The following is a 57671-nucleotide window of genomic DNA, read 5'->3' as shown; positions in this document are numbered from 1 at the left end:
CGGGTTGCAAATATAAAATACAGTCATCTGAAACTTGCGCTGCTTGCTTTTCCGCAAATTTAAAATCACTTCTATTATATACAATACATTTTAGTTCATTTGCTTTCTTGTATACTTCAGGTTTTGGCAATTTTACTTTTTTGGGAGACAAACATATCCAATCCCAATCTCCAGACAGCGGATATGCACCTGAGGTTTCAATATGTGTTTTGGCACCTTTAGCTCTCAATCCGTCAGTAAGCAATGTTAAATCCCAAATCAAGGGCTCTCCTCCTGTAACCACAATTACATCACTATACTTAAGAGCATTGTCTACAATGATATCTGTACGGGTTGGAGGGTGCAAATCAGCATTCCAGCTTTCTTTAACATCGCACCAATGACAACCTACGTCACATCCTCCAATTCTAACAAAATAAGCTGCTGTTCCTTTATAAAACCCTTCCCCCTGAATTGTATAAAACTCCTCCATTAAAGGAAGCATACTTCCTTCCTTTAACATTTTTTGTACATTCTCTTGCATAAGGGCGCAAAGGTAATTAATAAAAGCTTGAAAATTATCAATCTACTTACAAAAAAACCAGCATATTCAAATCACTTCCTACAATACAGTGATTTTTACAACCCTATAAATTTCATTCCGATTTTACTGCAACACACTCTATTTCAATCTTAGCTCCTACAGCCAACCCACTTGCAGCAAAAGTTGTTCGTGCAGGTTTTTGAGGAAAATAAGTTTTATAGATTTCATTAAACAATGAGAAGTCTTTAATATCAGAAAGAATTACGGTACACTTCACCACATCTTTCATCTCCATATCATGCTGCTGCAATACCGCTTTTATATTTTCCAGGGCTTGCTTCGTTTCTGTCTGTATCCCTCCATTAACCAATTTTCTCGTTGTATGGTCCATTCCTATCTGCCCTGACAAGAAGAACGTATTTCCTACCTGTACTGCATCAGAAAAAGGAGCCGCTACTTTTTTAGGTTCATGACTCACATGAAATATTGGACTCTCTGAAACTTGCATAGGTTGATTACACCCTAAAACACTTCCTATAAAAACAACTAAAAATAACCACCTCATTGTTATCGAATTTTATACCTTATAAATATAACACATTATTTAATTTTCATTTTAGGAAATACACAAAACGAAAATAAAGCAATATCCTTTTTCATTAAAATCAATGTATAATTTCGATAGATTAACTAAGATTCCTATTTTTATCAAAATTTAGATCAACTATGAGTGAAAATCAAGCTTTTCTGGACCACATTACTGAAGGGTATACGACCAAAGGAGATTTTATAGCATTAGGATCCGCTATTCACAATAACGAAACAATTACTGACGCTCAGGTAAAAATCCCTTTAAAAACCCTAAATCGTCATGGTCTTATTGCCGGGGCTACCGGAACAGGAAAGACGAAAACATTACAGGTGCTCGCAGAAAACTTAAGCGAAAAAGGAATTCCTGTATTGCTTATGGATATAAAAGGAGATCTCAGCGGTATTGCTGCTGCGAGTCCCGGACATCCTAAAATTGATGAACGACATCAAAAAATAGGAATTCCATTCACTCCCAAAAGTTTTCCGGTTGAAATTCTTTCCTTATCGGAGCAAGAAGGTGTTCGGTTACGTGCTACTGTAAGCGAATTCGGCCCTGTACTTTTATCCAGAATTCTTGATGTTACAGAAACACAAGCCGGTATAATTGCTATTATTTTCAAATATTGTGATGACAATAAACTTCCTCTACTAGATCTAAAAGACCTGAAAAAAGTATTGCAATATGCGACCAGAGAAGGAAAAAAAGAACTAGAAAAAGACTATGGTAGAATCTCTACAGCTTCTACAGGTTCTATACTTCGAAAAATAGTAGAACTCGAGCAACAAGGAGCTGATATCTTTTTCGGAGAACGTTCTTTTGAGGTACAGGATTTATGTAGAGTTGATGATGATGGCCGAGGACTCATTAATATAATTCGATTAACCGACATTCAGGATCGTCCAAAACTATTTTCTACTTTTATGCTTAGCTTATTAGCCGAGATATATGGAACATTTCCGGAACAGGGAGATAGCGGTCGACCAGAATTAGTCATCTTTCTGGATGAGGCACACCTTATATTCAAACAAGCTTCTAACGCCTTAATGGATCAGATAGAAAACATCGTTAAACTTATCCGTTCCAAAGGAATCGGATTGTATTTTGTAACTCAAAACCCAACCGATGTCCCTGATGGTGTCCTCGGGCAACTAGGATTAAAAGTACAGCATGCATTACGAGCATTTACTGCCAAAGATCGAAAAGCGATCAAATTAACTGCGGAGAACTACCCTATCTCTGAATACTACGACACCAAAGAAGTATTAACTTCTCTTGGAATCGGGGAAGCGCTTGTCTCTGCTCTTGATGAGAAAGGACGCCCCACTCCCCTGGCTGCTACCATGCTTAGAGCACCAATGAGTAGAATGGATATTCTTACAGATAAGGAATTAAAGAACCTGATCGAGAAATCAAGCCTCACTAAAAAATATAATACAGAAGTAGATCGGGAGAGTGCGTATGAAATACTTAATAAAAAAATAGCACAGGCAGAAGCTGAAGAGGCAAAAGAAGTTGCAAAAAAAGAAAGAGAAAAACTTGAAAGATCAACAAGTAGATCTCGATCCAGAAGAACCAGCACCACCGAAAAAGCCATTATCAAAGTACTAACAAGTGCCACATTTATCAGAGGTGCACTGGGAGTACTAAACAAACTATTAAAATAGCGGTTACAAAATTTTCTCACTACTATGAATCACAGAATTTTCTTATATATCTTTACATCATTACTCATCTGTTCTTGCCAAGAAAACAATCAAATGCAAGCTGCTTTTGAAATCTCACCTAATCGTATTGGTCTTCTCACAAATGAAATAAAAGTATACCAACTGGACTCTATCTTTGCGAAAGATTCTATTGTAAGGAACATGACCCGGACAGAATACATCAATACCGCTAATGAGATTGAGGTTTTTGAAAAAGGAGGAAGAAAACTTTTAATATTAGAAGCAAAGCATGAAAACGATTCGAGTTCAACTATCCAAACTGTACAGGTAATTGACTCTCGCTACAAAACGGGTACTGGATTATCAAGTCAAAGTACATTCAAAGACATAAAAGATCAGTATACAATTTCCAAGATCAATAATACATTAAGTACCGCTGTTATATTTATAGATGATCTACAGGCATACTTTACTATCGACAAAAAAGATTTACCTTCTGAATTCAGGTTTAATACAGATAAAAAAATTGACGTTTCCCAAATTCCTGATACTGCCAAGATAAAACAATTCTGGATTCACTGGAATTAAACACCTCAAGACAAATGAGTTCTTCTAAAAAGTTTCTTATTCAAAAATCTCCTTTTGTCGTTCCCACTACAGATGGCAAATTGATCGAGGAGCATTTTGGCAACGCTACGGATGGTAATACAGAAATAAGCATTGCTCATATGATTGCACCTCCTCACTGGGAGGAGCCTTTTCAAACACCCGAATTTGACGAATACACCTATATCATCAAAGGAAAAAAACAAATTACCATTGATAACGAAAAAGTAGTATTAGCTGCTGGAGAATCTATAAAAATCCTAAAAGGTACCCGAATACAATACGCTAATCCATTTAATGAAGCCTGTGAGTACATTGCAATCTGTACTCCTGCTTTTTCTTTAGACACGGTACATCGAGAAGATGAATAAACACATAAAAAAAGCCCTTCCTTTATTAGTAGGAAAACACTTAGAACTCTTATTTTTTTTCAACAAACAAAAAGCACTAGTACAAGCATTTACGTTCTTTTGTACTCCAAGAAAAGGTCGGGTACTCCCTGAACAGGAGCACTTTCTCGAAGAGGCTTTTGATGATATCCTCCATATAGAAGATCTCAAAATTCAATCCTACAGCTGGCCAAACCACAATAAAGAAACGATCTTGTTAGTACATGGATGGGAAAGTAACACCTATCGTTGGAAACCGCTTATAGAACTTCTACATGCTCAAGGTTATACTATTCTTTCCCTCGATGCCCCTGCCCATGGTTATTCTTCCGGGAAGCAATTTAACATTCCATTATACGCAGCATGTATGGACCTCATCATACAGAAACACAAACCTACATATATTATAGGTCACTCCATTGGAGGTATGACAACTCTCTATTCTCAATACAAGTTCAGCTACCCTTTTATTCAAAAAATCATTGCCTTAGCCCCTCCTTCTGAATTACAAGGGCTGCTATCACATTTTCAAAATACCCTGAAGCTCTCCGATAAATTCATTAAAGAACTCGATACTTACTTTAAAAGAGAGTTTGGCTTTTTTAGCCATGAATTTTCGATTGCAAATTATGTAAAAGATATTGATACCCCAGGATTATTAATCCACGATGCTTATGATGATATCACCCCTTATTCTGAAGCTTTGAAAATAAGTAAGTCTTGGAAAGGCGTCTCCTTTATTACCACTCAAAACTATGGACACTCCCTGTTTTTTGAAGAAGTGAACGAAATGATTCTTCATTTTCTAAAAAACAAACATTCTCACAATAGCAATACATAAATTATCTTTGCAATCTTTTCATGATACTCTTTTCGTGTCTTAATCTTATATTTGCACCTTATTATTATGTAGCTTATGTCAGAAAAAAAACTTGTCCGATTAAACAAATACCTCAGCGAAGTAGGATATTGCTCTCGTAGGGAAGCTGACAAGCTAATAGATCAGGGACGTGTCACTATTAATAATAAAGTTCCTGAAATGGGAACAAAAGTTGCTCCGGAAGATATTATCCATGTAGATGGAGCTCTTATTACTGAACCTAAAGAGAAGCATGTCTACCTTGCTTTTCACAAACCCGTAGGTATTGTCTGTACGACTGCTCAGAATGAAAAAGACAATATCATCGATTATATCAATTATCCTAAAAGAATCTTCCCTATTGGTCGGCTGGATAAACCGAGCGAAGGTTTGATATTTCTAACTAGTGACGGAGATATTGTCAACAAAATATTACGTGCGAGAAACAATCACGAAAAAGAATATATTGTCACTGTTAATAAGGTAATCAGTACCGATTTTATCAAAAGAATGGCTAATGGAATTCCTATTTTGGGTACTGTAACCAGAAAATGCACAGTGGAACAATTAAACAAATATGACTTTCGGATCGTACTGACACAGGGGTTAAATCGTCAGATTAGAAGAATGTGTGAGTATTTGGGGTATGAGGTTTTAAAACTAAAGCGAATTCGCATTATGAATGTCTCTCTGGACATTCCTCTAGGTCAATGGAGAGACCTTAGTCAACAAGAGCTACAAACCCTACGAGACGACACCCAAAACTCTGGAGGGACTGAAGAGTTTTCTTCAGAAGAGAAACATCGCTCTCCCAGAAGAAAAGAAGCAAAGAATGAAACTTCGAAAAGACAACGCAAGGAATTCCCAAAACGAAAAAAGAACGTTTCTTCCTCTAAAAGAAAGCGAAGAGATCGATAAAAGTTAGGCTGAACCTCTAATGCCTTTCAGTTTATAATTTTCTCACAATCTCATAGCACACCTAAAACCCACACACAATCAACAAACTACACTAAAAAAAATTCTTTCTCCTATCTCTTCTTCATTACTTTTTTAGTATCTTAGGATATATCCTAATAATAAAAATTGAATTTTACGATCTCTAAAATTCAAGACCAGTAAACTAACTAATCTCCGTAATGATGAAAAAAGCTACCCTGATATTGTATTCCTGTATCTTTATTTTTTTTAGCTGTGGTGTTCCCCAGGAGGAATACGACAAGCTCAAAAAAGAGAATGAATCATTAAAACAAGAAATTGCAGATTGTCAACTTACTCCTGTACAAATTCTGGAACAAGCTAATGAGTATAATGACAACCTAGAATACGAAAAAAGTAAATCCAGATTGATTGCATTAATAGAAAAATATCCAAAATCTACTGAAGCCCGAAAAGCCAAAAGATTACTAAAAAAAGTAGAGAAAGAAATAGAAGAAACTAAAAAGGCACTGGAAAGAGACAAACTAACCGAAAATAACAATGAAAATTTCAAAAAAGCAATCAGCAAGATGAAAAAGAAGTACGATGTCTCTAATTCGGTGACATGGTATTCTGATAAATCGTCGACATTATCCGGCACTAAAAACTTTCTACACACCTACATCGGTAAAAAGGAAAAAAGAAAACCCTGGATGGGTATCTCTGTTAATCATTTTTCTAAAGAAGAATGGCTTTTCATTAAACAAATTGTTATCACTGCTGATGGCAAAACATACACAATAGAAGAAGAGAATCCTGGAGAATTCAAAGCCAGCGAAACAGAAGGAGGTATGAGAGAATGGTTTGACAGGGTATTAAAAGAAAAAGATTTCGAAATGATCAAACAAGTTGCTGAAAGTAAATCTGCTAAACTACAGCTGATTGGCAAAACAACTACCAAAGAAAGAACAATCAGCCTGGCAGAAAAAAAAGCAATTAAAAATGTACTTAATGCTTTCGAAGCATTAGGAGGGTCTCTAAAATAACCCTAACGAGCTCTTATTAAAACTTATGACGCTATTTTCTGGTCTTAGAAAATAGCGTCGTTATAATATCCTGTATTGATACAAACAGCAAGATCTTTTTAGCAATAAAATCTAATTCTGAAATGAATCTCAGAACAGTTAAATTCCACCCATCAGGCAAAAATCATACTTATTTATAAGTATTTTTTATGATTCCTTACCATTTCTCCTTTTCTTTTATAAAATTCTCCCTATATTCCAAAAAATACAACAAAAACAAAAAAAGATGGATTTTACGAACCCCCTCGTATATGGTGTTCCTTGTTTTTTGGGACTCATTCTAGTTGAGCTTACCTACAGCAAAACTCATGGAGATAAAAACCTATATGAATGGAAAGACTTGGCTTCTAGCTTGACTATGGGAATAGGCTCTGCTATTATTGCTCCTTTAATCAAAACGATTTCTGCTATTGTAATATTTAATTATGTTTATGAGGTTTTCAATCCTCTGGTAGATGGAGTACGAACAAATATAATGGGATGGGAATCTTTTAGCTATGCCTGGTATGTTTGGATCATATGCCAGTTACTGGATGATTTTACCTATTATTGGTTTCACCGTCAGAATCACATGGTTCGGTTCCTATGGGCTGCACATATTGTACATCACTCTTCTGATAACTTTAACTTGGGAACAGCAGTACGCAATGGGTGGTTTACCATCTTATACAAACCTTTATTCTACATGTGGATTCCTGCCATTGGATTCCCCCCGGAAATGCTTGTGGTATGTTTAGGTATAGAAGCCTTATGGCAATTCCAACTTCACTCTGTCTATATCCCTAAACTAGGATTTATCGATAAAATATTTAACACCCACACTATGCATCAGGTACACCATGCCAAAAACATAGAGTATATGGATAAGAATCACGGAGGGTTTCTCAATATATTTGACAAAATATTTGGCACCTGGAAAGAATTAGATGACACCATTGAAGTACAATACGGTGTTACACACCCACCAAACTCATATAACCCATGGGTAATTCTCACACATGAGTATAAAGATATTTGGAATGACACTAAAAAGTCTAAAAATTGGTATCATAAATTTATGTATATTTTTGGTCCTCCAGGATGGAGTCATGATGGAAGTACACTAACGGTAAAACAAATGCAAAAACAATTAGCCCTGGAGAAGAAACAGAACACAGAAATAAGCATGCCTCAAACTACCTAAACCTGTTGTTACTCATATGCCATATCAAAATATTATAGATTCGCAACGTCAATTTTTCAATACGAATGCTACAAAAGATATTTCTTTTAGAATACAGCAATTAAAAATATTGAAAAATGCGATTAAGACAAACGAATCTTTACTTTATAAAGCCATTTATAAAGATTTTAAAAAATCTGATTACGAAACTTACGTAACCGAATTGGCTATTATCTATCACGATATTGATCTGGCATTGATAAAAATAAAGAAATGGGCCAGAAAGAAACGTGTCTCTACAGGGTTAACAAATCTTCCCGGAAGAAGTTACATTCTTCCTGAACCGAAGGGAGTAGCATTGGTTATTGGTGCATGGAATTATCCTTATCAATTATCCTTATCCCCTGTTGTTGCAGCAATATCTGCTGGTTGCACCATCGTATTAAAACCTAGTGAAATTGCAGCCAATGCATCTGCTGCATTGGCAAAAATAATCACTCAAAGCTTTCCTCCTTCTTATTTTAAAGTAATAGAAGGAGGCGTACGAAACACTACTGAACTGCTTAAGGTCAAATTCGATACTATCTTTTTTACAGGGAGTACCAAAGTTGGGAAAATTATTTATGAAGCTGCTGCAAAACAATTAACCCCTGTTATTTTGGAACTCGGAGGAAAAAGTCCCGCAATTGTCACTGCCGGAGTTGATATTGATATGACCGCAAAACGTATTGTATGGGCTAAATTCCTAAATGCAGGACAGACCTGTATTGCCCCCGATTATATCCTGGTAGAGAAAAAAATGGAAGCTGCCCTACTGGCTGCTTTAAAAAAACATATTGAGAAAGCTTCCTACAGTATCGATAACAAAAATTATACTCAGATTATCAACGAAAATAATCTGGATCGTCTGATTACCATGATCGACCAATCAAAAATATATCTGGGAGGAAAATTTGATAAAGAAAATAGAATTATAGAACCTACAATCATGAGCAATGTTTCTTTTGATGATCTCGTCATGCAAGAAGAAATTTTCGGTCCTATTTTACCTGTGATTTCTTATGAAAAATTAACTCCTGTACTAGACAAAATAAAAACAATGGATAAACCTTTGTCTTGTTATATTTTTACCAAAAACAAAAACATGCGACAGCAAGTTCTTCGTGAAATATCATTTGGCGGAGGTGCTATCAACGATGCTTTGGTTCATTTTATAGAAGACAATCTTCCTTTTGGCGGAGTCGGAAGTAGTGGTATCGGAAGCTATCACGGCGAATATGGATTTAAAGCATTTTCTCATTATAAAAGTGTCTTACACAAGACATTCCTTTTCGAACTAAACCTAAAATATGCTCCTTACACTTCTCAAAAACTAGCCTGGATCAAAAAGCTTATCGGTTAACCTCTTTCTGCTAGAAGCTCTAAAATTTTGTGCTCTATCTCAACTGTATCCCAACGGTTCTTTATATTCGCTTCTTTCATGATTTCATCCATAATCTCAGACTGAATATCTCCGAGTTCTAATGCTTTTGCATAAGGCATATGACTAAATGTAACATTAGAATATAAGGGTTCCCACTTATCTGGATATTTATCCGAGAAATGTTTTTCTATTTGTTTTCTAAGCAAGAAATCAGGATCTGCGGTCTTACTACTCATTTCCATAAAGTTTCTATAAGACAACTCTGCAATAGCATCTGTATTCTTTTTTCTTGACTCCTGATAGGTTTCAAAAATAGCTTGCCAATCATCATTTTCTGCTTTGGAAATAATATCGTCCAATACAGAAATATCTTCAAAACCTGCATTCATTCCCTGTCCATAAAATGGTACGATCGCATGTGCTGAATCCCCTACCAGAGCAATTTTATCCCAATAAGTCCAAGGATAGCATCTCATCGTTACCAAAGCACTGGTAGGATTTTTATTAAAATCTTCTAGCAAAGTCGGCATTAAAGGAATTGCATCTGGGAAATTCTTTTTCCAAAAATTCAGTACCTTCTGATCATCTGTCAATGTTTCAAAGGAGTTTTCTCCTTCATGAGGCATAAACAATGTACATGTAAAACTTCCATCTAAATTAGGTAATGCAATCAACATAAATTTTCCTCTAGGCCATATATGCAATGAATTTTTATCCAATCGATGCGTTCCATCTGGATTTGCCGGAATTTCTAATTCTTTATATCCCGCATCTAAAAAATCCTGAGAATAATCAAATCTTGATCTCCTTTGCATCTTATGACGTACTCTGGAGAAGGCACCATCACATCCAAAAATCATATCATATTGATATTCTTTCCAGGCCCCTTTTTCTGTTTCTCCTGTATATATTTTTGCCTCTGGAAGATTGACATCCCAGACTTTTTCTTCAAATCTAAAAACAACTCCAGCTTTCTCTGCTAACGTAATCATTTCCCGATTAAGCACCCCTCTAGAAATAGAGTAAATAGCCTCCCCTTCATCTCCATAATATTGATGATACTCAGGTTTGCCATTGACATGCATAGCTCTCTTATGCATTGGGATCGCAATCTTTTTTATTTCATCTGCAATAGCTACCTTTTCTAACGCTTTCCATCCTCTAACTGACATTGCCAAATTAATGGAACGTCCACTAAATTCCACTTTTCTAATATCAGGACGCCTATCAAATACAGTAACTGAATGATTTCTTTTTCTTAGATATATTGCTAATAAGGATCCTACTAATCCACTACCAACAATGGCGATATTTTTTGCTTGCATAAATTTCTTTACTATTCAATCCTACCGATAAAATTTTAGAACCGTAAAAAGATATTGATTCGAGTTCTAATGTTTTCGGTGGATTAGCCTTAAGAAAAAGAACAATTACAAACATTAAAACCTTCTGTAAAAATAACAATTATTAATTAATTATCCTTCTGTTACTTTTATCCCGTAGTAATGATTAAAATCAATGAAACACATGTTATCTTCATAGAAAAAACTTTTAATTTTACCCCATTAAACACTAACTAACAGATAGTTATAAAAAAAATACGTAAAAATTCAATTTCAATGTAATGATAACACCTCTTCCCCGACAAAATAATCATGATTAAGCAATTCAATGAATTTTCTACAAATGCTATTTTCAAAATAGCAAATGAAGAATTATTACAAACATACAGCCTATCCGAGCAGATAGGACTCTTCACTTTTATTTGGGCAACTGACACTCCTATTGAAATAGAAATAGATGGAGTTGCCACCACACTCAAAAAAAATAGTATTGCAGTTTTGACTCCTACTATTTTTTTTAGGTTTATAGGAGGTCAAAATGCTATTGTATATCAATTCAACAGAGAGTTTTATTGTATTAAAGATCATGATGAAGAGGTTAGCTGTATGGGGATTCTTTTCTATGGAAATGCGACCAGTCCCATTATAGAATTATCTAAAGAAGAACATCATAAATTACAATTATTACATCAGGTATTTCTTGACGAGCTTGATACTGTTGACAACATACAAGCTGAAATGCTCCGTATTCTTATGGCTCGTTTTATCATTACAACTACCAGACTTATAAAGCAACAAAGTAATTTTAAACATATGTTTGACGGACAATTAAATATGATCCGTGAATTTAATGTTCTGGTTAACTCTCATTTCAGAAAGGAACATTCTGTCTCTTTTTATGCAAAAAAGCTATTCAAATCTCCTAAAACACTTTCGAATACATTTGCTAAATACAAAAAGAGTCCTTTGCAGATCATTCATGACCGCATCATACTAGAAGCCAAAAGATTACTCATTTACTCTGACAAACCCACTAAAGAGATCGCTTATGAAATTGGGTTTGATGATCCTTCTCACCTAAGTAGAATGTTTAAAAAGAGAACTTCTCTTTCTCCTTCAGAATTCAGAAAAAATTTCAACAAAGACAAAAAGAGAATACCTAATGAACAAATTGACACTTTTGTCGATTATTTGGAAAAGAATTAACATAGTCTTTCTTTTTTTATCAAAAATTTAATATTTTAATCCTGTTTTTTACTCGTAAAAACCAACAATTATAAGAATTGGAATTCGTTGTTTTTATTCAAAGCACTGAATAACAATACTTCATGTTTTTTTTATTGAATAAAAACAAACAAATTCCCCAAAGTATCTATTAACTAGTACTTAACTCATAATGTTTTATGCCTAACTAATCTAAAAACTATAACAAACAAAAAATGAGTAGCACTAAAAAGATCTTTCCATTAGTATTAAGAATTATAGTAGCAGTTACCCTTATCCAAACCTTACGATTTAAATTCACAGGACACCCCGATAGTGTATATATTTTTTCTAAGGTAGGTTTAGAACCATACGGTAGAATTGCCACTGGAATTGCTGAGCTTATTGCCGGGATCTTATTACTTATCCCTAAGACTGTATGGATCGGAGCAACTTTATCTCTGGGAATAATCGGTGGGGCAATTCTCATACATTTGACTAAGCTGGGGATTGAAATAAACAATGACGGTGGTCTTCTTTTCTTTACAGCCATTATCACATTTATACTAAGCGCAATACTATTATGGATAAAAAGAAAAGATGTTTCCTTCTTTTAAATCCTCATAAACTTTCAGCTTCTTTTTGCAATTTGATTATAAAAACAAAAAACTCCGAAAAATCGGAGTTTTTTTTATCCATAGGAATAATTGACATTTCATAGGGAAAAACTACCATTCCCTTGTGCCTATTGATGTTGCATCTTTGTACCATCAAATTATAACAACAATTTAATTAATTAAAATATTAATATTATGAGCACATTTAATGTTCCTACTAGAGAAGAAGTATCAGAAAACAATCAAGCTATTTTTGACAATTTAAATAAAGCACTAGGGTTTGTTCCTAATTTATATGCTACCTATGCACACAGTAACACGGCCTTAGAAAACTACCTTAATTTTGCCAATGCAAAAACTTCTCTTTCTGCAAAAGAAAAAGAAGTTGTAAACTTAGCAGTAAGCCAAGTTAACAACTGTATATACTGTTTATCTGCCCATACTGCTATTGGAAAGATGAATGGATTTGACGATCAACAAATACTAGAATTAAGAGAAGGAAAAGCTTCTTTTGACAATAAATTAGACGCTTTAGCTAAACTAGCTAAAAACGTTACTGAAAATAGAGGAAGAGCTGATCAGAATGTTGTGGAAAACTTCTTCAATGCAGGATACTCTAAAGGAAATTTAATAGATACTATCGTATTAGTAGGAGATAAGACAATTTCTAACTATATCCACAGTACTACTCAGGTTCCTGTAGACTTTCCATTAGCACAACCTTTGGAAACTGTTTAATACTAAAAATTAACAATACATACTTACCGGGGAGGGAATATTCCCTTCCCAACTAAACAACAAATACACTTTACTTATGAAAAAGATTATTACATTATTTACATTCGTTTTAGCGATTACATTTACAGCATCAGCTCAAGATGTTAAAACAGTTACTCTCGAGCAAACAAAAGGTGAATTCACTCAAAAACAACTGACTTTATCAGAAGGAGAATACATCTTCAATATCGCAAATCACAACGCAGGAACTGACGTAGGATTTGTTCTTATACCAGAAGGAGCAGATGCTTCTAATCCTAAAAACCACATCAAAGAAGCGTATGTAAAAAAAGTAGTTACAGAAGGAACGACAGGTAGCACCAAGAAAGTTTCTCTTAAGAAAGGAACTTACAGCTACTTTTGCCCTTTAAACAAAACTCCTCAATACACGCTTATTGTAGAGTAATATATAATTGATTGGACTAAAAAAGCATCTCCGAGAGGAGATGCTTTGTCTTTATTTCTTTTTTTCTAAGATTCCTTTTTTTAGAATTTGACCAAATTCATACATATCTTCATAAGAAGAATAAAATGGCGCAGGTGCTAACCGAATCACATTCGGCTCTCTCCAATCAGTAATAACTCCATTTTTCATAAGATACTCGAATAATTTTCTTCCTTCGCCATGAAGAAACACAGAGATTTGTGTTCCTCTTTCTTCCTGGCTTACCGGAGTAATAATTTCGAATTCACTTGACACCTGAGTATCTATATCCTTCAATACAAACTCCAGATATGCGACTATTTTATTTCGTTTTTGTATTAATGCTTCCATTCCTACTTCTTCAAACATTTCTAAAGAGGCTAAGTAAGGCGCCATAGCCAGAATAGGAGCATTACTTAATTGCCATGCATCAGCATTCGGCATAGGTACAAATTCAGGATTCATCATAAATCTTGTTTCTTTTTCTGTACCCCACCAACCTTCAAAACGCGGAATATCTTTTTTTCCGTGAAATCGTTCATGAATAAAACATCCCGAAGCATTTCCAGGACCACTATTCATATATTTATAACTACACCAGGCTGCAAAGTCTACATCCCAATCGTGTAATTCTAAAGAAATATTCCCTGCTGCATGTGCCAAATCCCATCCTACAAAAGCTCCTACTTCATGTCCTACTTTTGTAATTGTCTTCATATCAAAAACCTGCCCGGTATAATAATTAACCCCTCCTAGAAGCACTAATGCGCAGGCATCTCCTACTTCTTTTATAACATTGAGAACATCTTCCTGCCTAAAATTATGCTCTCCTTTTCTTTTTTTGATTTCTACAATTGCCTCCTTTGGGTCATAGCCATGGAATCTCACCTGACTCTGTAGCATATATTGATCGCTTGGAAATGCTTTCTCTTCGCAAATAATCTTATATCTATTCCCCTTAGGACGATAAAAAGACACCATCAAAAGATGCAAATTAACCGTTAATGTATTCATTACCGTTACTTCTTCCGGTTTTGCCCCTACAATTTTAGCCAATGGTTTAGCAAGGCGTTCATGATAATCCCACCAAGGTTTTTGGGCATAAAAATGTCCTTCAACAGCCAATTCTCTCCAATCCTTCATCACATCATCTACATACGTTTGTGCACTTTTGGGTTGTAATCCCAAGGAATTTCCTGTAAAATAAATAACATCTTTTCCATTAACTTTTGGAAAAACAAACGATTCTCTATAAGAACGTAATGCATCCTCTGAATCTAACTGCTGTGCAAAAGCTTTGGTATTTTTAAATTGCATATTGATTACTATCTTTTTCTCAAAAATACGCATTCGTTACAAATTGTATTTCTGCTTCTGATAGATTATTCGAGTTTTTTTCATTTTTTGCAATTGACAATTTATCTTCCTATGATTTCTTTCTCCTTACACCTTATTAAAAAGATGAGGAATCTGGGATCTGGTCCATCCTCACCCAAAACTTTACACTTCTTTATTAACAAAAGTTCCTATGCATCTTATTAATAAAAAGAATATTTTTGCTCAAAAGTATACGACATGCATTTTATCCCCGAAGATTTAGATGATTATGTAGTTCATCATACAGAATCCGAACCCGAATTACTACGACAACTCAATAGAGAGACCTACCAAAAAGTATTGCAACCCAGAATGCTCAGCGGGCATTATCAGGGAAGGGTACTCAGTATACTTTCTAAATTAATTCGACCGGAAAACATTCTGGAAATCGGCACCTATACTGGCTATTCTGCTCTTTGTCTTGCAGAAGGGATCCAATCTAAAGGAGAACTTCATACGATTGATATCAATGAGGAGTTACAAGATTTTCAACGAAAATACTTTGACCTTTCTCCATTCGGACAACAAATACATCAGCACGTAGGAAATGCGTTGGATATAATCCCAACCATAGACATTTCTTTTGACTTGGTTTTTATTGATGCAGACAAGCCTAATTACCCTAATTACTTCGATCTTATTATAGACAAAATGAAAAAAGGAGGAGTTATCTTATCAGACAATGTATTATGGAGTGGTAAGGTCACCAAACCCCTAAAAAAAGAAGATGAATCTACCGCAGCTCTTCTTACCTACAATAAACTCCTAAAGGAAGACCCCAGAGTAGAAACCGTTTTACTTCCAATCCGAGACGGTCTTACGATAAGCAGGGTTTTGTAACAAAAAGACCATAGCAAATCAAAACGATTCGCTATGGCATTAATTAACTATTAGACATTTATTCAATGCTTACTGCACTGCTTTTAAAGCGTCTATATTCCCATATCCAAAATCTCCGTTTTTATTCGGATAAAATTCCCCTGCTTTTTTCAATTTTGTAAGCACCTGTGCTCTAGTCATCCCAGGGTTTCTAGCCCATACTAATGCTGCTATTCCTGCGGTAGCCGCAGTAGCAATTGAGGAGCCCGAAGAGTATTTTCTGGTTCCATTATTAAACCCAAGTACAGGAATTGTTCTACTTGTATTAGCTGCACGCTGCATCACTATTGTAAAATCAATTTCATTTCCATCATGGCACACATCACATCGATTGTATCCATTATCTTTTATTCCTGTTACAGCTACTGTTTCACTCATATTTGCAGGAAAAATAACCCCAAACCAATTAGTAAAACTAGTAGATGTCCCTCCTGCTGCGATGATAAGTTTTCCTTTACTGTATGCATACCTAACAGCATCTTTAACATTTCCAATAGACCAGGGATATCCAATCGACATAGAAATGATTTTTACATCGCTTTTATTACCCAAAGCGGTCAACGCATCACTTACTCCTTTTCGTTCGTGATAATCATTTAATAATACATCTTCTGTCCCTCTATACGAAACCAAATTACAGTTATAAGCAACTCCTACCGGCATATTACTCGAATTACGAGGAGATGCGATTGCAGATGCCATCGATGTTCCATGTCCACATTTATCGTTTGGTCCATCTACATTTGTAGACCACCAGAAAGCACCATCTATAAATGTTCCATACTTACTGATTGTTCTGCCGCTAGATGCTCCATCATTGAACCCTGAGCCCAATAAATTCTGATTAGGAGAGATTCCGGTATCTATAACTCCTACAGTAATTCCTGCTCCTGTACTATGATTCCAGGCTTGCGAAATATTATGCTTATCATAACTCCAAGGAACCCACGCTGCCGGAGTTATCACTCTATAATCGTTACTATTGATTGTTTCATTATCTTTTCTACATCCAAAACTCGATTTTTGAGTTTCCTGTTTTAAGTAAGAAGCATATCCTATAGGTTCTAAATAACGGATATGATCTTCTTTTTTTAATGCTACAATAGTTTCCAGAGAAGTTACCTTGACGTCCATAACATTCAATATTTTATCTTCATGCATTTTGAGTTGAGATTTTTCAACTCCTTCATGCTGATAAATAACGTTATAAATATCTTTCTTTATCTGATTCAGTGCAGGAGATTTTACTTCAGAAAAACTTTGTCCTTCTTCTCCATACCCTACACTAAGAACTTTATCCCCATGGAATACAGCACTCCATAAAACATGAGCAGGTGCTTCTGTCCAATTAACATCTCCATGTGTTTTTAGTTCTTTTGCGATATAGGCATTAACTTCTTTGATTGATAATAATTTTGCTTCTGTTTGTTCTTCTGTTTCAGAAGTGATTATATCATTAGATTCTTCCTTTGTACAGGAAAAGATTAAGAATAAACAAATTATAATAAAAGGTGTTTTTTTCATTTTAAATTAAGTTTGAGTTTGTGTGAAACTTCTATTAATAAAAATTTAATTTAATGTTACTATATTTGATAATTGCGCAATTATAAGTGAAATATATTAAATATTTCTCAATAAAATAAAAGATAAAGTATCAAATACACAAACAAAAACTCGATATTATGCCTGCATAATACTATAAAAACTCACAAAACCCCTTAAAAACAAAGGAATTTGAGACTTGAAAAAATATTTGTTTTTTTTTTAAAAAAAAAGAATAAAATTTTCTAATAAGAGAAGAATTAGAGCTTTCTTTTTACAGAACCGGAAAACTCTTCGATATCATCTTTTACCTGATTGATTCCTTCTTTAACATCAGATGTTATAGAAGTGATTTCTTGATCAATCCCATGGCGTTCTGCACTTTTGGTAATTTCTGATTTAATATCATTGGTAGCATCTTTTACGACACGCATTCCTTTCCCTAAACCTCTAGCGATTTCAGGTATTTTATCTGCACCAAAAACCATTACCAAAACAAAAACGATAAAGGCAATTTCTGGACCACTAATAAATAAAGGAAGTACTGTCATAACTAGTTGCAAATATAAGGACAATAAACTCCATAAAAAAGCCAACTACGAGAGTTGGCCTTATTTTTATATATTGAATATTGTTTTTTTATTGTTTCTGACTTCGTTTCTTGAACTGATCAAACTTATTTATTGGAGCAGCTCCTTTTGGCCAATTGTTATTAGACGTATCAATATCTGCTGTTTCGTTTTTAGGATCCACAGTTATCTTCACTATTTCCTTATCTGAAGCAATTGATTTTTTAACTTCCAAATCATTTTTTCTCCAAACTTGTGCAGGGTATTTAATTGTTTCTGATGTCCCATCTTTATAACTATATTCTACAATTAACGGCATCACCAACCCTCCTGGTTTCTCGAATGTAACTTCATAAAAATACTTCGGATTTTTTAATGCTGTTCTTTCTGTAGCAGAGAAATTATCCATCATATATTCTTTTAATGATTTAGAGGTTTCTATAGAACTTTTCTCTTTATATTCTTCTTTGTAATCATTAGCTCCTTCTTCTACCAAATACACTCTAGGTCCTAAATCACTTTCTTTAATTCCTCTGCTCTCTATAAATGCTTTTGCTCTATCATTTATAGAAGAAGACACATAATACTTTTTCACATCTTTTACTCCTATATCTGTATAATCTGTAGTGTAAAACCAGCCTCTCCAGAACCAATCTAAATCAACTGCAGAAGCATCTTCCATCGTACGGAAAAAATCTTCTGGTGTTGGATGCTTAAACATCCATCTCTGGGAATAAGTCCTAAATGCATAATCAAACAAATCTCTTCCCATAATTGTCTCTCTAAGAATATTCAATCCGGTAGCAGGTTTTGAATATGCATTAGATCCAAACTGATAAATATTGTTCGATTGTGTCATGATAGGAGAAATAAAACTCTGATCCCCACTCATGTAAGGCACTATTTTTTCTGCTGGTCCTCTACGCGATGGATATTTTTTTAATGGTTTTAAAGCTTGTGGATACCATTCTCCAAAATCTTGTTCTGCTACGTATTGTACAAAAGTATTTAGCCCTTCATCCATCCATGTCCACTGACGCTCATCACTATTGACAATCATAGGAAAAAAGTTATGTCCCACTTCATGTATAATAACACTGATCATTCCGAACTTAACCCGGTCAGTATATTTACCATCTTCATCTGGTCTTCCCCAGTTCCAACAGATCATAGGATACTCCATACCTTGATTTTTTGCATGTACAGAAATTGCCTTATGATATGGATAATCAAATGTCATTCTACTATAAGATTTCAAAGTACTCGCAACAGCAATTGTCGACCATTCTTCCCACAATGGATTCCCTTCCTTAGGGTACATAGAAACAGCCATCACATCTTTTCCTCCAACTTTTACAGCCATCATATCCCAGATAAATCGTCTGGAAGTTGCAAAACCAAAATCCCTAACATTCTCTGCTTTTAATTTCCATGTTTTCTTCCCTTTAGAAAATGTTTTTGAATTCTCTTCAGCTTCTTTTTGAGATACAATAATCACAGGTTTATCATATGATTTCTTAGCTTTCTCATATCTTTTTAACATCTCTTTAGTATACACTTCCTTACGGTTGGTAAGTACTCCGGTACCATCTAGAATATGATCATCCGGCGTTGTGATATTTACTTCAAAATTACCAAAAGGTAATGCAAATTCTCCTCGTCCCCAGAACTGAGAGTTCTGCCATCCTTCTACATCATTATATACTGCCATTCTCGGGTAAAACTGAGCGATTACATAAGCTCTATTTCCATCCTCAAATTCTTCATAACCAGATCTTCCTCTTCCATCTACATGATTATTAATATTATACCACCAATCTATCGAGAAAGTAAAACTTGCTCCTGACTTTAGGTGTTGAGGCATTTCTACACGCATCATTGTCTGATTAATCGTATACTTTAATGCCTTTCCATTTTGATCTTTTACAGCAGTAATATTAAACCCTCCATCAAAAGGCTCTTTGAAATATTTTTTAACAAACTGATCTGGGGTATCTCCTATCCCCATAGGATCATTTTGTATTAATGGAGTTTTAGAATCTTTAGCTCTCATATTTTGATCCAACTGAACCCATAAAAATTCTAAAACATCAGGAGAATTGTTTGTATAAGTAATTGTTTCCTTACCTGTTAGCTTTTTATTTTCATCATCCAGTTCTATATCCATGATATAATCAGCTTGTTGCTGATAATACGCAGAACCAGGAGCCCCAGAAGCTGTACGATACATATTTGGAGTTGAAAACTCCTGATACAGCTGTCTAAATTTATTTTCATTAATATGCCCTAACTCACGAGTTTCTGCTTTTTGTTCTTGTGCATATGACACAACTCCAGAACCCCAGAAAGCAACAGAAAATACAAATAATAATTTTTTCATTTTGATTGACATTGCGTTAACTATAAAAGCGCAAAATAATTTATTTTTTAAAGAATTGATGATTTATTTACTAAAATTTAACAAGTCCACTTTCTCGTTCTTTCTCCAATATTAAACTTTTTCGCTCTTTCCCTTTTTTTATGTGAATAATATTTTGTTGTTCTTCAAACACATCCATCAAGGCTTGATTGGTCACCTCTATCTCATCCAGCCCTGACACTCCCAAAACTTCGAAATAACAGAGAACCAGATCATTTTCATATTCTTTCCCTAAAAAAGAACAACTCACCTCTTCTCCATTTACCCTAATTATTAGTTTTTGTCTGAAATACGACTCTAAATACGATACAACCATAGGATCTTCCCCCTCTGGCAGAAACGTAAGAGATTCATCATATCGTTCTCGCATTACCTTCTCCAAATCATCTATAAAAACCCTGGATATAACCTGTAACGATTTTTCTTCCTCTTTATACTCTATCTGAGTAACACTTACATAAAACTTATGTAATGTAGTAAATGAACTCACTACAATTACCATCATGACCAAACCTAATAATGCTTTTTTTTTCATCTTTCTTATGGAACAATATCTGTAATTCTTATTAACTTTTTTCTATGAAGACAAGCCTTTAAAAACACCTAATCCAACTGCTTATGCTCTTTATATTGTTTTGCTTTTTTCTGATAAAAATCCATCAACACTAAAAGGTCACCTATCCTTATCAATTGCTTAAACTTTGCATCTTCTTCGCAATAATACACAAAATCAGTTACTAATTCTTGAGGAATCCCCAAAGTTTCTGTAAAAAATACCGGATCCATAATTTTTTCACCTTTGGAGACTAAACTCCTTTTTTCATGAATATTTTTATGCTTCTTTAGCCTTTTAATTGTTCCGTTTAACAGATTGATAGGATAATCTAATATCCCTGATTTAGCTGTAAACAGTACCCTATCCACTTTGGGCAATGGTTCCAAATCTAAAAACGGAAGCCCAAGCGTTCTGTTACTCACATAGGGGTTCACTTGTATTTCTTTTGAATCTTTTCCCAAAAAGCCTGTTAATTCTGTATCTCTTATATTTACTTCATTCAGCATTGTAACAGCAGATATTAATGGAATCACCACAAGCTCTTTATCAAGATCTTCTTTTTTTACCACCCACACATATTCATTATACTGAACAGAAGAAAACACTACCGAATCATTAACTTTTACAGGAATTTCAAAAAAACCCAGTTCGTCATTTGTCGTACCTTTCTGCCGGGTATAATTAACAATATTAATAGCATATCCCTGAATCGCATCCCCTTCCACTTTTCCTCGTATCATTTTTACATCTTGCCCCAATATGACAGAAGGAATAATGATCAAAAAAAAGCAACACAAGAGTTGCTGATTCTTCTCCAAAGCGCTAAAAAAATATTTTTCTCCCATAACTAACTATACCCCCAAAGACTACCTAAAACACATTGTGTGACACCCCGAGAAACTAACATCATGATAACCTCAAAGAGTATTCCAAAATACACCTATCATTTCTCCCTTAAGTTTTCTAAAAATAATTTACATTAGCTTGTTTAAAAAAAGGAGACGCATATCTGAGTAACAATATAAAATCTCTTTCAAAAAACGCTGATGGTAATTCCAATTAGAAATACATACAACCAGTAAAGCACAATTATAATCATATGAAAAAATGCATCATCGCCAGTACTTCAACCATACATGGAAGCGGTTATCTGGAATACATTCTCAATGACCTAGCAAACTTATTTTCTAACACAAATGAAGTTCTCTTTATCCCCTATGCAAAACCCAATGGAATCTCTCATGATGAGTATACTCAGGTAGCACAACAGGCATTTCAAAAAATAAACATAGCTCTCAAAGGAATTCATTCTTTTGCTGACCCGATCAAAGCTATCAAAGACGCTAAAGGTATTTTTACCGGAGGAGGAAACACCTTCCTTCTTGTTAGTCAATTATATAAAAATGATTTATTAACCGTTTTAAAGGACGTCATAGAAGCCGGAACTCCTTATTTAGGAACCAGTGCTGGAAGTAATATTTGCGGTCTCGATATGAAAACCACTAATGACATGCCTATTATCTACCCTCCCGGCTTTAAAACTATCGGTATTCTCCCGTTTAATATTAATCCACATTACTTAGACCCAGATCCTACCTCTACCCATAAAGGAGAAACCAGAGAAACCAGAATCAAAGAGTTCCACACACTTAACTCCCAACCTGTAATCGGATTAAGAGAAGGCAGCTGGTTAGAACTTTCTAATAATGATATCTTACTAAAAGGTGCTTTATCTGCTAGAGTTTTTGAGCAACATAAAAAACCTTATGAAGTACCTTCTGGAAGCTCTTTTGCCAACCTTAACTAACCGTCATGGAATATCAAAATATCTTACACCAGATTCAGTCTGAACTCCCTTATCAAAAAACAATAGGAAAAGTAGCCTCATACATCCCTGAATTAGAAAAAGTTCCTAAAGACAAATTTGCCATGCATTTATATTGTCTAAAATCCGGACACTATCACATTGGAAGTCATGAAGAAAAATTCTCTATTCAAAGTATTTCTAAAGTATTCTCTCTCAGCCTGGCTATGTCGTTAATCGGCGATGATATTTTCAAAAGATTGGATGTAGAACCATCGGGAGATCCATTTAATTCTCTCGTACAACTAGAGCACGAAGAAGGAATCCCCAGAAATCCTTTTATAAATGCCGGAGCACTCGTCATTTCTGATATATTACTATCCAAATTAAAGCACCCTAAAGAAGAACTCCTCGCCTTTATTAGTGAGATCAGCAATATTCCTACTATCAATATTGACAATGATGTTTTTGAATCTGAAAAAAAACACAGTTACAGAAATGCTTCCCTATTGAATCTTATGAAGTCTTTCGGAAATATCGAAAATGATATTGAGGAGGTTTTGGATTTTTACACCTATCAATGTGCTATAGAGATGTCTTGCAAAGAACTTTCTTCTGCCTTTGCTATCTATGCAAATGAAGGCAAGAAACCAACTACTTCAATAGCACTCATACCTCCCAGTAAAATAAAAAGAATTAATGCCATCATGCAAACTTGTGGTTTTTATGACGAAGCCGGAGAGTTTAGCTTTAGAGTCGGTTTACCTGGTAAAAGTGGTGTCGGCGGGGGTATTGTAGCTATACACCCAGGACAATACACTGTTGCTGTATGGAGCCCTCCCCTAAATCCTAAAGGAAACTCGGAATTAGGAATGTATGCACTGGAACGGCTAACAACCTTAACCGGATTATCTATATTTTAAGAAAACCATTATTTTTATACCTTACATCAAAATTGTAATTCACCCCCATGAGTGACTTAATAGAACAGCAAAGAGAACATTTTGAAAATATTTCTGAAAAATATTACAATGCCCGAAGAGCAACAAATCATTTGTATCTAAAGAAATTAATGTGGCATTTTTTCTTTAAAAACAAAAAACATCTAAAAAACCAGCAATTATCTGTTCTGGAGCCCATGTGTGGATACTCTGAAGGAAAATCTATACTCGAAGAAAACATTGGTAATCTGGGATCGTATGAAGGCTTTGATTATAGCTCTGTATTAATAAAAAAAGTCAAAGAAAAAAATCCAGCTTTACATGTATATGTTCAGGATATCTCTACCTTTAAGAGTGACAAAAAATTTGATATCATTATTATCATTGGAGGGCTTCATCATGTTCCATCTATGTGTGAACAAGTAGTCGAAAACCTAAAAAACAACCTAAAAGAAGGCGGTTCCTTTATCCTCTTAGAACCAACACACAATAATATTATCTTTAGAAAAATCCGGGAACGCATCTACAAAAAAAATGAGCTATTTGACCAGGAAACCGAAAAGGCTTTTATCTTAAAAGATCTGAATCAAATGTTTCTAAAAAACGGATACACTCTAAAAGATCAAATATACCCAGGACTTCTCTCATATATTTTGTTTTATAACCCGGATGCTTTTCCTTTTCTAAACATAGGAGGTAAAGGGCTGGTTAAATTATTATTTAGAATAGATTCATTATTTTTCAGAAACTACATTGGAAGAAAGCTTTCCTTTGCAACACTAAGCTTATATAGTACACATTAACTCTTTTGACCGGTCTCTTTTTTTACCAAATAGAGAGGTCTGGCTTTTGTCTCATTAAATATGCGAGAAACATACTCTCCAATTATAGACATTATAAATAGCTGAACTCCTCCCAGAATAAGAATAGTTATAAGAATAGAGGTCCATCCTTCGACATTAACTCCCTTAAAAAAATTGTACAAAATAAAAATCGAATACACGATTCCGGTAACAAAAAACAACAATCCTAAGTAGAGGGATATTCGCAATGGTTTTGATGACATACTCGTTATCCCGTTGACTGCCAAAACAAGCATTTTTTTTAAGGTATATGAAGTCTTCCCAGAATACCTGGGTTGTGAAGTATACGCTACAAACGTCTGTTTAAATCCAATCCAGCTTATAAGTCCTCGGGTAAAACGGTCTTGTTCTTTTATTTTCAAAAACGCATCTACTGTTTCCCTACTCATTAATCTAAAGTCTGCACTATTGGGTTCTACTCGTACATCAGACAACTTATTAATCAGAGCATAAAACCATTTTGATGTTTTCCTCTTAAAAAGAGAAGTAGAAACCCCATCAATTCTCTTGGTATTCACAATATCATACCCCTGATTATATTGTTGAATCATCTCAGGGATTACCTCTGGCGGATGCTGCAAATCGCCATCCATTGTCACAACTGCATCTCCCTTTGCTTTTTCCATTCCTGCCAACAAGGCTATCTGATGACCAAAATTTCTGGAAAACGAAATCCCCGTAACACGATTATCTACATCGGCTATTTTTTCAATTTCTCCAAACGTACCATCCTTACTTCCATCATCAACAAATATCATTTCTACCACAAAATCAAAATCATTCAACACCTTTTTCAATTCTTCAAACAGGAATTTGATATTATCTTGTTCATTAAAACAAGGGATAACTATTGACAGTGTATTGATTCTCATTTGTAAATTTTACTTATTCATTTGATTTTTTCAACTGTTGACGTAATGCCATCAAGTACTCATGACTTATTTTCATTCCCATTTTTTTTGCTTTCATCGCATCTTCTAATGCGCCTTTATAGTTTTTGACATTAACCCGGCACAATGACCGAATATAATAATAGTTTGGTTTATTTTTTTTCAACCTAATAGCCTCATCTAAATAGGTATTAGCTTCGACATAATTTTTTATCGCCATATTCGAATGACCAATCAGATAATATGCATAATCATTTGCTTTATCGTATTTCAGTAATTTCTCCATATCAAGGATCGTTTCCTTATACTTCTTCTTTTCGAAAGAAATCTTAGCTCTCTCTTTAAGGTACTTTATATTATCTGGATCCAAGAATAAAATCTTATTCAAATCCGCCAATAAAGAATCTTTTTGTTTCAACTTATAATAAATAGCTGCCCTATTCTCATAAGCTCTCTGATAAGAGGGGTTTAAAAAGATAGCTTGGGATACATGATACAAAGCGCTATCATATTGCTTTCTACTAAAATAAATTTTTCCAATATTACTATGAGCTAAATATTCTGGTTTAATTTTTATTGCTCGTTTATACAACACCAAAGCTGTATCTAATTTTTTTTGAGTTCTATAATAAAACCCCAAACTATTGTATGCATATTGATTATTAGGATTTGCCTCTACAGCCTGAGTCCAAACACTTTTAGAGTTTTTAAAAACTGGTACTCTATTAAAAGATTGAATAGAGAAAGTAATCAAAAACCCTAATACTAAAATAAAAAACAATGACTTATTATTCCCCAGCAATTTCTTAATGTGCTTTAAAATCAAATACAGCAAAAACGCAAAACCTATTATAGCTACATATGCATAACGATCCGCCATAAAAGAATCTCTTAAATGAAAAAAAGCAAATGCCAGCCCAAGACTTAAAAAACCAAAACTCCACAAGAAACCGAATCTAAATAATTTATTCTTAAGAGACAGATACCCTCCTAACAATAACACTCCTAAAGAAAAAAACACATTAAAAACAGAAGGAGAATTCCCCTCTAATGGATACGGATAAGAAAAAGACAATTTAAAAGGAAATAAGAAATTATAAAAATAGGATAGTATTGTTTTAGATAACAACCCTACTTTATCATACAAAGACACACTCCTATTAACAATACTAGGACCTCCTGTTTTGGTTATCTCTATAGTCACTAAGCCGAATATCATGGTAAGTATTGCCCAAAACACCATTTCTACCCAGAATCTTTTGACATTAATTGTTTCTAATTTAATAAGGCTTATCAAAAACAGCCCTACAGGAAATAATACAGCCTGCTCTTTAGTAAAAAGAGCTAATACAAAACAAACAATAACAGGAATTAAATTACTTTTCTTACAATTATTTTCCAGATATTTTATATAGAACCAATACCCAAGAAACATAAAAAAAACAGCATTTCTGAAAATCACAGAAATCCAACCGATAGTCTCTACCTGCATAGGATGAATCGCAAAAACCAAAGCTACGAAAGATACTAATACTTTATCTTCAAAAAGCCCGTTAAAAACTTTAAACAACAAAGTAACATTAACAAGATGTACTAATAAAGCACAAATCTTAAAAGCTGTTGCATTTTTACCAAAAATAGAATACAAAATAGCGTGATACACTTCTCCTAATGGAGAATATTGCCCCCCTTGGAGAGTTGTAAATATATTTACTATAGAACTCCATGATAAGTCAATCACATTTTTATTTTCATAAATATACCAGTTATCATCATATGTAAGAAACTGTGACCCCAGGAACACAGGACTATAAACCCCTAAACCAATTAACAAGATCACTAGTAAGATCTTTTGCGAATCTGTTTTTTGCAAAACCTCTTCATAGTTAGTCAAAATTTTATTCGCCATTATCTATTTCTAAATTTATTTAGTAAATATATTAAATTAGCTCATATAGCATATCCCTTGCCTATTTCAATTATTCTTTTTTTCAGAATACATCAAAAGACTAAATCACATCCTTGTTAAAAAAGACAAGTTCTCCTCTACCACCTTTTTCTCCTATATAAAAGAATATGTAAATTTATGAATAACCAATTATCAAAAGACAAGAAGTACGGCTTACAATTAAATAACGAAGTCTTATATAATCACACACATTCTTCTTATCTCATTTTTTTTCATCAACATATTATGTTATATAATTGATTTTAAATTAAAATGATTATATTTTAAGGAATAAAAAAAATCTCATCAATATTGATGAGATTTTTTTAGAGCGGGAGACCGGGTTCGAACCGGCGACATTCAGCTTGGAAGGCTGACGCTCTACCAACTGAGCTACTCCCGCCTTTGCGGTTGCAAATATACATCTTTTTTATAATTAGAAAAGAACTTTTAAAAAAAAATGAATAAAAAATATTGTACTTAAAAAAAGTTAAAATCAATGCATTTAATCCAACAAAAGCGCATTTAATCGGTAAAACCCCGAAAAATCAAAAAAATAATGTATTTTTGTTAACAGTTTTTTATAATTTAAATAAATCCTTATATTAGTTACTGTTATGAAATTTTCAATCAACTAATTTATGGCATAACCGTAAAAAAGAAACGGACTCAAAAAATAAGAAATTTCTTACAAATATGAAAATAAAAGCTACCCTAATCTTACTCATTTGTTTGAATTTTAGCGCATTGTATGCTCAGGTAAAAATAGGAGACAATCCTAACGTTATCGACCCTACCTCTATTTTAGAGTTACAAAGTGCCGATAAGGTTTTTGTACTTACTCGAATAAATGACAGCCAAATGAATTCCCTAACACCTTTAGAAGGTGCTATGGTTTTTAACACCGATCAAAACTGTGTTTTCCAATTTGATGGATCCAATTGGGTTTCTTTGTGCAATTCAACTGAATCAATAACGTTCATTATCGATAATGGAGATTCTTACACTTATACTAATGAAGAAGGAACCACTTATACCATTAATAAAGCACAATTAATAGATAATGGTGACGGAACCTTTACATTTGATAACGGAGGAGGAACTCCTATCACATTTGATGGCACAGATAATCAGCAACTAACTCTTACCGGAAATTTATTATCGCTTGAAAATGGAGGGAATGCTGATTTATCTATTTATTTAAACACCTTAACAACCATCATAGAAAATGCAAATGGAACTTTCTCCTATGTAGATGAGGATGGATCAACAACAACTGTAGATGTAAGCAACCTGGAAACATTAACATCCCTGGCACTAAATGCTGATAACACCAATTTGGACTATGTAGATGAAGACGGATCAACAAATCAGATCAATCTAACAACAGCGGTACAAAACCTGGAAACACTAACAACTATTACAGAAAATGCAAATGGAACTTTCTCCTATGTAGATGAGGATGGATCAACAACAACTGTAGATGTAAGCAATCTGGAAACATTAACATCCCTGGCGCTAAATGCTGATAACACCAATCTGGACTATGTAGATGAAGACGGATCAACAAACCAGATCAATCTAACAACAGCGGTACAAAACCTGGAAACGCTAACAACTATTACAGAAAATGCAAATGGAACTTTCTCCTATGTAGATGAGGATGGATCAACAACAACTGTAGATGTAAGCAATCTGGAAACATTAACATCCCTGGCACTAAATGCTGATAACACCAATCTGGACTATGTAGATGAAGATGGATCAACAAATCAGATCAATCTAACAACAGCGGTACAAAACCTGGAAACACTAACAACTATTACAGAAAATGCAAATGGAACTTTCTCCTATGTAGATGAGGATGGTTCAACAACAACTGTAGATGTAAGCAACCTGGAAACATTAACATCCCTGGCGCTAAATGCTGATAACACCAATCTGGACTATGTAGATGAAGACGGATCAACAAACCAGATCAATCTAACAACAGCGGTACAAAACCTGGAAACGCTAACAACTATTACAGAAAATGCAAATGGAACTTTCTCCTATGTAGATGAGGATGGTTCAACAACAACTGTAGATGTAAGTAACCTGGAAACATTAACATCCCTGGCACTAAATGCTGATAACACCAATCTGGACTATGTAGATGAAGACGGATCAACAAATCAGATCAATCTAACAACAGCGGTACAAAACCTGGAAACGCTAACAACTATTACAGAAAATGCAAATGGAACTTTCTCCTATGTAGATGAGGATGGTTCAACAACAACTGTAGATGTAAGCAATCTGGAAACATTAACATCCCTGGCACTAAATGCTGATAACACCAATTTGGACTATGTAGATGAAGACGGATCAACAAACCAGATCAATCTAACAGCAGCGGTACAAAACCTGGAAACGCTAACAACTATTACAGAAAATGCAAATGGAACTTTCTCCTATGTAGATGAGGACGGATCAACAACAACTGTAGATGTAAGCAACCTGGAAACATTAACATCCCTGGCACTAAATGCTGATAACACCAATCTGGACTATGTAGATGAAGACGGATCAACAAATCAGATCAATCTAACAGCAGCGGTACAAAACCTGGAAACGCTAACAACTATTACAGAAAATGCAAATGGAACTTTCTCCTATGTAGATGAGGATGGTTCAACAACAACTGTAGATGTAAGCAATCTGGAAACATTAACATCCCTGGCACTAAATGCTGATAACACCAATTTGGACTATGTAGATGAAGACGGATCAACAAATCAGATCAATCTAACAGCAGCGGTACAAAACCTGGAAACGCTAACAACTATTACAGAAAATGCAAATGGAACTTTCTCCTATGTAGATGAGGATGGTTCAACAACAACTGTAGATGTAAGCAATCTGGAAACATTAACATCCCTGGCACTAAATGCTGATAACACCAATTTGGACTATGTAGATGAAGACGGATCAACAAACCAGATCAATCTAACAGCAGCGGTACAAAACCTGGAAACGCTAACAACTATTACAGAAAATGCAAATGGAACTTTCTCCTATGTAGATGAGGACGGATCAACAACAACTGTAGATGTAAGCAACCTGGAAACATTAACATCCCTGGCACTAAATGCTGATAACACCAATCTGGACTATGTAGATGAAGACGGATCAACAAATCAGATCAATCTAACAACAGCGGTACAAAACCTGGAAACGCTAACAACTATTACAGAAAATGCAAATGGAACTTTCTCCTATGTAGATGAGGATGGATCAACAACAACTGTAGATGTAAGCAACCTGGAAACATTAACATCCCTGGCACTAAATGCTGATAACACCAATTTGGACTATGTAGATGAAGACGGATCAACAAACCAGATCAATCTAACAGCAGCGGTACAAAACCTGGAAACGCTAACAACTATTACAGAAAATGCAAATGGAACTTTCTCCTATGTAGATGAGGATGGTTCAACAACAACTGTAGATGTAAGCAATCTGGAAACATTAACATCCCTGGCGCTAAATGCTGATAACACCAATCTGGACTATGTAGATGAAGACGGATCAACAAATCAGATCAATCTAACAGCAGCGGTACAAAACCTGGAAACGCTAACAACTATTACAGAAAATGCAAATGGAACTTTCTCCTATGTAGATGAGGATGGTTCAACAACAACTGTAGATGTAAGCAATCTGGAAACATTAACATCCCTGGCACTAAATGCTGATAACACCAATCTGGACTATGTAGATGAAGACGGATCAACAAATCAGATCAATCTAACAGCAGCGGTACAAAACCTGGAAACACTAACAACTATTACAGAAAATGCAAATGGAACTTTCTCCTATGTAGATGAGGATGGTTCAACAACAACTGTAGATGTAAGCAACCTGGAAACATTAACATCCCTGGCGCTAAATGCTGATAACACCAATCTGGACTATGTAGATGAAGACGGATCAACAAATCAGATCAATCTAACAGCAGCGGTACAAAACCTGGAAACGCTAACAACTATTACAGAAAATGCAAATGGAACTTTCTCCTATGTAGATGAGGATGGTTCAACAACAACTGTAGATGTAAGCAACCTGGAAACATTAACATCCCTGGCACTAAATGCTGATAACACCAATCTGGACTATGTAGATGAAGACGGATCAACAAATCAGATCAATCTAACAACAGCGGTACAAAACCTGGAAACGCTAACAACTATTACAGAAAATGCAAATGGAACTTTCTCCTATGTAGATGAGGATGGTTCAACAACAACTGTAGATGTAAGCAATCTGGAAACATTAACATCCCTGGCACTAAATGCTGATAACACCAATTTGGACTATGTAGATGAAGACGGATCAACAAATCAGATCAATCTAACAGCAGCGGTACAAAACCTGGAAACGCTAACAACTATTACAGAAAATGCAAATGGAACTTTCTCCTATGTAGATGAGGATGGTTCAACAACAACTGTAGATGTAAGCAATCTGGAAACATTAACATCCCTGGCACTAAATGCTGATAACACCAATCTGGACTATGTAGATGAAGACGGATCAACAAATCAGATCAATCTAACAGCAGCGGTACAAAACCTGGAAACGCTAACAACTATTACAGAAAATGCAAATGGAACTTTCTCCTATGTAGATGAGGATGGTTCAACAACAACTGTAGATGTAAGCAATCTGGAAACATTAACATCCCTGGCACTAAATGCTGATAACACCAATTTGGACTATGTAGATGAAGACGGATCAACAAATCAGATCAATCTAACAGCAGCGGTACAAAACCTGGAAACGCTAACAACTATTACAGAAAATGCAAATGGAACTTTCTCCTATGTAGATGAGGATGGTTCAACAACAACTGTAGATGTAAGCAATCTGGAAACATTAACATCCCTGGCACTAAATGCTGATAACACCAATTTGGACTATGTAGATGAAGACGGATCAACAAACCAGATCAATCTAACAGCAGCGGTACAAAACCTGGAAACGCTAACAACTATTACAGAAAATGCAAATGGAACTTTCTCCTATGTAGATGAGGACGGATCAACAACAACTGTAGATGTAAGCAACCTGGAAACATTAACATCCCTGGCGCTAAATGCTGATAACACCAATCTGGACTATGTAGATGAAGACGGATCAACAAATCAGATCAATCTAACAACAGCGGTACAAAACCTGGAAACACTAACAACTATTACAGAAAATGCAAATGGAACTTTCTCCTATGTAGATGAGGATGGTTCAACAACAACTGTAGATGTAAGTAACCTGGAAACATTAACATCCCTGGCGCTAAATGCTGATAACACCAATCTGGACTATGTAGATGAAGACGGATCAACAAATCAGATCAATCTAACAGCAGCGGTACAAAACCTGGAAACGCTAACAACTATTACAGAAAATGCAAATGGAACTTTCTCCTATGTAGATGAGGATGGTTCAACAACAACTGTAGATGTAAGCAACCTGGAAACATTAACATCCCTGGCACTAAATGCTGATAACACCAATTTGGACTATGTAGATGAAGACGGATCAACAAATCAGATCAATCTAACAGCAGCGGTACAAAACCTGGAAACGCTAACAACTATTACAGAAAATGCAAATGGAACTTTCTCCTATGTAGATGAGGATGGTTCAACAACAACTGTAGATGTAAGCAACCTGGAAACATTAACATCCCTGGCACTAAATGCTGATAACACCAATTTGGACTATGTAGATGAAGACGGATCAACAAATCAGATCAATCTAACAGCAGCGGTACAAAACCTGGAAACGCTAACAACTATTACAGAAAATGCAAATGGAACTTTCTCCTATGTAGATGAGGATGGTTCAACAACAACTGTAGATGTAAGTAACCTGGAAACATTAACATCCCTGGCACTAAATGCTGATAACACCAATCTGGACTATGTAGATGAAGACGGATCAACAAATCAGATCAATCTAACAGCAGCGGTACAAAACCTGGAAACGCTAACAACTATTACAGAAAATGCAAATGGAACTTTCTCCTATGTAGATGAGGACGGATCAACAACAACTGTAGATGTAAGCAACCTGGAAACATTAACATCCCTGGCACTAAATGCTGATAACACCAATCTGGACTATGTAGATGAAGACGGATCAACAAATCAGATCAATCTAACAACAGCGGTACAAAATCTGGAAACGCTAACAACTATTACAGAAAATGCAAATGGAACTTTCTCCTATGTAGATGAGGATGGTTCAACAACAACTGTAGATGTAAGTAACCTGGAAACATTAACATCCCTGGCACTAAATGCTGATAACACCAATCTGGACTATGTAGATGAAGACGGATCAACAAACCAGATCAATCTAACAGCAGCGGTACAAAACCTGGAAACGCTAACAACTATTACAGAAAATGCAAATGGAACTTTCTCCTATGTAGATGAGGATGGTTCAACAACAACTGTAGATGTAAGCAACCTGGAAACATTAACATCCCTGGCACTAAATGCTGATAACACCAATCTGGACTATGTAGATGAAGACGGATCAACAAATCAGATCAATCTAACAGCAGCGGTACAAAACCTGGAAACGCTAACAACTATTACAGAAAATGCAAATGGAACTTTCTCCTATGTAGATGAGGATGGTTCAACAACAACTGTAGATGTAAGCAACCTGGAAACATTAACATCCCTGGCACTAAATGCTGATAACACCAATTTGGACTATGTAGATGAAGACGGATCAACAAACCAGATCAATCTAACAGCAGCGGTACAAAACCTGGAAACGCTAACAACTATTACAGAAAATGCAAATGGAACTTTCTCCTATGTAGATGAGGACGGATCAACAACAACTGTAGATGTAAGCAATCTGGAAACATTAACATCCCTGGCACTAAATGCTGATAACACCAATCTGGACTATGTAGATGAAGACGGATCAACAAATCAGATCAATCTAACAACAGCGGTACAAAATCTGGAAACGCTAACAACTATTACAGAAAATGCAAATGGAACTTTCTCCTATGTAGATGAGGATGGTTCAACAACAACTGTAGATGTAAGTAACCTGGAAACATTAACATCCCTGGCACTAAATGCTGATAACACCAATCTGGACTATGTAGATGAAGACGGATCAACAAATCAGATCAATCTAACAGCAGCGGTACAAAATCTGGAAACGCTAACAACTATTACAGAAAATGCAAATGGAACTTTCTCCTATGTAGATGAGGATGGTTCAACAACAACTGTAGATGTAAGCAACCTGGAAACATTAACATCCCTGGCGCTAAATGCTGATAACACCAATTTGGACTATGTAGATGAAGACGGATCAACAAACCAGATCAATCTAACAGCAGCGGTACAAAACCTGGAAACGCTAACAACTATTACAGAAAATGCAAATGGAACTTTCTCCTATGTAGATGAGGATGGTTCAACAACAACTGTAGATGTAAGCAACCTGGAAACATTAACATCCCTGGCACTAAATGCTGATAACACCAATTTGGACTATGTAGATGAAGACGGATCAACAAATCAGATCAATCTAACAGCAGCGGTACAAAATCTGGAAACGCTAACAACTATTACAGAAAATGCAAATGGAACTTTCTCCTATGTAGATGAGGATGGTTCAACAACAACTGTAGATGTAAGTAACCTGGAAACATTAACATCCCTGGCACTAAATGCTGATAACACCAATCTGGACTATGTAGATGAAGACGGATCAACAAACCAGATCAATCTAACAGCAGCGGTACAAAACCTGGAAACGCTAACAACTATTACAGAAAATGCAAATGGAACTTTCTCCTATGTAGATGAGGACGGATCAACAACAACTGTAGATGTAAGCAATCTGGAAACATTAACATCCCTGGCGCTAAATGCTGATAACACCAATCTGGACTATGTAGATGAAGACGGATCAACAAACCAGATCAATCTAACAGCAGCGGTACAAAACCTGGAAACGCTAACAACTATTACAGAAAATGCAAATGGAACTTTCTCCTATGTAGATGAGGACGGATCAACAACAACTGTAGATGTAAGCAATCTGGAAACATTAACATCCCTGGCGCTAAATGCTGATAACACCAATCTGGACTATGTAGATGAAGACGGATCAACAAACCAGATCAATCTAACAACAGCGGTACAAAACCTGGAAACGCTAACAACTATTACAGAAAATGCAAATGGAACTTTCTCCTATGTAGATGAGGATGGTTCAACAACAACTGTAGATGTAAGCAATCTGGAAACATTAACATCCCTGGCACTAAATGCTGATAACACCAATCTGGACTATGTAGATGAAGACGGATCAACAAATCAGATCAATCTAACAACAGCGGTACAAAACCTGGAAACGCTAACAACTATTACAGAAAATGCAAATGGAACTTTCTCCTATGTAGATGAGGATGGTTCAACAACAACTGTAGATGTAAGCAATCTGGAAACATTAACATCCCTGGCACTAAATGCTGATAACACCAATCTGGACTATGTAGATGAAGACGGATCAACAAACCAGATCAATCTAACAGCAGCGGTACAAAACCTGGAAACGCTAACAACTATTACAGAAAATGCAAATGGAACTTTCTCCTATGTAGATGAGGACGGATCAACAACAACTGTAGATGTAAGCAATCTGGAAACATTAACATCCCTGGCACTAAATGCTGATAACACCAATCTGGACTATGTAGATGAAGACGGATCAACAAATCAGATCAATCTAACAACAGCGGTACAAAATCTGGAAACGCTAACAACTATTACAGAAAATGCAAATGGAACTTTCTCCTATGTAGATGAGGATGGTTCAACAACAACTGTAGATGTAAGCAATCTGGAAACATTAACATCCCTGGCACTAAATGCTGATAACACCAATTTGGACTATGTAGATGAAGACGGATCAACAAATCAGATCAATCTAACAGCAGCGGTACAAAACCTGGAAACGCTAACAACTATTACAGAAAATGCAAATGGAACTTTCTCCTATGTAGATGAGGATGGTTCAACAACAACTGTAGATGTAAGCAACCTGGAAACATTAACATCCCTGGCACTAAATGCTGATAACACCAATCTGGACTATGTAGATGAAGACGGATCAACAAATCAGATCAATCTAACAACAGCGGTACAAAACCTGGAAACGCTAACAACTATTACAGAAAATGCAAATGGAACTTTCTCCTATGTAGATGAGGATGGTTCAACAACAACTGTAGATGTAAGTAACCTGGAAACATTAACATCCCTGGCACTAAATGCTGATAACACCAATCTGGACTATGTAGATGAAGACGGATCAACAAACCAGATCAATCTAACAGCAGCGGTACAAAACCTGGAAACGCTAACAACTATTACAGAAAATGCAAATGGAACTTTCTCCTATGTAGATGAGGACGGATCAACAACAACTGTAGATGTAAGCAATCTGGAAACATTAACATCCCTGGCACTAAATGCTGATAACACCAATCTGGACTATGTAGATGAAGACGGATCAACAAACCAGATCAATCTAACAACAGCGGTACAAAACCTGGAAACGCTAACAACTATTACAGAAAATGCAAATGGAACTTTCTCCTATGTAGATGAGGATGGTTCAACAACAACTGTAGATGTAAGCAATCTGGAAACATTAACATCCCTGGCGCTAAATGCTGATAACACCAATCTGGACTATGTAGATGAAGACGGATCAACAAATCAGATCAATCTAACAGCAGCGGTACAAAACCTGGAAACGCTAACAACTATTACAGAAAATGCAAATGGAACTTTCTCCTATGTAGATGAGGATGGTTCAACAACAACTGTAGATGTAAGCAATCTGGAAACATTAACATCCCTGGCGCTAAATGCTGATAACACCAATCTGGACTATGTAGATGAAGACGGATCAACAAATCAGATCAATCTAACAGCAGCGGTACAAAACCTGGAAACGCTAACAACTATTACAGAAAATGCAAATGGAACTTTCTCCTATGTAGATGAGGACGGATCAACAACAACTGTAGATGTAAGTAACCTGGAAACATTAACATCCCTGGCGCTAAATGCTGATAACACCAATCTGGACTATGTAGATGAAGACGGATCAACAAATCAGATCAATCTAACAGCAGCGGTACAAAACCTGGAAACGCTAACAACTATTACAGAAAATGCAAATGGAACTTTCTCCTATGTAGATGAGGATGGTTCAACAACAACTGTAGATGTAAGCAACCTGGAAACATTAACATCCCTGGCGCTAAATGCTGATAACACCAATCTGGACTATGTAGATGAAGACGGATCAACAAATCAGATCAATCTAACAGCAGCGGTACAAAACCTGGAAACGCTAACAACTATTACAGAAAATGCAAATGGAACTTTCTCCTATGTAGATGAGGATGGTTCAACAACAACTGTAGATGTAAGCAATCTGGAAACATTAACATCCCTGGCGCTAAATGCTGATAACACCAATCTGGACTATGTAGATGAAGACGGATCAACAAATCAGATCAATCTAACAGCAGCGGTACAAAACCTGGAAACGCTAACAACTATTACAGAAAATGCAAATGGAACTTTCTCCTATGTAGATGAGGATGGTTCAACAACAACTGTAGATGTAAGCAATCTGGAAACATTAACATCCCTGGCGCTAAATGCTGATAACACCAATCTGGACTATGTAGATGAAGACGGATCAACAAATCAGATCAATCTAACAGCAGCGGTACAAAACCTGGAAACGCTAACAACTATTACAGAAAATGCAAATGGAACTTTCTCCTATGTAGATGAGGATGGTTCAACAACAACTGTAGATGTAAGTAACCTGGAAACATTAACATCCCTGGCGCTAAATGCTGATAACACCAATCTGGACTATGTAGATGAAGACGGATCAACAAATCAGATCAATCTAACAGCAGCGGTACAAAACCTGGAAACGCTAACAACTATTACAGAAAATGCAAATGGAACTTTCTCCTATGTAGATGAGGACGGATCAACAACAACTGTAGATGTAAGCAACCTGGAAACATTAACATCCCTGGCACTAAATGCTGATAACACCAATCTGGACTATGTAGATGAAGACGGATCAACAAATCAGATCAATCTAACAACAGCGGTACAAAATCTGGAAACGCTAACAACTATTACAGAAAATGCAAATGGAACTTTCTCCTATGTAGATGAGGATGGTTCAACAACAACTGTAGATGTAAGTAACCTGGAAACATTAACATCCCTGGCACTAAATGCTGATAACACCAATCTGGACTATGTAGATGAAGACGGATCAACAAACCAGATCAATCTAACAGCAGCGGTACAAAACCTGGAAACGCTAACAACTATTACAGAAAATGCAAATGGAACTTTCTCCTATGTAGATGAGGATGGTTCAACAACAACTGTAGATGTAAGCAACCTGGAAACATTAACATCCCTGGCGCTAAATGCTGATAACACCAATCTGGACTATGTAGATGAAGACGGATCAACAAATCAGATCAATCTAACAGCAGCGGTACAAAACCTGGAAACGCTAACAACTATTACAGAAAATGCAAATGGAACTTTCTCCTATGTAGATGAAGATGGTTCAACAACAACTGTAGATGTAAGCAACCTGGAAACATTAACATCCCTGGCACTAAATGCTGATAACACCAATTTGGACTATGTAGATGAAGACGGATCAACAAACCAGATCAATCTAACAGCAGCGGTACAAAACCTGGAAACACTAACATCAATGACACAAAATGATGCAAGTGCTACTGGTGAAATTACTTATACAGATGAGGACGGAAGTACTTCTACAGCACAAGTTGTAAGTGCTGATGCGAACAATCAGGTAACGTCAGGAGCAGATGGAGGAGCTTTCTTTGTTAGCCCTGTAAAAGCTTTAGCTAAAGTTACAATGACATATACCGGTGCTTTTAACACCTATCAAAACCATACAATTGCTAAACAATTTAATATTGCAACCATAGAAAGAGCTAATGAAGGAGACTATAATGTTACATTTACTACCCCAATGCCTGATGCTCATTATATAATACAATTAACCATATTAGATTGTGGAGGTAATTGCCCTGGAAACTCAAATGCTAATTACGACGATCCTGGTATCACCTATTATAATCAAACGGCAAACGGATTTAGTATCAACATTGGAGATAGTGATAATGGAACTAATCAAAAAGATGATATTGATTTAGAATTTATGCTAACAGTATTCGATTTTTAAAATGATTGTTAAATATTAAAACACATAAAAAAGGGACTTTTCTTTGTAAGGGAAGTCCCCTATTTACAATAAAAAGAAAACGTGCTATTTTTCATCCCCTACTCAAAAAACCTATTAAATGAAAAAGAAAACCTGAATACCATAACTTTTAACATGAGAAACACGCTACTAATAGTTTTAGCCTTTATAATATCCCTTCCTATATATAGTCAGATTGATGCGAATTCCCTTATGGGACTTCCAACAGCTACAAATGCTGAAATGTTGGGAATTACCTCTCCTGCAATAGGAGCTGTTGTATTTAATACGACGGATCAAGCTGTATACAGATTTACAAGTTCCGGATGGCAAAAAAACACAGATGATCAAACAGCATCAGAAGTTTCGATAGATACTCCTGTCGACTTAAACAATATTGCTACTGATCCCGGTTCCGGAAATGAAACTACCGTTGAAGAAGCTATTCAGGCAATTGCTCCGATTACTTCTAGAGCTGCAAGGGTATTTTATCCTCCTTCAATAGAAATTGACGCTTCGACAAACGGGACCTTCACTGTCAATTTATACAATCAATATACAGCACAATTTGCAACTCCTACTGCAAGTAGTGCCGGAGCACCAAATACCATCCCGACCTATAGTGCTTCTGACTTATATTATTATGTAACCTTTGCTGACCCTACAGTATTTAATACCGCAACTATGTCAATAGATGCAAATGGAGTGTTAACCTATACCATTATAGGTCAACCTGCCGACTTTAATGCCCTTATTAATGTCGTTTTTGTAGTTAAATAATAAGTTTATACAATACAAAGTTTTTTTAATGTTCAAAATGAGCAAACCCCTGTTGTTTGTAGGAATTATTCTTGCAACAATACAGCTGTGCTATTCTCAAGCTACAGTAGAAATTGAAGTAAACTGGACGAACTGGTCTTCTGAAAATAGAGTAACACTATTAGACCCCTCTAATACGGTTGTTCTGCCACGAATCTGTAATCCTGTCACATGTTTCAATGGACTTAGTAATAATTCTTACACCACCGTTGGAACCCCACAAACATATAATCTTCCCTATAATTCGGCATACACGCTCCGATTAGAAGATACCTATGGGGATGGATGGAATGGAACGGCATCTTTCGTAAGAGTTACAATTGACGGAGTAGTCACTCTAGAAGAAAGATTAGAAAATGGATCTTTAAGAGATATTCCCTTATACATAGAAGCTATTCCTGTAAATCAACCTTTATCTTTATTTGATAAATTCAATGGATATTATGATTATGCAGTTACTGGAGATTCTTTTAGAACAAATAGCAATACAGTTAATGCCTGTTCTATAAAAACAACCTCGACCGGGATTACCTTAACTACCCCAATAGCACCTTCTGCTACTATCCAAAAAGCATATCTGTTCTGGGCACATTCCAACAGCATCCCTGACAAACAAGTCACATTCGAAAATCAAACTATCAATGCAGATATTACCAAAAAAACAACTATTGACGGTATTAACTTATATGGAATGGTTAGTGATGTTACTTCTATAATTCAAGGAATAGCAGACCCTTCTGCAAATACATATGATTTCTCCGGATTAACAATAGATAATAGTGCGACTTATTGTAATAGCGGGATTGTATTAGGAGGATGGAGTCTCATGATTTTTTATACAGCACCTGGGCTTCCTGCAGTATCTATAAATCTATATGATGGTTTTGATGGAGGACAAAATACAACAACTAATTATACACTCTCTGGTTTTTTTGCTAACGGAGGTACCGGATCTAAAACCTCTGTACTTTCCTGGGAAGGAGATATTACCCTCGCTAATAATGAATCACTGTCTATTACAACAGGGATTAATGGAGGGCCCTATACATTAAATGGAGATGGAGATAATATCGGCGGGACCAGTAACCCTTTTAATTCCACTATTTTTGACAATACAGTAACTCCTAATGTAAACCGTACAACATATGGAGTCGATTTTGATACCTATGATATTTCTCCCTACATCATAACAGGAGAAAATAGCACGACTACAAGTGTTGGTGTCGGACAAGATTTTGTTATTCTTAACGCTGTATTACTAAAAGTACCTAGTAACCTTATTACCGGATATATTTTTGAAGATATCAACTACCCAGGAGGGAATGGTAGAAACCGAACAACTGCAAATGGGGCTCCTGTAGAGAATGCCTTAGTAGAATTATACGACAGCACCGGAACATTTGTTGAAAGTACAACCTCAGACGCTGATGGCATCTATACTTTTGGAGGAATGGAAAATGGCAATTATAGTGTAAGAGTAGTAAACAGTAGCGTTCGCTCCTCCAGAGGAGGCGGAGCTTCATGTACCAACTGTTATCCCATCCAAACTTTTAGAAAAAATTACACCTCTCCTACATACACCAATATTATAACGGAAATAGGAGGAGCTTCTCCTGCTCAGGAAGATGTTGTTGCTGGAAGTATAACAAATGCACAAACCGTCTCTACTGTTACCATTCTAAACGAGGGAGTGGTTGATCTTGACTTTGGTTTCAATTTTAATACAATTGTCAATACAAATGAAAGTGGACAAGGATCTATTGCTCAATTTATCGTGAATTCGAATCATCTGGATGAAACCGGACTAGACATTGAAGCAAATAGTATCTTCAACCCTGGTGTAGAAGAAGACACTTCTATATTTATGATTCCACCAACAAGTGATCCTTTAGGAAGAACTTCTGATGCTAATTTTATTAATGGGTATTTTGATATCACGATAAGTAATGGAACTCCTTTACCAATTATAACCGCAGATAACACCTTTATTGATGGAAGAACGCAAACAGCATATAGTCATACCAATACAGGAACCATAGGCTCTGGAGGAACTCTTGTCGGCACCTCAGCTAATACACTACCTTCTTATAATCTACCGGAAGTTCAATTACATCGAAACAATGGTGATGTTATTCAAGTCCAAGGAAATAATACTTCTATAAGGGGAATTGCTGTATTTGCCAGTAATAATAGTGGGATTGTAATTAACAATTCATCAACAATACTAACAGAAAACTTAATTGGTGTTAATGCAGACGGTATTGCTTCTGGTAATATCGATCATGGAATCTCAGTTATAGGAAATACCCTATCAGGATCTTCCACAATTAGCAATAATTATATTGCTTATAATACAGAAACAGGAATATCTATAAGTGGAGGTGCTTCAACTAATATTATCGGTAATCATATTACAAATAATGGTATTGCTTCATGTAATGATAATATTACTATTCTCAGCGGAAACGGAATTACCCTTCAAAGAAACTTGATAGAAAATGCAGCGGCCATAGGAATAGATGCACGCTCCTCTTCTAGTAATATTGCTATAACAGAAAATACAATTCGAACCTCCGGACAACATGGAGGGAGTTGTTCCGGTAGTGTTGAAAATTCAGGAATTCGATTGAGCGGTAACAACTCATCTATTACCAATAATATTATTAATGAGAACGGAGGAAGTGGTATCGTTATTACCGGAGGCAACACCTCTGGAAATCTAATTTCCAGAAATTCGATTTATAATAATGGAACCACCAGTAGTGCATTAGGGATAGACATAGACGAGTCCTCTGGAGGAAACCCTACAGGAAACGGAGTGACTTTAAACGATATGAACGATATAGATGCCGGTCCTAATGGTGTAGTGAATTTTCCTGTCTTCCAATCTGCAGTTATTGCAGGTACTACGCTCATCGTAAGCGGGTGGTCCCGCCCTGGTGCTATAATTGAGTTCTTTGTTACTGACATATCAGAAGGTACAGCCAGTATCGGAGACAATCAGATGGGACTTACTCAAGATTATGGCGAAGGTCAAACATTTCTGGTTGCTGCAACAGAAGGAAGTCCTCAAGATACGGCTACAGGAATCTCTACGTATAATGATGCTGATGGAAATACAGATAACACGAATCAGTTTTCATTTACACTTACAATTCCTACTGCATATTCGACCGGAACACTTATAACAGCAACAGCAACAGTGGGGAATAGCACTTCCGAATTTGGAAACACCTTCCCTGTTGGCGCCAGAAACATTATTACAAATAGGAGAATAACATATCGAATTAAAAAGAATTAAACTCAGGTCTCACCCAACATAATCCCCTACTTTTTTACCTATTTTTTTAAAATTCGACATTTATGAAATAAGAACTTGTTAAAAAAAGCTTTTTTAGTAATTGTATTTAATCGACAAAAACATGCATTTAAACGATGTTTTTTGTCGATTCAAGGCACAAAAGCTATTGTTATTCACTATTTTAAACTATATTTACTCCAGAAATCAATTACTGCACTGCCGTAATTATTTAATACCCGTAGAAAAAATGAATAAGTTATTGACAACCATATTACTAGCCTCAATTTCAAGCAATATCTTTGCACAAGTAGCTTTTCATAATGCTGGAAATGTTCAGATTCATGATCAAGGACAAGTAGGATTTCATATCGACTTGATTAACAATGGAACTTTTGATAACAACCTTGGATTAGCTGGATTTTATAACACTGCTAACAGCTTGACTGTATCCGGGACCAATAGACCCGTATTTCATGATTTAGAAGTTGATGTCCCTAATGATTTATTTTTAGAAGTGTCAGTAGGAACTAATAATTTCCAACAATTCGTTAATGGTAGAGTTATTACTCCTAGAGATCAAAAAAATGTATCTTTTGATTACCTTAATGATGCTCCATATGATGGAGAAAATGACGATCGATTTGTAGATGGATACGCTTCGGTTCAGGGAGATTTGGATTTTACATTTCCTATAGGAGATGATTATAGATTACGTCCTATGTCAATTGATAACCAATCTGCTGCTATAGCAAGTAAAGGAGCTTACTTTTTTGACAATCCTAATTCCCCTAACTATTTTTCTGATAACTTCAATACAGAAAGCAGAGCTGCAACTTTATTTAACATCAGTATCTTCGAGTTCTGGGATTTAGATGGAGATATAGAAACAGGAGTAACACTTACCTGGGATGACAACAGTAACATTCCTACTTTAGTAGATGATTTAAATGATCTGAGAGTTGTAGGATGGGATATTGAAACTGAAAAATGGGTTAATCTTGGAAACGTAAGTATATCAGGTAATATGGATAGTGGTTCAATTACTTCAGAATCTATTATCCCTAGTAAATATGCTGTATTAACCTTTGGATCATCAAGCAAATTACTAGATGGAGATCTGGAAATTTTTACGGCTATCTCTCCTAATGGAGATAACCTGAATGACTCATTCAAAATCCAGGGATTAGCAGAATTCCCAAATAATGAAGTATTAATTTACAATAGATGGGGAGTGTTAGTCTATAGCCAAAAACAATATCACTTACACCAGGAAACGAATGGTTTCAAAGGAATTTCTGATGGAAGAGCGACAATCAATAAAGATGAGAAATTACCAGAAGGAACTTATTATTATATCTTAAAAATAGACGGTTCAGAAGACCGAAGCGGATATTTATACATCAATAGATAATTATTCTATCAGCAAGATACACTATATTTTTTTGACAAAATGGTATCCCCATATTTCATATCCCTCATTAAGATAAAACTTATGTGAGGGATAATTTATTACATAACTATTAAGTTCAGAAGCCTCACACCCCCTACTCCTGGCATATTCATAAATCCATTCGAAAACCATTTTCCCAATTCCTTTACTCCTGTATGCTTCCTCTATAAAAACATGATCAGGCTCACAGGATTTCCCTACATAATGACGTGTCATAAACCAAAGTCCAAAAACACCAATAAGTTGATCTCCCAGATATACCCCTCTACATTCATAATTTTGTCCCAGCATTTCATAAAAACGCTCTAATAATACCTCATCAGAAAACTTGTGTTCAGTCAATTTCTGTATCATAGGCAATACCTTGGGAAAACTGTGCTTATCTAATTGCCGAAATGTTAAATTCATTATATTTTTTTGCACTAAAATACTTATACATTTATCATAAACCCATAAGTAAGAGTCCTAAATATTTCTTATAGTTTTATCATTCACTTCCCTTGTTCCCCTGCAACATACTTATCCTTTGTTAATCTACTAGAATTTGCATAAGAAAGTGAGTGTTAGTCTTCGAGATTCATTAAAAAATGAAGTCCTATTCTAATGATTGAACAAAAGCAAAACCTTCTTTTCTTGAAAAAAATTCCTTTTTATTCGTTTCGACGGGAATATCTTACTCCATAGCAGGTGAACTGAAAGCAAATCCATGTGATATTTTGAAATATATTATTAATTTCGAAGCATCCCTCAAAGCAGTAAACTAACCATAGCGTGAAACCTAATTAAATGATTTGTAAAAATGATACGAAGAGAATTTATTAAAACATCTTTATTAGGAATAACAGGGATATCCTGTTTTCCTGTAGCTTCTTTAACCCCTTCTTTTTCCAAAGATGACCTTATGGGAAAAAGCAATCCTACTCTTTATGGCACTTCGTACAAACTGCGAAAAGAGGCACATCAATCATTTCTGGAAATGAGTAAAGCTGCCAGTAAAAGTGGTATTCGTATAAAAGTAGTCTCCAGCTATAGAAATTATGCACATCAAAACAGAATATGGGAACGAAAATACAAAGCATTCACTACTAAAAAAATGACCCCAGAGCAAGCGATCAAAAAAATTATTGAATATTCTACAATTCCAGGAACCTCCAGACATCACTGGGGAACAGATCTTGATATTGTAGATGGGAATGCGCCACAACCAAAAGGCTTGTTATTAGAAAAAAACTTTGCTTCAGAAGGTCCTTTTTGCAAACTAAAAGAATGGATGGATCGTCATGCCAGTTCTTTTGGCTTTGAGCTTGTTTATACGAATAAAGAAGGAAGAAAAGGATTCAAATACGAACCCTGGCATTATACATACACCCCTTTATCAATCCCTATGCTCAAAGCATACCGAAAAATTGATATCAAAAAGGAACTGGAAAAAGCTAACTTACTAGGTAGTAGTCATTTTACCGATACATTTATTCAAAACTATATAAACGAAAACATCCTGGATATTAATCCCGAATTACTTTAGGCAGTTGTATACTAAAGTCAATTAATATGGGTTATTATAAGAAAATATAAAATCTACTTTTATCATGAAAAAGCCCCTTAAAATTTTAGTATTGTTTTTAGTGACTGTTTCAACCTTAATCTCCTGTAGTAAGGATGAAGATGATACGGTTACCAATCGATCGAGCGAAGCCTATACAAATCAAATTTTTGAACTCATAAATGCTCACCGAGAAAGTATCGGACTTCAGGCTTTAGAAAGAAATCCTACGGCAGATCAATTAGCTGTTGATCATACAGAATATATGATTTCTAAAGCAGCGATTAGTCATGATAACTTTAATGATCGCTCTAGTTCCTTATCAGAGGAAGAAGGAGCAACTGCTGTGGCAGAAAATGTAGCTAGTATATACCCTGATCCGGAAAGCGTTGTTAATGGATGGCTTAATAGTAGTGGTCATAAGGCAAATATAGAAGGAGAATATTCTCATACTGGTATTGCAGCTATCAAAGACAAACAAGGAAAGTATTATTATACTCAGCTTTTCTTTAGAAAATAATAAAGGCTACAAAATCAGACCTTATCAAAAATATCTTGTTTAAAAATATGGAGAAAATGATGCATAATACGTTTTCAAAAAAACTATATTGCACCCGATACCTGATAAACACGTTACCCGCTTTTTTGAAAAGTACGTTGGTTTTTATCTTTAAAAAAGAAAATCACCCCCTGCTTTTTAATATTTAGTATTTTTATAAAACAATAAAAAAACAGATACTATGAGAGGTCGAGGAGGTCTGAAAATAAGGATATTAATAGGAGTAGCAATAGTTGCTTTTGCGTTTATCAAAAAATGTAACAACAAAACTCTTAATCCATACACAGATCGGGTACAAAATATCAATATGAGTACTGATCAGGAAATTGCAATTGGATTGCAAAGTGCTCCACAAATGGCAAATCAACATGGAGGACTCTATCCGGATCAAAAATTACAGAATTACATTGATATGGTAGGAAGAAAATTAGTGAATAGTACTACAGCTAGAGAAACCCCGTATAAATATGAATTTCATTTATTAGCAGACCCAAATACAATTAATGCATTTGCCCTTCCTGGAGGACAAATATTCATTACCTATGCTTTATTATCCCGATTACAGAATGAAGATCAAGTTGCTGGGGTACTAGGACATGAAATCGGACATGTACTTGGTAGACATTCCGCAGAACGAATCGCAGAACACGATTTCTGGAAAACAATTGCAACCGGAGCCTCTGTAGGAGCAGATGCCGGCGGTATTGTTAATCAAATCGGACAAAATGTACTCCTGGGAAATGGAAGGGATGATGAACTAGAAAGTGATAAACTTGGAGTTCGGTTTATGATTAAGGCAGGGTATAATCCTGAAGAAATGATCGAAGTCATGAGAATTCTAAAAGAAGCTGCAGGACCTAACAGAACTCCTGAATTCCAAAGTACACATCCTGATCCGGATAATCGAATTGAAAAAATAAGAGATGCAATCAGAGAATATCAACAATCATAAGCAGACTGTTTATATTCATTTTAAATAATAAAAAAACAAGTGCTAAAATGCACTTGTTTTTTTATTCCACATTCCCGTCTTTTTTATCAATTCCCTAAACTACGACCACTCCTTTTATGAATCTTATGATTCTTCCCCTTTCATACTCCTATTCTTTATAAAACCAATAATTCCTAGAAAAAAACAATCTCAAAAATCTTGTTTCTTCCAGTACATACAGCCTCGTTTTTTTTAGGAGCTTACTAAGCTTTATTGTAATTTTACGATCCTTTTTATAAAAAGCACCTATGTACGAATAGTTGCATATTGCTATTAAATGTTTTAAAGACCATGAAAAAAAAAGTAATCCTGATGATTTTAGACGGATGGGGAACCTCTCCCGATCCTAAAGTATCTGCAATTGACAATGCAAAAACTCCATTTATTGATGGGTTATACACTAAATATCCCAATGCCTCTTTAAGAACAGATGGATTACATGTGGGGCTTCCTGATGGACAAATGGGAAATAGTGAGGTCGGTCATATGAATTTGGGAGCTGGTCGTATTGTATATCAGGATCTGGCTAAAATTAATATGGCTATTGAAAAACAAACACTTCATCAGGAAAAAGAATTACTCGCTGCTTTTTCATATGCAAAAACCAATCAAAAAAAGATTCACTTATTAGGACTTGTCAGTGATGGAGGTGTACACTCACACATTGATCATATAAAAGGATTATTAGATGCCGCTCATAAGATGGATATTACAGATATCTATTTACACGCCTTTACAGATGGAAGAGATGTCGACCCTCAATCAGGAATAGATCATATCCGATCCATAGAAGCATATATGGAGAAAACCACCGGTTCTCTCGCCTCTATTGTAGGACGATATTATGCAATGGATAGAGATAAGCGATGGGAACGTGTAAAGTTAGCTTATGATTTAGTAGTACATGGCGAAGGAACCCCTTCTACCAATAGTATCAAAAGTATACAGGAAAGCTATGACAATGATATTACAGATGAATTTATAAAACCTATTTCGCTTCAAAAAGATAATAAAGCAGTAGCGACGATCGCAGCAGATGATGTGGTTATTTTCTTTAACTTCAGAACGGATCGAGGAAGAGAGTTAACCGAAATGCTCTCTCAAAAAGACATGCCGGAATACAATACCAAAAAGCTGCCGTTATATTATGTAACTATGACCAATTATGATGAAAGCTTTACCGGCATCAATGTTATTTATAATAAAGACAACATTACAGAAACGCTGGGAGAAGTCCTTGCTAAAGCAGGCAAAAAGCAAATCAGAATTGCTGAAACTGAAAAATACCCGCATGTAACTTTCTTTTTTTCTGGGGGTAGAGAAGAACCTTTTGAAGGAGAATCCAGAATCTTAAAAAACTCTCCCAAAGTTGCCACTTATGACTTACAACCAGAAATGAGTGCCTATGAATTAACTGATTCACTAGTAGAAGCATTAAAACAAGAAGATACGGATTTCGTCTGTCTTAATTTTGCAAACGGAGATATGGTAGGACATACAGGAGTTATGGAAGCTGCTATTAAAGCCTGTGAAGCAGTAGATACTTGTGTAGAAAAAATCGTTACAACCGGGTTATCCCATGGTTATACTACTATCCTGATCGCAGATCACGGAAATTGTGAAACTATGATTAATCCTGATGGAACTCCACATACTGCACATACGACGAACCCTGTACCAGTAATCTTGATTGATCAGGACATGACTCCTATCAAAGATGGTATCCTTGGTGATATTGCCCCTACTATCTTAGACTTGATGAATATAGACAAACCCGAAGCAATGACTCAACACTCTTTAGTTACTGCCAGTGTAAAGGAAAATTCGTAATTTGCAATTCACAAAATACCGTTTCTTAGCTCTGCTATTTGTAACAGGGTTAAAAAATCAATCACTTTATCTTTTATAAAGTGATTGATTTTTTTCGAAAGAAACGTTTATCACTCACTTTTTAAAATTAAGATTATGAAAAAATTACTGCTACCCCTGTTCAGCATACTCATCGCCTCTTGTGGAAGTACTGCAACAACAACCAGCACAGATACAGTCACTCCTCCTCCCAATTCAGAAACCTCAGTTATTACCGAAAAGCACCCTGAAACCAAACAAGAGACAAAACCTGCCATTCTTATAGGAAAACAACCTAGAAAAGCACTGGAAGCTACCCCTTATGCTACTTGGTTCTCTCCTAACTATGATGCGTATAATGTCGATAGCGAAGTCGTACAAAAAATAAAACCCTTGCTCGGGGATATCACAATAAAAGTATTTATGGGAACATGGTGCGGGGATAGTAAAAGAGAAACTCCTACCTTTTATAAAATTCTGGATGCCGCTGATTACGATTACAAAAACCTGGAACTTATTACTGTAGATCGTTCTAAAAAAACGCCGTCAGCCCATGAAAAAGGATTAGATATCCAACGAGTGCCGACATTTATATTTTACAAAGACGGAAAAGAAATTGGACGATATGTAGAATACGCAAGAGAAACATTGGAAAAAGATATGCTGGCTATCCTATCTGGAAAATCGTATAAACATGCATACGAAGATTAACCGAATGAAGATTCAAAAAACTCCGTGAAGTTCTAATAAAGAATACAGTTTCAAACTATAATTCTTTGTAAATTTGTCCCCTTAACCAGGAATTCAACACATGATTATCACTAAAACCAGAGAAGAAATAGAGTTAATGCGAGAAAGTGCATTAATCGTATCTAAAACCTTAGGAATGCTCGCTTCTGAAGTTAAACCAGGAGTTACTACCTTACAATTAGATAAATTAGCCGAAGAGTTTATTAGAGATCATGATGCTATTCCCGGTTTTCTAGGACTGTATGATTTCCCAAATACATTATGCATGAGTCCTAATGCACAGGTAGTTCATGGAATCCCTAATGACACCCCATTAGAAGAAGGAGATATTATTTCTATCGATTGTGGAGCAATTAAGAATGAATTTTATGGAGACCATGCCTATACTTTTGCTGTTGGAGAAATTGCCCCTGAAGTCGAACAACTCTTAAAAATCACTAAAGAGTCTTTATACAAAGGAATTGCTGCTTTAAAAGTTGGAAACCGGGTTGGAGATGTTGGGTATGCCATTCAATCATTTACTGAAGCCGCGGGGTATGGTGTTGTTAGAGAATTGGTTGGACATGGTCTGGGAAGAAAAATGCATGAGGATCCGGAAATGCCGAATTACGGACGCAGAGGTCGTGGTAAGAAATTTGTAGAAGGAATGGTAGTTGCTATTGAGCCTATGATTAATATGGGTACGCATCGAATCAAACAACTAAGAGATGGGTGGACAATTCTTACAAAAGATGGAAAACCAAGCGCCCACTTCGAGCATGATGTAGCGATTGTTGATGGTCAGCCTGAGATTCTTTCTACTTTTAAATACATCAATAAAGCGCTGGGAATAGAAACAGATGAAGAAGATGCTTTTAGAAAAGAATTGCTGGTAGTCTAAAGTATACATAGGAAAAATCTTCTTCTTTAGATTTTACACAAAAAAGACAATAATAAGGTGAAGAAAGTATTTAAATTCATCCTGAATACCATACCCAGACCTATTCTTATACGGTTTAGTTATCTAATACGTCCTGTTTTAGCACTTATACTTCGTGGAAAGAAGTATACTGATCCTATTGACGGGAAGTCTTTTTCTAAGTTTTTACCCTATGGATATGAAAACCCCAGAGAAAATGTTTTATCACCCTCTACGCTATCACTAGAAAGACACCGACTCTTGTGGTTGTATTTAAAGAATGAAACTGACTTTTTCTCTGCCCCGGCAAAAGTACTACACTTTGCTCCAGAGCAGGCTTTTTACAAAAAATTCAAGGGATTACATCACCTGGATTATACAACCACAGACCTACATTCACCGCTTGCTGATGTCAAGGCTGATATCTGTGAGCTTCCTTTTTCTGATAATACGTATGATATTATTTTTTGTAACCATGTATTAGAACATATCCCAGATGACACAAAAGCAATGAAAGAATTGTATCGTATCTTAAAATCAGGTGGAATGGCAATTCTGCAAATACCTCAGGATTTATCACGGGAAACTACTTTCGAAGACGATTCCATCACTGACCCTGTCGAGCGTGCTAAAATATTTGGTCAATACGACCATGTCCGCGTATATGGAAGGGACTATTTCGACAAGCTCAGATCGATAGGCTTTAAAGTAGATGAGATAGACTACACAAAAACAATGGATAAAAAAGAAATCTCCGGGTATTGTTTAGCCCCGGGAGAAATACTTCCTGTTTGTTATAAACATTAATTTTCCGGAAACCCATTAAACGCTTCTGTCTTAAGTGCCCCTCCTTTTTCATAGATAAGTAAAGCTCTTAATTCCGGGTGTTCCGTAAGAAATTCTATTGATTGCTGTACTCCCATAGAAGTCAATGCTGTCGCATAGGCATCAGCCTCCATACAGGTATTAGCCAAAATAGAAACGCTCAATAAATTCGATTTATGAGGATATCCGGTCTTTGTATCTATAATATGAGCATACCGATTTCCTTCTTTATCAACTTTATATTTACGATAGCTTCCAGAAGTAGCCATCGCTTCTGTTTTTAGAGAAATAACTTTATTATATGATTGTGTCCCATCAAAATTAGGCTCTTCAACACCAATCTTCCACGGCTTATTCTTCGCTACATTATATCCTTTTGTCCGAATCTCTCCGCCTATTTCTACCAAATAATCTGTATAGCCTTCTTGCTCTAAAAACATAGCGAATACATCTACCGTATATCCTTTTGCCAGCGCATTAAAGTCCAAAAATGTATCCGTATGTTCTTTATGTATTTTACCTTGCTTATAATGTACTTTATCTAGACCTACAGTCCCTAACAAGCTATCTATTTTCAGACTATCCAACCCCTGAATTTCACCTTTAGGTCCAAAATCCCAGGCGTTGACTAATACTCCTATTGTAGGATCAAACGCTCCCGACGTCTCTTTGTATATTTTTTTTGACGCATTAAAAACTTTCTGAAAATGTTCATCAATAACAACTGTAGTATCTCCTGCATTAATTCTGGAAATATCAGAATCATCCTGATACGTCGATAAGGATATATTAATCACCTGTATCAAACTGTCAAAAGATGCTCGATAATCTTTTTGCTCCTGATCAAAATACTGCAAAGAAAAAGTTGTTCCCAATGCTTTTCCTTTGAGGTAATTCGGTTGTAACTTTACTTCTTCTTTACAGGAAATAAACAATCCTATCCATACAACCAATAAAATTCTCTGTATCATATTAATGTTAATTTAGCGGGGTCTCTATTACCTGTAATCCTGCATATTCGAGTGTATAATCTTCATTATAATAAACAGGTTGTGAAGGGTCACTGGCATTACTAAGCCCCACCCCTGCATAAAACACCTTTGCTTCATGTTCTCTGGCATGTTTTTTAAAGGACTCCATCCAGATCATATCATAATTATGAGGGTTATCAGGGTATGCTACAGCTTTCACTACTACAAAATACCGTTGCTTGGAAGCATCTATACAAACAAACTGAGGTTGTTTTCCTAATGTACTGTTAATGGCTATAAATTCGAAGCCTCTTTTTTCCAGCTCTTTCCCTACAATATTCATCGCTAGGTTATGGAGTTCTTGTTTGGTCAATATCCTTCTCATAATGCTGGCAAAGATACTGCTTTGACAACAAAGAAAAACAGAATTACATCAACATATATCACTATCATCCAAAAAAAAATATTTTAGTTCAGGAGCACTATCGAAACCGTATAAACTGTGCTTTTTTAAAAACATATCCCGGTGTATCTACGGCTGTACCTTCTTCAAATGTGTACCAAGGTGATTGTTGAACAGAAGCCTTATTTTTTAACAAACAAACACTTTGTGCAGGCGTATATCCTTGTACCAGCAAATATTTTTTCTCTCCCGCTTCATTTACGATTTCATCTGCAACAATCTCAATATGTCCCGGAGTACCAGGAGTTACCAACATATCTCCAATTTTCACATCTTTTACTGCAACCTTGTCTAACTCATTAAACAAGGATAATGATCCTGAATAAGCAAAGATTAAATTCAAATATTTATAAAAGCTTTTTTGAGAATGATTAGGAGTGGCTTTTTTAGAAAAAGTAACCGAATTTCCTTTGATTATTGGTCGGTACCCTTCTGCATACTGTTCCCAGGAACAATAATGTCCTGATGTAAAATTAAACCCGATTGTTGATTTTTTATTGTTATGCCATAAATATTCTGCACGTATTCTAATCAAAGCATCTGCACATTGTTGCAATCCATTAGAAGGAACTGGTATGTCCAAGATCCCTTCATGCCAGTTTTGATCATAATGCATACTCCCATCGTAATTGACAATCGGACTTCCATAAGGTTTTAATGTGTAATTCCTCAAATACTCTTCAAAGGAACCCGAAGAGTAAGATACTCTTCGATATCCTTCGGGTAGTAATACCCGCTTCTTAATTGTCATTCCCTCTTCATTAATATACTTCTCTGTTATTCTTTTTTCCTGCTTTAACGATAAAAATTCGTTTTTACCTGCCTTTGAAAGCCCCCAAAAACACCCTATCCCAATGACAATCATCAGTATCAGGAATAGTATTTTCTTTATTTGTTTATGATATGATCTCTTTTCTTTCTCCATTTTGTTTAATATAATACGCTGCCCTTTTCTGTATAACGTAAAGTCCATCTTGATTACTAAATCTGTTCTTTTTGACAAAATAGCAATTTCACATTTTTTTCTGTATTCTCCGCAATAGCATGTTGTTAAAACAACAAATCAACACTATCAATACTCTTCTCTTTTTTTTAAAACGTTCTATTTTTATCAAGGGATTCTTCTCTTTTTCTTTATTATTTTTGTTGTTTTTAATGATGTTTTACTGTAATTTAGAAGTATAAAAAGAGCGTAAATCCCAACAATAACATAGCTATATATGGTTCTGTTTTTATTAAAAAAACAGCTATTTTGCTATGAATAAAACTAAAGGGGGTCATTAAATAATATTTTATAAAATAATTAAGTCACATTGAGAAAAGCCAGTATTGAAGATAAAGAATTGGTGACAGATATATTAGTCTCTGCTTTTGCCCCACTAAAAGGAGACAACTCCATTAATTTAATAGTCAAACAAGATCATAAAAGGGTTCAAAGAATGCGGATTTTAATGGCGTATTTATTTGAAAAAGCTTTTTACTTTGGAGAAGTTTTTATTTCCAGTAATAACAAAGCCTGCCTTTTATTACATTTTCCTCATAAAGAAAAAACTACGTTACGGACTATCTTACTCAATATTAGATTGGCATTTTTCTGTATTGGAATCGAGCGGGTATTTGAAGTATTAAAAAGGCAGCGAATTGCCAAACAATTTTACCCAAAAGAGAGGCATATTCGCCCTGTAATTTTAGCGGTTAAAGAAGATGCCAAAGGAAATGGAACTGCCGCACGATTAATGCTTCACGTCAAAGACCAGTACAAAGACAATCAACTTCCCGTTATAATAGACACCTCATCGGAATACAATGTGAAGCTCTACAAAAGATTTGGCTTTAAATTGATTAAAAAGGAAAAAGGATTGAAATTCCCTATTTATTTTTTAAGACTTAATTAATCCAGCACACTCAATGCCATATCAATCGATGCCTGTAGTTTTTTCTTATCAGAAGCTATTTTGACAATGACTTGTGTTCCTCCCATCAAGGTATAAATAAGACTTGAAATCGTTTTTAAGTCTTTTTTGTCAGAAATTTCCCCTGTTTTCACCCCTGAAAGCAAATATTCATAAAACACATTCTCCATGGTTTTTTGATTATCTTTTAATTTCTCTGAAATCTCCTTATCAACAGACACCAGCTCGGTGGTAGCATTAACAACAAAACAACCTTTCTTATCAGAATCACATACTGCTTCATCTAACACAATCTCGAATAATCGCCTGAAACCTGTTTTTACCTGATCATGTGAATGCAAAAATGTACGAGTGCGTTCCATATTTGTTTTTCGATACATGGTCAACGCTTTATCGAATAAACTTCTCTTTCCCCCAAAGGTATCGTATAAGCTAGCTCTGTTAATCCCCAAAAACGTAACTAAATCCTGAATTGAGGTCGCATGATACCCTTTTTTCCAAAATAATTCTACAGCTTTATGCAGTACTTCTTCTTCCTTAAATAATTTTACTCTTGGCATGCTTCATCAAAAAAAACGGAAACACTTTCCAGTGTTTCCGCAAAGATATTGATTTACAGAACAATCATTCCAAAATAAATTAAAAAAAATCAACTCAACAATGGATTGATGTTCAGTCCCCCATCAATAGTATACTCTCCCCCTGTGATAAATGAAGCTTCATCAGATGCTAAAAATGTGACCAGGTTTGCTATATCTTCAGCCTGTCCAAATCTTTTTAAAGGGATTCGCTCCTGCAAGGAACTCGCCAGACCTTCTAACTGTTCTGCCGGCATTCCTGTTTTTTCAAAAATTGGAGTATGAACAGGTCCCGGGTTAATAGAATTTACCCTTATTTTCCTGGGAGCCAATTCTGTAGCAGCCGTTCTTGTATAAGAGTTCATAGCAGCTTTTGAAGCGGCATATACGGCAGTATTAGGCATTCCCGTATAAGCATTTATTGATGATAAGTTAATAATAGAAGCCCCTTCATGTAAGATTGGCAAAAACTTTTCTACAGTAAATAGTGCACCTTTAAAATTAATATCCATTATCTCATCGTATAAAGCTTCTGTGATTCCTCCCAAAGGAGCTGGTGAAAAAACTCCTGCATTAACAAATAAAATATCTACTCCTCCAAACCGCTCAGATATTTCAGTAACTAAAGTATCAATAGCAGATAAACTCTTTACATCTGCTACTAATCCAATAACACCTAATTCTGATGCCGCTTTTTCTACCTTAGTAGTAGATCTTCCTGTAATAACTACCGTTGCCCCATGTTCTTTTAATTGTTTTGCCGATGCATACCCTATACCGCTATTCCCACCTGTAACGATTGCCACTTTTCCTTTTAAGTCTCTCATTTTTTATATGTTTTTTTATGGTTACAAAATAACAGAACGATCGTTCCGAATACAAACATAAAAATAAAAGAACGATCGTTCCAAATAATTTAATTGTTTTTAGAAAACTTTAATAAAACTATTTTCTTTTTCCCTTAACCTCGAACTTATTCTCTAAAGAAGTAAAATCTCAATGATT

General features: G+C 35.4%; 45 protein-coding genes and 1 tRNA gene (1 of these 46 only partly in view). 28 read left to right on the top strand and 18 right to left on the bottom strand.

The window, feature by feature from the left end:
- Window positions 1-523 carry the 5' portion of a 7-carboxy-7-deazaguanine synthase QueE gene (locus HN014_RS11940; protein WP_176029100.1) on the bottom strand. Its footprint begins 107 nt before the window's first position, so only the first 523 of its 630 coding nucleotides appear in the window; it begins with the start codon at window positions 521-523; the stop codon falls past the left edge of the window.
- 112 nt (window positions 524-635) lie between these two features.
- Window positions 636-1088: a RidA family protein gene (locus tag HN014_RS11935; protein ID WP_176029099.1), complete on the bottom strand. Its 453-nt coding sequence runs from the start codon at window positions 1086-1088 to the stop codon at window positions 636-638.
- A 161-nt stretch (window positions 1089-1249) separates the two neighbouring features.
- On the opposite strand from HN014_RS11935, the gene HN014_RS11930 reads away from it, so the two are divergent.
- The 8 genes from HN014_RS11930 to HN014_RS11895 all read left to right on the top strand — a co-directional run bounded on the left by HN014_RS11930 (window position 1250) and on the right by HN014_RS11895 (window position 9197).
- A complete protein-coding gene (locus HN014_RS11930) occupies window positions 1250-2779 on the top strand; it encodes a helicase HerA-like domain-containing protein (protein ID WP_176029098.1) in 1530 nt (509 codons plus the stop codon).
- A 24-nt stretch (window positions 2780-2803) separates the two neighbouring features.
- Entirely contained in the window at window positions 2804-3367 is a 564-nt protein-coding gene (locus tag HN014_RS11925; protein WP_176029097.1) for a hypothetical protein, read from the top strand.
- A gap of 14 nt (window positions 3368-3381) precedes the next feature.
- Window positions 3382-3756 carry a cupin domain-containing protein gene (locus HN014_RS11920; protein WP_176029096.1) on the top strand — a complete coding sequence of 125 codons (375 nt, stop codon included), beginning with the start codon at window positions 3382-3384 and terminating at the stop codon, window positions 3754-3756.
- The gene (locus tag HN014_RS11915) at window positions 3749-4615 is read left to right on the top strand and encodes an alpha/beta hydrolase (RefSeq protein ID WP_176029095.1); all 867 of its coding nucleotides are present in this window, start codon (window positions 3749-3751) and stop codon (window positions 4613-4615) included. The genes HN014_RS11920 and HN014_RS11915 overlap by 8 nt, the downstream gene beginning before the upstream one ends.
- A 75-nt stretch (window positions 4616-4690) precedes the next feature.
- Window positions 4691-5551 (top strand): 23S rRNA pseudouridine(2604) synthase RluF, encoded by an 861-nt coding sequence (gene rluF, locus HN014_RS11910; RefSeq protein ID WP_176029094.1) that lies wholly within the window; start codon window positions 4691-4693, stop codon window positions 5549-5551.
- Between the two features lie 218 nt (window positions 5552-5769).
- Window positions 5770-6594, top strand: a complete 825-nt coding sequence (locus tag HN014_RS11905; RefSeq protein WP_176029093.1) for a hypothetical protein — start codon at window positions 5770-5772, stop codon at window positions 6592-6594.
- Between the two features lie 265 nt (window positions 6595-6859).
- Entirely contained in the window at window positions 6860-7816 is a 957-nt protein-coding gene (locus HN014_RS11900) for a sterol desaturase family protein (protein WP_176029092.1), read from the top strand.
- Between the two features lie 16 nt (window positions 7817-7832).
- Entirely contained in the window at window positions 7833-9197 is a 1365-nt protein-coding gene (locus HN014_RS11895; protein ID WP_176029091.1) for an aldehyde dehydrogenase family protein, read from the top strand.
- On the opposite strand, the gene HN014_RS11890 is transcribed toward HN014_RS11895, so the two are convergent.
- Complete coding sequence (locus HN014_RS11890) at window positions 9194-10543, bottom strand: NAD(P)/FAD-dependent oxidoreductase (RefSeq protein ID WP_176029090.1); 1350 nt, start codon at window positions 10541-10543, stop codon at window positions 9194-9196. The genes HN014_RS11895 and HN014_RS11890 overlap by 4 nt on opposite strands.
- Window positions 10544-10873: 330 nt before the next feature.
- Between HN014_RS11890 and HN014_RS11885 the strand changes: the two genes are divergently transcribed.
- From HN014_RS11885 to HN014_RS11870, 4 genes are all read left to right on the top strand, one after another.
- The gene (locus HN014_RS11885; protein WP_176029089.1) at window positions 10874-11767 is read left to right on the top strand and encodes an AraC family transcriptional regulator; all 894 of its coding nucleotides are present in this window, start codon (window positions 10874-10876) and stop codon (window positions 11765-11767) included.
- A 233-nt stretch (window positions 11768-12000) separates the two neighbouring features.
- On the top strand, window positions 12001-12381 hold the full coding sequence (locus HN014_RS11880) for a DoxX family membrane protein (protein ID WP_176029088.1): 381 nt from the start codon (window positions 12001-12003) through the stop codon (window positions 12379-12381).
- Between the two features lie 195 nt (window positions 12382-12576).
- Window positions 12577-13119: a carboxymuconolactone decarboxylase family protein gene (locus tag HN014_RS11875; RefSeq protein ID WP_176029087.1), complete on the top strand. Its 543-nt coding sequence runs from the start codon at window positions 12577-12579 to the stop codon at window positions 13117-13119.
- Window positions 13120-13195: 76 nt separating this feature from the next.
- Window positions 13196-13564 (top strand): cupredoxin domain-containing protein, encoded by a 369-nt coding sequence (locus tag HN014_RS11870; RefSeq protein WP_176029086.1) that lies wholly within the window; start codon window positions 13196-13198, stop codon window positions 13562-13564.
- 51 nt (window positions 13565-13615) lie between these two features.
- Here the strand turns inward: HN014_RS11870 and kynU are convergent, their stop codons facing one another.
- On the bottom strand, window positions 13616-14899 hold the full coding sequence (gene kynU / locus HN014_RS11865) for a kynureninase (RefSeq protein WP_176029085.1): 1284 nt from the start codon (window positions 14897-14899) through the stop codon (window positions 13616-13618).
- A 258-nt stretch (window positions 14900-15157) separates the two neighbouring features.
- Between kynU and HN014_RS11860 the strand changes: the two genes are divergently transcribed.
- Entirely contained in the window at window positions 15158-15799 is a 642-nt protein-coding gene (locus tag HN014_RS11860) for an O-methyltransferase (protein WP_176029084.1), read from the top strand.
- 69 nt (window positions 15800-15868) lie between these two features.
- Here the strand turns inward: HN014_RS11860 and HN014_RS11855 are convergent, their stop codons facing one another.
- The 5 genes from HN014_RS11855 to HN014_RS11835 form a co-directional block, all read right to left on the bottom strand.
- Complete coding sequence (locus tag HN014_RS11855) at window positions 15869-17362, bottom strand: S8/S53 family peptidase (protein ID WP_176029083.1); 1494 nt, start codon at window positions 17360-17362, stop codon at window positions 15869-15871.
- A 278-nt stretch (window positions 17363-17640) separates the two neighbouring features.
- Window positions 17641-17931, bottom strand: coding sequence for a twin-arginine translocase TatA/TatE family subunit (locus HN014_RS11850; protein ID WP_176029082.1), 291 nt, complete (start codon window positions 17929-17931; stop codon window positions 17641-17643).
- Window positions 17932-18019: 88 nt separating this feature from the next.
- Window positions 18020-20329, bottom strand: coding sequence for a M1 family metallopeptidase (locus HN014_RS11845; RefSeq protein ID WP_176029081.1), 2310 nt, complete (start codon window positions 20327-20329; stop codon window positions 18020-18022).
- 70 nt (window positions 20330-20399) lie between these two features.
- Entirely contained in the window at window positions 20400-20903 is a 504-nt protein-coding gene (locus HN014_RS11840) for a DUF6702 family protein (protein WP_176029080.1), read from the bottom strand.
- A gap of 68 nt (window positions 20904-20971) precedes the next feature.
- A complete protein-coding gene (locus HN014_RS11835) occupies window positions 20972-21769 on the bottom strand; it encodes a hypothetical protein (protein WP_217704326.1) in 798 nt (265 codons plus the stop codon).
- 254 nt (window positions 21770-22023) lie between these two features.
- Between HN014_RS11835 and pepE the strand changes: the two genes are divergently transcribed.
- Genes pepE through HN014_RS11820 form a run of 3 tightly spaced genes read left to right on the top strand, consistent with a single transcriptional unit; the run spans window position 22024 to window position 24472 of the window.
- Window positions 22024-22731, top strand: a complete 708-nt coding sequence (gene pepE, locus HN014_RS11830; RefSeq protein WP_176029078.1) for a dipeptidase PepE — start codon at window positions 22024-22026, stop codon at window positions 22729-22731.
- A gap of 5 nt (window positions 22732-22736) precedes the next feature.
- The gene (locus HN014_RS11825) at window positions 22737-23651 is read left to right on the top strand and encodes a glutaminase (protein ID WP_176029077.1); all 915 of its coding nucleotides are present in this window, start codon (window positions 22737-22739) and stop codon (window positions 23649-23651) included.
- Window positions 23652-23698: 47 nt separating this feature from the next.
- Window positions 23699-24472, top strand: coding sequence for a class I SAM-dependent methyltransferase (locus HN014_RS11820; protein ID WP_176029076.1), 774 nt, complete (start codon window positions 23699-23701; stop codon window positions 24470-24472).
- Here the strand turns inward: HN014_RS11820 and HN014_RS11815 are convergent.
- From HN014_RS11815 to HN014_RS11805, 3 genes are all read right to left on the bottom strand, one after another.
- On the bottom strand, window positions 24469-25404 hold the full coding sequence (locus HN014_RS11815) for a glycosyltransferase family 2 protein (protein WP_176029075.1): 936 nt from the start codon (window positions 25402-25404) through the stop codon (window positions 24469-24471). The two genes, HN014_RS11820 and HN014_RS11815, sit on opposite strands and share 4 nt — an antisense overlap.
- Window positions 25405-25417: 13 nt before the next feature.
- Window positions 25418-27331 (bottom strand): tetratricopeptide repeat protein, encoded by a 1914-nt coding sequence (locus HN014_RS11810; protein WP_176029074.1) that lies wholly within the window; start codon window positions 27329-27331, stop codon window positions 25418-25420.
- Between the two features lie 369 nt (window positions 27332-27700).
- A tRNA-Gly gene (locus tag HN014_RS11805) sits at window positions 27701-27773 on the bottom strand.
- A 293-nt stretch (window positions 27774-28066) separates the two neighbouring features.
- Here HN014_RS11805 and HN014_RS11800 point away from each other — a divergent pair.
- From HN014_RS11800 to HN014_RS11785, 4 genes are all read left to right on the top strand, one after another.
- On the top strand, window positions 28067-39739 hold the full coding sequence (locus HN014_RS11800) for a hypothetical protein (RefSeq protein ID WP_176029073.1): 11673 nt from the start codon (window positions 28067-28069) through the stop codon (window positions 39737-39739).
- Between the two features lie 153 nt (window positions 39740-39892).
- Window positions 39893-40537: a hypothetical protein gene (locus HN014_RS11795; RefSeq protein WP_254883992.1), complete on the top strand. Its 645-nt coding sequence runs from the start codon at window positions 39893-39895 to the stop codon at window positions 40535-40537.
- A gap of 37 nt (window positions 40538-40574) precedes the next feature.
- Window positions 40575-43877: an S-layer family protein gene (locus tag HN014_RS11790; RefSeq protein ID WP_176029072.1), complete on the top strand. Its 3303-nt coding sequence runs from the start codon at window positions 40575-40577 to the stop codon at window positions 43875-43877.
- Between the two features lie 247 nt (window positions 43878-44124).
- Complete coding sequence (locus HN014_RS11785; protein ID WP_176029071.1) at window positions 44125-45288, top strand: gliding motility-associated C-terminal domain-containing protein; 1164 nt, start codon at window positions 44125-44127, stop codon at window positions 45286-45288.
- A gap of 21 nt (window positions 45289-45309) precedes the next feature.
- Here HN014_RS11785 and HN014_RS11780 read toward each other — a convergent pair whose 3' ends face one another.
- Window positions 45310-45735: a GNAT family N-acetyltransferase gene (locus tag HN014_RS11780; RefSeq protein ID WP_176029070.1), complete on the bottom strand. Its 426-nt coding sequence runs from the start codon at window positions 45733-45735 to the stop codon at window positions 45310-45312.
- 391 nt (window positions 45736-46126) lie between these two features.
- Here HN014_RS11780 and HN014_RS11775 point away from each other — a divergent pair, with 391 nt between their 5' ends.
- The 7 genes from HN014_RS11775 (at window position 46127) to HN014_RS11745 (ending at window position 52723) form a co-directional block, all read left to right on the top strand.
- The gene (locus HN014_RS11775) at window positions 46127-46852 is read left to right on the top strand and encodes a M15 family metallopeptidase (protein WP_176029069.1); all 726 of its coding nucleotides are present in this window, start codon (window positions 46127-46129) and stop codon (window positions 46850-46852) included.
- A 64-nt stretch (window positions 46853-46916) separates the two neighbouring features.
- Complete coding sequence (locus HN014_RS11770) at window positions 46917-47390, top strand: CAP domain-containing protein (protein WP_176029068.1); 474 nt, start codon at window positions 46917-46919, stop codon at window positions 47388-47390.
- Window positions 47391-47610: 220 nt separating this feature from the next.
- Complete coding sequence (locus HN014_RS11765; protein WP_176029067.1) at window positions 47611-48381, top strand: M48 family metalloprotease; 771 nt, start codon at window positions 47611-47613, stop codon at window positions 48379-48381.
- Window positions 48382-48711: 330 nt separating this feature from the next.
- Window positions 48712-50250 carry a 2,3-bisphosphoglycerate-independent phosphoglycerate mutase gene (gene gpmI, locus HN014_RS11760; protein WP_176029066.1) on the top strand — a complete coding sequence of 513 codons (1539 nt, stop codon included), beginning with the start codon at window positions 48712-48714 and terminating at the stop codon, window positions 50248-50250.
- Between the two features lie 135 nt (window positions 50251-50385).
- On the top strand, window positions 50386-50979 hold the full coding sequence (locus HN014_RS11755; RefSeq protein WP_176029065.1) for a thioredoxin family protein: 594 nt from the start codon (window positions 50386-50388) through the stop codon (window positions 50977-50979).
- Between the two features lie 100 nt (window positions 50980-51079).
- Complete coding sequence (gene map, locus HN014_RS11750; RefSeq protein WP_176029064.1) at window positions 51080-51898, top strand: type I methionyl aminopeptidase; 819 nt, start codon at window positions 51080-51082, stop codon at window positions 51896-51898.
- Window positions 51899-51955: 57 nt separating this feature from the next.
- Window positions 51956-52723, top strand: coding sequence for a class I SAM-dependent methyltransferase (locus tag HN014_RS11745; protein ID WP_176029063.1), 768 nt, complete (start codon window positions 51956-51958; stop codon window positions 52721-52723).
- Here the strand turns inward: HN014_RS11745 and HN014_RS11740 are convergent.
- The 3 genes from HN014_RS11740 to HN014_RS11730 form a co-directional block, all read right to left on the bottom strand.
- The gene (locus HN014_RS11740; protein WP_176029062.1) at window positions 52720-53712 is read right to left on the bottom strand and encodes an FAD:protein FMN transferase; all 993 of its coding nucleotides are present in this window, start codon (window positions 53710-53712) and stop codon (window positions 52720-52722) included. The two genes, HN014_RS11745 and HN014_RS11740, sit on opposite strands and share 4 nt — an antisense overlap.
- A 7-nt stretch (window positions 53713-53719) precedes the next feature.
- Window positions 53720-54097, bottom strand: a complete 378-nt coding sequence (locus tag HN014_RS11735) for a Na(+)-translocating NADH-quinone reductase subunit F (RefSeq protein ID WP_176029061.1) — start codon at window positions 54095-54097, stop codon at window positions 53720-53722.
- Window positions 54098-54194: 97 nt separating this feature from the next.
- Complete coding sequence (locus HN014_RS11730; protein WP_176029060.1) at window positions 54195-55178, bottom strand: DUF4846 domain-containing protein; 984 nt, start codon at window positions 55176-55178, stop codon at window positions 54195-54197.
- 310 nt (window positions 55179-55488) lie between these two features.
- Here HN014_RS11730 and HN014_RS11725 point away from each other — a divergent pair, with 310 nt between their 5' ends.
- A complete protein-coding gene (locus HN014_RS11725) occupies window positions 55489-56070 on the top strand; it encodes a GNAT family N-acetyltransferase (RefSeq protein WP_176029059.1) in 582 nt (193 codons plus the stop codon).
- Here the strand turns inward: HN014_RS11725 and HN014_RS11720 are convergent.
- Both HN014_RS11720 and HN014_RS11715 read right to left on the bottom strand, forming a co-directional pair.
- Window positions 56067-56648: a TetR/AcrR family transcriptional regulator gene (locus HN014_RS11720; RefSeq protein ID WP_176029058.1), complete on the bottom strand. Its 582-nt coding sequence runs from the start codon at window positions 56646-56648 to the stop codon at window positions 56067-56069. The genes HN014_RS11725 and HN014_RS11720 overlap by 4 nt on opposite strands.
- An 89-nt stretch (window positions 56649-56737) precedes the next feature.
- Complete coding sequence (locus tag HN014_RS11715; RefSeq protein WP_176029057.1) at window positions 56738-57493, bottom strand: SDR family NAD(P)-dependent oxidoreductase; 756 nt, start codon at window positions 57491-57493, stop codon at window positions 56738-56740.
- Window positions 57494-57671: the final 178 nt, after the last annotated feature.

It is taken from the genome of Aquimarina sp. TRL1 (genome assembly GCF_013365535.1).
Classification (GTDB): Bacteria; Bacteroidota; Bacteroidia; order Flavobacteriales; family Flavobacteriaceae; genus Aquimarina; species Aquimarina hainanensis.
This window is presented reverse-complemented; position numbering and strand designations above follow the sequence as displayed.

What these genes read in the sequence shown, in the direction of transcription:
- HN014_RS11935 (WP_176029099.1), bottom strand. Translation starts at nt 1,088, where the DNA reads ATGAGGTGGTTATTTTTAGTTGTTTTTATAGGAAGTGTTTTAGGGTGT.
- HN014_RS11930 (WP_176029098.1), top strand. Translation starts at nt 1,250, where the DNA reads ATGAGTGAAAATCAAGCTTTTCTGGACCACATTACTGAAGGGTATACG.
- HN014_RS11925 (WP_176029097.1), top strand. Translation starts at nt 2,804, where the DNA reads ATGAATCACAGAATTTTCTTATATATCTTTACATCATTACTCATCTGT.
- HN014_RS11920 (WP_176029096.1), top strand. Translation starts at nt 3,382, where the DNA reads ATGAGTTCTTCTAAAAAGTTTCTTATTCAAAAATCTCCTTTTGTCGTT.
- HN014_RS11915 (WP_176029095.1), top strand. Translation starts at nt 3,749, where the DNA reads ATGAATAAACACATAAAAAAAGCCCTTCCTTTATTAGTAGGAAAACAC.
- rluF (WP_176029094.1), top strand. Translation starts at nt 4,691, where the DNA reads ATGTCAGAAAAAAAACTTGTCCGATTAAACAAATACCTCAGCGAAGTA.
- HN014_RS11905 (WP_176029093.1), top strand. Translation starts at nt 5,770, where the DNA reads ATGATGAAAAAAGCTACCCTGATATTGTATTCCTGTATCTTTATTTTT.
- HN014_RS11900 (WP_176029092.1), top strand. Translation starts at nt 6,860, where the DNA reads ATGGATTTTACGAACCCCCTCGTATATGGTGTTCCTTGTTTTTTGGGA.
- HN014_RS11895 (WP_176029091.1), top strand. Translation starts at nt 7,833, where the DNA reads ATGCCATATCAAAATATTATAGATTCGCAACGTCAATTTTTCAATACG.
- HN014_RS11890 (WP_176029090.1), bottom strand. Translation starts at nt 10,543, where the DNA reads ATGCAAGCAAAAAATATCGCCATTGTTGGTAGTGGATTAGTAGGATCC.
- HN014_RS11885 (WP_176029089.1), top strand. Translation starts at nt 10,874, where the DNA reads ATGATTAAGCAATTCAATGAATTTTCTACAAATGCTATTTTCAAAATA.
- HN014_RS11880 (WP_176029088.1), top strand. Translation starts at nt 12,001, where the DNA reads ATGAGTAGCACTAAAAAGATCTTTCCATTAGTATTAAGAATTATAGTA.
- HN014_RS11875 (WP_176029087.1), top strand. Translation starts at nt 12,577, where the DNA reads ATGAGCACATTTAATGTTCCTACTAGAGAAGAAGTATCAGAAAACAAT.
- HN014_RS11870 (WP_176029086.1), top strand. Translation starts at nt 13,196, where the DNA reads ATGAAAAAGATTATTACATTATTTACATTCGTTTTAGCGATTACATTT.
- kynU (WP_176029085.1), bottom strand. Translation starts at nt 14,899, where the DNA reads ATGCAATTTAAAAATACCAAAGCTTTTGCACAGCAGTTAGATTCAGAG.
- HN014_RS11860 (WP_176029084.1), top strand. Translation starts at nt 15,158, where the DNA reads ATGCATTTTATCCCCGAAGATTTAGATGATTATGTAGTTCATCATACA.
- HN014_RS11855 (WP_176029083.1), bottom strand. Translation starts at nt 17,362, where the DNA reads ATGAAAAAAACACCTTTTATTATAATTTGTTTATTCTTAATCTTTTCC.
- HN014_RS11850 (WP_176029082.1), bottom strand. Translation starts at nt 17,931, where the DNA reads ATGACAGTACTTCCTTTATTTATTAGTGGTCCAGAAATTGCCTTTATC.
- HN014_RS11845 (WP_176029081.1), bottom strand. Translation starts at nt 20,329, where the DNA reads ATGAAAAAATTATTATTTGTATTTTCTGTTGCTTTCTGGGGTTCTGGA.
- HN014_RS11840 (WP_176029080.1), bottom strand. Translation starts at nt 20,903, where the DNA reads ATGAAAAAAAAAGCATTATTAGGTTTGGTCATGATGGTAATTGTAGTG.
- HN014_RS11835 (WP_217704326.1), bottom strand. Translation starts at nt 21,769, where the DNA reads ATGGGAGAAAAATATTTTTTTAGCGCTTTGGAGAAGAATCAGCAACTC.
- pepE (WP_176029078.1), top strand. Translation starts at nt 22,024, where the DNA reads ATGAAAAAATGCATCATCGCCAGTACTTCAACCATACATGGAAGCGGT.
- HN014_RS11825 (WP_176029077.1), top strand. Translation starts at nt 22,737, where the DNA reads ATGGAATATCAAAATATCTTACACCAGATTCAGTCTGAACTCCCTTAT.
- HN014_RS11820 (WP_176029076.1), top strand. Translation starts at nt 23,699, where the DNA reads ATGAGTGACTTAATAGAACAGCAAAGAGAACATTTTGAAAATATTTCT.
- HN014_RS11815 (WP_176029075.1), bottom strand. Translation starts at nt 25,404, where the DNA reads ATGAGAATCAATACACTGTCAATAGTTATCCCTTGTTTTAATGAACAA.
- HN014_RS11810 (WP_176029074.1), bottom strand. Translation starts at nt 27,331, where the DNA reads ATGGCGAATAAAATTTTGACTAACTATGAAGAGGTTTTGCAAAAAACA.
- HN014_RS11800 (WP_176029073.1), top strand. Translation starts at nt 28,067, where the DNA reads ATGAAAATAAAAGCTACCCTAATCTTACTCATTTGTTTGAATTTTAGC.
- HN014_RS11795 (WP_254883992.1), top strand. Translation starts at nt 39,893, where the DNA reads ATGAGAAACACGCTACTAATAGTTTTAGCCTTTATAATATCCCTTCCT.
- HN014_RS11790 (WP_176029072.1), top strand. Translation starts at nt 40,575, where the DNA reads ATGAGCAAACCCCTGTTGTTTGTAGGAATTATTCTTGCAACAATACAG.
- HN014_RS11785 (WP_176029071.1), top strand. Translation starts at nt 44,125, where the DNA reads ATGAATAAGTTATTGACAACCATATTACTAGCCTCAATTTCAAGCAAT.
- HN014_RS11780 (WP_176029070.1), bottom strand. Translation starts at nt 45,735, where the DNA reads ATGAATTTAACATTTCGGCAATTAGATAAGCACAGTTTTCCCAAGGTA.
- HN014_RS11775 (WP_176029069.1), top strand. Translation starts at nt 46,127, where the DNA reads ATGATACGAAGAGAATTTATTAAAACATCTTTATTAGGAATAACAGGG.
- HN014_RS11770 (WP_176029068.1), top strand. Translation starts at nt 46,917, where the DNA reads ATGAAAAAGCCCCTTAAAATTTTAGTATTGTTTTTAGTGACTGTTTCA.
- HN014_RS11765 (WP_176029067.1), top strand. Translation starts at nt 47,611, where the DNA reads ATGAGAGGTCGAGGAGGTCTGAAAATAAGGATATTAATAGGAGTAGCA.
- gpmI (WP_176029066.1), top strand. Translation starts at nt 48,712, where the DNA reads ATGAAAAAAAAAGTAATCCTGATGATTTTAGACGGATGGGGAACCTCT.
- HN014_RS11755 (WP_176029065.1), top strand. Translation starts at nt 50,386, where the DNA reads ATGAAAAAATTACTGCTACCCCTGTTCAGCATACTCATCGCCTCTTGT.
- map (WP_176029064.1), top strand. Translation starts at nt 51,080, where the DNA reads ATGATTATCACTAAAACCAGAGAAGAAATAGAGTTAATGCGAGAAAGT.
- HN014_RS11740 (WP_176029062.1), bottom strand. Translation starts at nt 53,712, where the DNA reads ATGATACAGAGAATTTTATTGGTTGTATGGATAGGATTGTTTATTTCC.
- HN014_RS11735 (WP_176029061.1), bottom strand. Translation starts at nt 54,097, where the DNA reads ATGAGAAGGATATTGACCAAACAAGAACTCCATAACCTAGCGATGAAT.
- HN014_RS11720 (WP_176029058.1), bottom strand. Translation starts at nt 56,648, where the DNA reads ATGCCAAGAGTAAAATTATTTAAGGAAGAAGAAGTACTGCATAAAGCT.
- HN014_RS11715 (WP_176029057.1), bottom strand. Translation starts at nt 57,493, where the DNA reads ATGAGAGACTTAAAAGGAAAAGTGGCAATCGTTACAGGTGGGAATAGC.